This is a genomic window from Ruegeria sp. CDSA033 (genome assembly GCF_059612305.1).
The window spans coordinates 1-53,861 of sequence record NZ_JBXWQI010000013.1; the positions used below are offsets into that span (position 1 = coordinate 1).

Genomic DNA, 53,861 nt, shown 5'->3' on the forward strand with positions numbered 1-53,861 from the left:
CTCATGCATGTGGTGCCCGACACCAAATGGTTCACTTTCGCGGCGAAATCAGAGTTCTGGAACAGCAAACTCCTGCGCACTGGTTTTGATGGAGCGGGTCTCGTCCCTATCAACCGGGACTCCGGTTCAACGGCCATGGATACGCTGACGAAGGCTGTCAGGGAAATGCCTGCCCGTTGTTCCATTGTGCTATTCCCAGAAGGCACCCGGGCCAAAACAGAATCGCTAGGGAACTTTAAAGCGGGTGCTGTCTTAGTCGCCCGAGAAACCGGTCGCACGATCACCCCTATTGTCATCCACGACAGCGATAGTCTACTTCCACGCGGCAAACATTTTCCGCGCAGCGGGACGATCCGTGTGGAGGCATTGCCAACATTCGCGTGCGATCCTGCCGCTAGCGTGGATGAGGATCTGACGCGATTGCGCAGGCAGATGATGGCTGTGTTTGAGCGGTGACGTCTGTTTGACAGAGGTATGCAGAAATCGAGTTTGTTGAGTTTCGGCTACGCGTAGCGGCAGATAGCAGATTAGCGGAGCAGCTGTACTTGTCGGTGGGGTTTTCTCCAACGGGTATCGATATGCGAAGACCTAGTTAAGTCTCGTATTTCAGTATGCTCTTAGCCATTCTTATTTTTGGATGGGCTGCTTGGTATTGTCTCTGAACCCTCAGAAGAGAACGGACATTTAGCAGCAAGGCAATCGCTGGAACGTCAGCGCCGGCCTCTTTTGGTCGGCCGCTCAGTAACCTCATCCCGGCCAGACCCAAAATCAGCAGGACATAGACATACCCAAAAGATCCGTAGGCCGGGCTAAGCCAGCTTCGAACAAGCCATTGCAAAGGTTGCGCGGCCAGAATTGCAGAGGCAATCGCGAAGGCACTCCATGCCAGTGTATCTGCGGTCAAGTATTTCATGCCGCCAGAAGTGGCCGGCGAATGCGCAATTCCTCTGCCCAAGATGTGCAGATTTTGATGAGGTCCTCTTGGCTGAGGTCCTTGCTGCGATTGATATCTCGGCTGAAATACGAGGTGGCGGATCAGCCTGTCAGGCAAAGACACCATATTTTGAAGTACGTGAACTTTAGCGCGTATAGCGAAATGACATTTTTTTCACATTGTTATGAATCGAGTTCCCGCGCTTTAAAGGTGCGCCTGGATTTAGGCGCTGCCTGTCCGAATTGCCTGAGCGTTTGCTCTTTTGCACGTCGCCTCTTGGGTCAGTTGTGCTTTGATCCATCAAGTCGACGATCTCAGTACGAATTTCCAGATCTACCATAGCTCTCTCAACCAGGGGCCTTGTCAGCTCTGCCAGGCAGGGTCGCGCACCTGCATTCACGTTGTCATGTTCTCGCAGGATCGCGCGGCACATGATACCGGGAACAAAAGGACCGTGCCCCTTTTCCGCGATCAGCTTCCATTTTCGGGTCAGGCTCTGCCCGGCGCGCTTGCCGGAAACACTCACCTGCATACCGCCTCGGTCACTTCCGAAGGGATAAAGCGCTTTTGAAAGAACGTAGAGTGCAGAATAGGCAATGGCCGGTAATTCAAAGTGCCCGTACTGCCTGAGTTTAGCCAGCAGATGTAATGCCCAGTTCATCACCGGAAGTTCCAGACCTGCACGAAACATGACGCTCTTCGCGCCTGTCTTTTCCGGCAGCAGTGCGATGTCGGGAACGTCGACGCTGTATCCGGCGCGCCTCATGCCTGGCTCCAGCTCATACAACTTGCGATCCGTCCATCCGGTGGTTGTTTGCCAAGCACCATTGCGCCACACTTGATGCCGCCGTCCGACACCGCTTACAATACTCTTGATAACGGACATGCCTCGCGGTGCCCGGTTACCTGGGAGGATTGCGATGTCGATAACATCAACTTCATCCAGATCTTCGATCAAGTCTTCGACGATACAGGAGGACAGGCCGGGTACGCTGGATGCACCGGAAAGGGCAAAAACACCTGCGGTTGTTGCTTCGGTGTTCAAAGCACCAATACCCTTCGTAAACGCGACGCTATCCGACAGATCAAGATAGTGGCAGCCATGAGCGATACAGAGTTTCGGGACTTTGTACGGATCGTCACCATAGTGTTGGAATGGTCCTGCCGCATCAATCACAACGTCTGGCTTAACGTCGAAAACAGCCTCTGGTGCTTTGCCAATGTCCAATTTCAGGGTTTGCGCCCCGAGTTCCTGAGCCAGAGCGCGACCCTTTTCAGGGCGTCGCCCGGCCAGCCAAAGCTGATGCCCATCACGTGCCAGCAATCGGGCCGTCAGGGATCCGAAAACACCGTATCCGCCGATAATCACGACCTTCATGACGGGACACTCCCGATAACCTCGGCATCATGAAAGGTTGCGTCCTGCCAGATCAGCTGACCAAAAAGCGGATGCACCAGTTCCAGAGTGAACCGGAACTGCCCACCCCCAAGTTCTTCGTGGCCCACCACAAGCCCCCCTGGACAGACCCACCGTGGCAGAGGCAGTCGGTTTTGCCCCAGTTTCAGGAAGTAACGGTCGCTGACGAAATAGAGACCGTTCGCTGTGCTTTCGAGCTTTAGCGAGATGCCGATCCCAAAGCCGATATATTCTTCCAATCCGGTTGGCCCGGCAAAGCGTTTTGAGCTGCCGACCATCTGTGGAAACCCGGCCGCCCGACCATATTGCCGGATCCAAAATTGCCCGCCAGTTGCCGCATCTTCGGTGACGGTGACCACGGCGGATCGACCGACCGAGGTGCGATCAAACGGCAGCGGTGCCCCGATCACGCGCAGGGCAAGAGCCAGCGCACGCCCTGCGGGGTTCATCCTCATTTGGGTCACGCGGCCCTGATAGGCAAGGCTGGCATCCCCCAGCAGACGCTTGCTGAACCGGCGCTGAATTGCTTTGGGCAGGCGAGACCATGCCGAAGCCCCCAGCAAGTTCTTGAAGCGATCATCCAGACTGCTGACCGCATCGGATTGCGGTTGAGCCGGCTTCGGGCCCGGCGGCGCTATCTTTTTGCTAATTTCGATCATTCTGTTTTTTCCGTCAAAAGAGAAATTTCGGGACAAATTTTTAGCTGCTTTTTTTGCCTCCGGTGAAGCTGAGCAGGGAAACGACTTTGGTTCCCATTTTCATCAACATCACCAGTTTTGGACGGGGCACCGTAAGCATGTCGCTGAACCACGTATCGGCGGTTGCCAGAAACTCTTGCATGTCCTGCATGCGCCGCAACGCTGTTGGGTCAAGACTGCTTTCGGTTTCAGCCTGGGCCACGCAGGCGCGCAGGGCTTGTGTCGCCGGATCAATCTCGCGTTCCTTGCGCCCTTGGGCGATGCGGATCCCCAATTCCCAGACATCCACTTCGGCCTCATAATGCTCGCGCCGGTCGCCTGGCACCGGAATGCGACGAATAAGGCGCCAGCTCACCAATTCTTTGAGCGAGTTGGACACGTTGGATCGCGCAATACCCAACGACTCGGCGATCTGCTCGGCATTAAGGGGTTTGGAGCTAAGATAAAGTAGCGCGTGAATCTGCGCCACAGAGCGATTGACGCCCCATTGGTTGCCCATATCACCCCAATAGAGAATGAATTGGCTGGCAGCGTCAGATTTCGTTATGTCATAAATTTCTGTCATGACAGAAATATCAGACAAGATAGAGCGAAAATCAAGACCTTTGTTGATTCAATGAAAGCAAATCTCGGGCTGACGCGACGGCCCAATGTCCAAAGACGATCAAACAGCTGATTTAATGAGATTTCTCCTCACAGCATTCATGCAGCCGCTCAGCGTCAAAACCTGCGCCGGTAAATCTCAGGAATATGTATGGCAGCCATCAACAAAAAATGACATTGAAAGTAACCGACTTGGGCGTCGAAGAGCTGTATCAAGTGATCTTGAATGATAGGGTCAGGCGCGCAAAAGAATAACATGTGGATGCACCAGAACGCTCGCCTGATCAGATCGACCGGCTTGGAGCGCCCGCGGGTGACACGCAATCTGTGCAAGATTTGACGCGTTTCAAAACATCCCCGCCGACTTCCTTTGCCATCCTGCGGTACAAGTGGCGGCTATTTCGACCATCAGCTGATGGCGAAAAGAAAAGCTGGTTAGATGCAGGCGGAATTCAGGACTTGCGTCGAAAAGAAAAAAACCTGTTGATGACAAAATGATGCGACAGCAGGAAAAAGTTGACCTCAAGTATTGGCTTTTCCGAAACATAGTTCGGATCCGGAATTGAGCAGACATTAACGGGAACAGGAATTGTTAAGTGCCATAATCAACGCAGCTTCGCAGCGTTTCATGGATATTCGTCTGGGTATTCCTGGCGGATACCACGTACGCATTGTCGAACGCCCCGGCCTCTGGATGCCGAGCGAGGAGCTGGACAACCTGGTCGCGGATTTGCGGAGCGTGGCGTCGAAAACGCTGCCTGCCGGGGAACTGGCGTATGGCGTCTTCGCCGGGGATCGCGACCGGCTTGGGCATTCGGTAATCACTCTGATTTCGCGCCGGGATGACAATACGCCTGTTGCCTTCAATGCCTTGGCCCTGATGGATGTCGATCTCGGGCACCGGTCCGAACAGGTGTTGCATCTGGGATTGGTCATGGTTGATCCGGATCTTCGCAACCAGGGCTTCAGCTGGGTTCTCTATGGGCTGACCTGTGTTCTGCTCTTGTTTCGAAATGGTATGCGCCCGCTTTGGGTTTCGAATGTGACACAAGTCCCTGCAGTTGTGGGGCTGGTTGGCCAGGGCTTTGCCCATGTGTTTCCGACGGCACAGACAGGGCCGCAGAACCGACGCAGTCTTCTTCATCTGCATTTGGCGCGAAGTATCATGAAAGATCACCGCCATGTTTTCGGCGTCGGACCTGATGCAGGGTTTGACGAAGACCGCTTTGTGATCACCAACGCCTATACCGGCGGGTCGGATCATCTGAAGAAAACCTTCGAGGATGCGCCGAAACATCGGGATCAGGTCGTCAATGCGTTCTGTGAAAACCAGCTCGATTATGATCGGGGCGATGACATCCTGCAATTGGGGCAAATGGATATGCCGACCGCCCTGTCTTATGTCGGGCGCGAAGTTCCGCGCGGGTCCTTTGCTGCACTTGCCCTTGCCGTCATAGCCGCGGTCTTGCAGCGACTGGCGATGCCGCTTTGGCAATGGGCGGACACGCGGCACGAATTCGGCATCCTCAGGCCAAGAGAGCAGAATAAATGACGGAGTTTACCTATCAGGACTTCACCACCCGCAACCTCGGTTTTGTGTCCGGGGATGAACAATCACACCTGCGCAACGCCTGTGTGTTCGTCTGCGGCACCGGAGGAATGGGGGGCAGTGCGCTCATGACCCTGATCCGCGCCGGGGTAGGCCGGTTGATCCTGGCCGATTTGGATGCATTCGAAGTGTCCAACCTGAACCGACAGCTTTTTGCGACGCTAAAGACAGTCGATCAGGACAAAGCGCAGGCAACGCGGGATCAGTGCCTGCAAATCAATCCCGAAGCTGAGATTGAGGTGCTTGGTGCGGAATGGCCCGACTATGTGGATCGTCTGGTTCAAAGCGCGGATGTCGTGATCAATGGCACCGACGATCTTGGCGCCAGCTTGCTGCTATATCGCACAGCGCGGGCCAAAGGGCGCGCGGTGATCGATGCCTATGCGTCCCCGTTGCCGTCAGTTTATGTCACAACCGCCGACGACCCAATGCCCGAGGAGCGTCTGGGCTACACCACACGCGGCACCAGCTGGAACGCGCTGACCCCCGAGTTGCGGGATGCGGCGGCCAAAGCTGAGGCCGAATATGTGCTGACCCATTCCTCATCCCGGCATCACGTTGATCTGGCTCTGGCAGGTGAGGTGATTGCTGGAACCCGCAGCCGCATGTCCTTTGCGCCGATGGTCATCATGGCAGGGACATTGATGGGAGGAGAGGCGCTTCAGTCTGTTCTGGGCCGCCCGCACGGCGCGGATTATCGCGGTTGGTTTCTGAACCCACACACAGGCAAGGTTGAGCGGCCTTTACCGCGCTTTCTTGCCGCGCTGATGCGTCCGCTGGTTCGACGGCAGATGAACAGGTTGCTGGCGTCATGATGGATACTGCGGCTTTTCTGGCGGATGCCTGGGTTTCGCTCTGTGCGGCGCTGGGTGCGGCAACTGTGTTGCTGCGTCTTCAGGACCTGGTGCAGAGGCCGGAAATCGCCAAAAGGTTTCAATTCTGCTTGTGGGTCCTGGTCGTTCTGATGCTGGCGCGGATTGGTCACTGGGGCGGCTGGGGTTGGCTGTTTTCGGCGGTCACAAATATCTGCGCGGCACTGATACCTTTGGCTGCACTTGTTCTGTCCGAAGGGCTTTCGCGCCGCCACGCGCCGCCGGTGCTGAAACAATTCTGTGCTTGGGGGGGGATGATTTTCGGGCTGTTGGGTCTTTTCCAGTTTAGCAGTATCGAGATCACCCGGCTGGCCGGCCTGCTGCTGTTTCAACTGTTCGGTTTGGGTGGCGTCGCTCTGTTTGTGTTGCGGCGTGACAAAGACAGCCTTTCATCGGCGGAAAACAGAACCATCAATTGGATAAGCCTGTCCTTTCTGCTGATCCTGCCGTTTCTGGCAACAGATTTCATGCGAGGTACGACGCTTGACCTGCCGGTCAGGCTGGGTGGCGTGGCCGTGCTGGGACTGTGCTGGTTGTCGATCGGGATGAACCGTTCCGGATTGCGGCCGTGGGATACGCTGAGAGGTTTCGGCATCGTTATAGTCATGGCCGTTCTGCTACCGCTGATCTTTTCGGCGATCGTGCCGGTGGATATGCGGTCTGGCGTGCAGGTAATGGCGATCACTTTGTCCACGCTCATGCTATTGGCAATTTGGCAGGCAGCGATTGCCTTGCGGATTGAGGATCGCCAGCTGATCGCTCTGCGCGAGATTGCGGATGTCAAAGGGCAGGGACCACAAGCCAGCCTGACTTTGCTGCGCCGTGCTGCCGGATCTCCGGACGTGATACTAGTTGAAGAAGCAGATTTGATGGACATGAATCTTGATGATTTGCGCGCCAGCTTCACCACAACACCCGTGCAACAATTGGGGGCAACGGATGACGAACAGGTCAATTGGCTGTTCGCCCGTTTTGATGCGACCCATGCGGTGTTCCTGTCCGGCACCCCAATGCGGGTGGTCATGCTCAACAGCCCTGAAATCGCGACCCTGGACAGTACCGGTGCAGCCTTGCGCGCCGTACAGCGCATGGCGCGCGTCTTGGTACATGAGGGGGCAGTATGATTGAGCTGCTCGAAAGGGATTTTGCAAGTTTCTTCGCGGCCCCGTTTCACGCCTATGGTGCCGGCACTCCGTATGTGTCGCCGATGAAGGCAGATCTGAAACGTTTCCTGTCGATCAAGAATCCGTTGTTTTTCGATGCATCGGATTTCACCTATTTCTCGGTGAAACGCCAAGGCAAGCCTGTGGGTCGCATCACGGCCCATCTACATCGGGGGTCGAACGACCTGCATCATGAGGCGCGAGGATGCTTTGGCTTTTTCGATTGCGCAAATGATCCCGAGGCCGCTGCGCAATTGCTGCAGGCGGCGGAAAGCTGGTCCCGCGCGAAAGGCATGACCCGGTTGACCGGCAATTTCAACCTGACCGCGATGCAGCAGACCGGGATCATGACGGATGGTTTTGACCGGGCCCCTTTTACCGATCAGATCTGGGGGCCTGCACACCTGCCGCGGCTGCTTGAGGCGAATGGATATCAGCCACACTTTCCGATGACGACGTTCGCGCGGTGTCTGGACGCCAACCCGGCTCCGCAGGTTTTGCCCGACGAGCAGCGCGCGCAATTGTTAGAGCAAGGGTTCTCTTTCGCGCGTGTCACCCGTGCGACTATTGCCGAACGACTTGAAGACGCCCGTGCCATTCTGAACCGAAGCTTCAAAGACAATCCAATGTTTGTTCCGGTGACGGCTGAAGAGTTCCACTTTCAGGCCAAAGACATGAAATGGATCATGGACCCGCGGATTTCAAAGGTAGTGCATTATCGTGGTCAACCTGCGGGCGCGGTGATTGCCATTCCCGATCTCAACCCGTTGCTCCGGCGGATCGGATCGCGGTTGCGCCTGTCGCTGCCGTATCACTACCTTAAGTACAAGGCCCGCCGTGACCGCGCAGTGGTCATCTTTCAGGGCGTAATGCCCGAGTTTCAGGGACGTTCGGTCAATCCACTGATGCTGGGCGAGATGACACGGGACATGATCGCCGCCGGATACAAAACGGTTGGTGGCACGTGGATTGCTGACGAAAATGCGGTCAGTTTACGCCAAACCGAAAAGGCGGGTGCCGTGCCGCTGCACAGATTGCACCTGTTTTCCAAGGAGCTGACGTAGTGGATCGCGCAGAATTTGAAGCAATTGTTGCGCAGGCGATGCTTGCCCCTTCGGCGCATAACACGCAGCCAGCGCGATGGCGGCTGGATGGCGCGTGTATCGAGGTCCATGCCGATCTGTCACGGCGCCTGCCTATTGGTGATCCGGACGATCGTGATCTGGACGTCTCCTGTGGTGCGGCGGTCGAGGGCACGGTGTTGGCCATGGCGGCACGCGGAGTTGGTGCTGACGTAACCTTGTCGGAAGCGCCGGTCGAGGCGGGATTGCGCATAATTGCCCGCATTGTCCCCAAGACAACTGCCGATACCGGTGATGTTGTGCTGGCCAAGGAGGTTTCAAAACGTCTGACGCATCGAGCAGGTTTTATGCCTGCACCGCAAGAAGCCTTCCGGAATTGGCGCGCCGACCACATGACATTGGTCCAGGATGCGTCCCAGATCGAATGGCTTGCCGGGCAAATCGACATCGCCTCGGCCCGTGTTATGCGGTCCAGGGACTTTCGGTCCGAGTTGCTGTACTGGATGCGCTTGCGCGAGGGCGATCCCAACTACCACACCGACGGTCTGAACCGAGAGGTACTTGCTATGGATGCGGCTACTGCAAGGATTGCACCAACCATTCTGGGTGGCAGGCTTTATGATTTGTTATCGTTTCTGGGCCTTGGCCCGCACCTGTCGGGCGAGGCTGCCCGCAGCCGTGGAGCAGGTGCAATCGCACTGTTTCACTGGCCTGAAAATGGGTCGATGGTCGCCGCTGGCCGGGCGTTCTATCGGTCCTGGTTGCAAGCCACCGCATGCGGGTTGGTGGGTTGGCCTGCCGCGGCTTTGGCGGATGACCCACTTACACGCGCCGCTGTTTCGGATCGTTTTTCCATACCAGCCGACAGGGTTCTTTTTAACGCGTTAAGACTGGGGGTCGCCAACGGTGCCACCCCCAGTCGAACGCGCCTGACGGTGCGCGAGGTTATCGTTTAGGCGGCGATGTTCTCGCCCACCTCTTTCAGCAGCTTCTCGGTCTTTGCGTCTTCAATCCGATTGTGCAGACGTTGCGATTCCTCACGGTCGCGCAGGGTTTTTGTGATCGAAACGGTGGTATGTACCAACATCAACGCGGACATGGAGTAGAACCCTTTTGCCGCAAAGCTGGCTTCCAGAAAGTAGATGCCGCCGGCCATCATCGCTGCTGCGACAATAAACGAAATAATGGTGAACATGTTCCAGGCATTGGATTGCGGCAGGTTCAGGTTTTCTTCGGTATTCATGGATCAATTCCTTTCAGTTTCTCTGTTGGTTCAATTCGGTTTGGGCGTCAGCTCGATTTCGATTTATTGGATTTCTGGCCCTTCTTTTTCAGGCGGTCGAGAACGTCGTCAGCGTTTGACCGCAAAGGCTTACCGCACCCGGCTTCGGCCAACTTGTCGCGAATGTGCTCGGCCGAACCCGTTGCTTCCAGCTCGGTCATGGCGCGCGCGGTGGCGTCCATCTCGCTTTGACGCTCTTGCAAACGCTGCAAGGTGTCTTCCGCCTCGCGGAGTGTGGACAACCCACTGTCGGGCGCGACTTGCTGAAGGCGCTGCGTCTTGTCCGTGGCCGTGGCAAGGCGCTGACCACGCTGTAACTGCCTTAGCCGGGTTTCGGCCTCGCGCAGGACAGTGCGTAGGCGGCTGATCTCGGTTTCAAACCGGGCTTGCGCCTGCGTTGACACGTCACGCTCTGCCTCAAGATGGGCGATTGTCTCGGCTGCGTCCCGCGCAAGATCCTCGCGGTTTTGTTGTAAGGCAACCAGCGTGCGCGTTTCGAGATCTGCGATCTGTTGGGTCAACCTCTTGTGCTGTTTGATCTCTTGTTCGTTCTGCGCCATTGCGACGGCGACCGCCTTGCGCGACACCTGAATGGCATGGGCGCAATCCCGGATTTGCTGACGCAAAATGGGCAGAGCATGACGATCCGTAACAACGGTTGCCGCCTCAAAGGCCCGGCCTCTTAACAAAGTGGCAAACTGTTTGAACATCTTTGGCTCCTCGTTTATGAACATTGTTCATGAAGGGACTGTGCTATGATTCTGAACATCGTTCAATAATAAAAATGAACATTGTTCATAAATTCTGAGCTTGCGAGGATTAAGTGGCAGAAAGTAAAAGAGAAATTCTGAAGAAAAAGATCTTGGATGCAGCGGAAAAGCGTATTGAATCGCAAGGTTTGGCCGCGCTGCGCGCACGTGACATCACAAAAGATGCCGGGTGTGCGCTGGGCAGTCTTTATAATGCGTTTGAAGATCTGGACCTTCTGATACTGGCGGTGAACTCGCGCACACTGGCGCGTTTGCACGTCTCACTACAAAACGCCCCCGCATCGCAGGAGACACCCAAGGAAAAGCTGCTTGCACTTGCGTTGGCTTACCTGGATTTCGGTAACGAGAACCCAAACCTATGGGCCGCTTTATTCGATCACCGGATGCAGCCGGGCGTACCGGTCCCGCAATGGCACCTTGAGGAACACGCGGTGCTCATCGCCGAGATCATCGCTCCGTTATCGCAATTGAACCCTCAGTTGGACGACGACACCTTGGCTTCGCGTGCACGAACTGTGTTTTCTGCCGTGCACGGCATAGTAAAGCTATCGCTGGAAGGTCGGTTCGTCGCGTTGGACCCGGATGCGGTACAAGCTGAATTGTCCGAGTTCATGTCCCAATATCTGCAAGGGTATCAGCCAGGGTAGATTTTTCGATTTCCTGAATTTGGATGCATATGGAATTGACATTAATGCCATCGCATTGCGACGCTGCCAAACAAGTTAAGAAAGCGGAAAATCCGAATATTCGACGGAGGAATCATGCGTAACATGTTTAAGGCGGCGTTGGCTGCAACGCTCATCGTGTCGGCTCCGATCATGGTGCAGGCCGAAACAATCATCCGAGTCACGTTACAGTTGCCTGAGACCCATTCGCTTGGACAGAACTGGATCGCGTTCAAGGATATCGTTGAAGAGAAGTCCGGCGGTGAGCTAACGGTTCAACTGTTCCCGTCAGCGCAGCTTTACAAAGATAAGGAGGTTCCAGAAGCAGTGGGTACAGGCGCTGTCGAAGCCGGTTCGGCGTTTCTTGGCCGATTTACTGGGGCGGTCCCAGCGGTAGACGTTGTGAACCTGCCCTTCTTTTTCCGTGATGAAGACCATCTGCGGGCTGCCGTTGCCACTGGATCACCAATGCGCAACATACTGGATGCCGCTGTGCTTGAGGAAACCGGGGCCAAGGTTCTGTGGTGGCAGGCGTTTGGGCGTAATGTCTATTTGTCGAACGGGTCTGCCATCCGAACGCCCGCCGACCTCAAGGACCAAAAAGTCCGGACTTACGGCAAGGTGATTGGTTGGACCGTCGAGGCGCTTGGTGGCGCACCCACGTTGATGTCGGGGTCCAAACAGTTTCTGGCTTATCAGCAGGGTGCTGTCGATGTGGGAATGACAGGTGCGTCTGCCGTGAAGTCGCGAAAACTGCACGAAGTGATGGATCACATGACATTGTCATATGACAGTGCCATCGAATTTGTCGCCGTCATGAACAACGACTTTTTCGAAAGCCTTTCGCCTGAGCATCAGCAGATCATTCTGGACGCCGCCGCTGAGGTCGAACAGCAATTGCGTGACGCGATCTACGCAGAAGAAGATACAACGATCGACGAAATGCGCGGCCTAATGACCGTGGTCGACCTGACCGATGAAGAGCGTCAGCAATGGATTGAGGCGACCTCGAGCGTTTCTCAGCGTTTCGTCGATGACGCAGGCGATACCGCCGCCGAAGTGATTTCAGCCGTGTCCGGAATGTAATCCCTTCTTCATATTGTCAAAGCAAGCGGACATCCCAGGTTCGGTTGCTTCTTCTCTTGGCGAGGCGCCCCGAATGCTGCAAGCCCTGACCAGAACCGTCGATTGGCTGTCTGAACTCTTCGGTATTGTCGCCGGATGGATGTTCTTCGCCATAGGTATATTCGTGGCTTACGAGGTCTTCATGCGCTACGCGCTCACCAGCCCGACGGTCTGGGTGGATGAGGTCGCAAGGATCTTTCAGGTGTGGGCTACTTTTGGCGCGACAGCCTATGTTCTAAAGCACCGCCAGCACATCGTCATTGATTTGGCGTTCCGGGATGCGAACACGCTTAGGCGCCGGATTGTCGAGACGTTTTCGTTGCTTGTTATCGTGTTCTTCGGATGCGTCGCCGCACGGTATGGCTGGGACATCTGGCTGAAATCCACGCTCGCCGGGCACACGACGGACAGCTACCTTGCTGTACCCAAGGCCTATACTCAATCGGCGATCTGGGTTGGGTTTGGTTTGCTGTCACTTCAGGCTTTGGTGGAAATCTACCGGGTGTGGACGGGTCAGGCGAACCTGCAAAACCATGAACTTGGGGGTCACTGACCCTTGGAAACTATTCTGATCATCGGGGCCCTGCTGGGTTTACTGCTTTTGCGCGTGCCCGTCGCCTTTGCCATGGGCGCCTTCGGGGTTGTGCTGTTATGGCTGAAAGGGCTCCCTTTGATTGCCGTGCCGCAGCGCCTGTTCGGGACGATGGACAGTTTTGAGCTTTTGGCCGTGCCTTTGTTCCTGCTTATGTCAAACGTGCTGTTGAAAGGCGGCGTCGGACGGGATCTCTTTGCCAGCGTGCAGGCTTGGGTCGGGCATTGGCCCGGGGGATTGGGCGTAGCTACGATCAAAAGCTGCACGCTTTTTTCGGCGATTTCGGGATCCTCGGTGGCGACGGCGGCCACAATTGGCACCGTCGCCATCCCCGAGATGGAAAAGCGCGGCTATGATCGCCCGTTCATCTTGGGACAACTCGCCGCCGGAGGAACCCTGGGCATTCTGATCCCCCCATCGATACCGCTGATAATCTATGGCGTCATTACCGAGACTTCGATTCCAACGCTTTTCCTTGCCGGAATTGGACCTGGCTTGTTCCTTGCCACGCTCTTTATCATCTACGCCATGCTTTATGCGCGCGGCAAAAAGAGCTTAAAAGTCGAGCGCATGCCAATGAAACAACGGCTGCTGGTGACATTAAGTGCGCTTCCGACTGTCATCTTGGCTATAGCAATCATTGGATCAATCTATGCAGGAATAGCCACGCCATCAGAAAGCGCGGGCATCGGTTTCGTGATCGCGATGATCATGACGTTCGCGATGGGAAGAATGACCTTCGCAAAGTTGCAAGAAGCCGTGCATGATTCACTGATAACCACTGTGATGATTTTCATCATCGTCGCAGGGGTCAAGTTATTTTCTTACGCCATTACTTTGTATCTGATTCCGCAATCGATCAGCAGCTTTCTCACTGAAAACATCTCAAACCCGACGATTTTTATCTTCGCAGTCGGGCTCGTGTTGCTGATTATCGGCTTTTTCCTCGAAGCGCTGTCCATGATGTTGATTATGGTTCCGGTGCTCTTCCCTGCGCTTGAAGTCATGGGGATTGATCCGATCTGGTTCGGCATCTTTTTCGTCGTCCTGATCGAGACAGCGCTAATTACTCCGCCGGTCGGATTGAACCTGTTTGTCCTTCAAGCTGTCGGAAAGGCACGCCTTGAAGAGGTTATTCAAGGGGCCATCCCATTTGCGTTCATCATGTTAGCGACGGCCGTGCTGTTGTGGTTCTGGCAGGATTTGGCGCTTTGGATTCCTTACAAACTGTTCTGACGGCAAAAGCGGCGCACTCAATAGGTTCTTCCAAGCAGCCATAGCCGGCAACCTCCAGGTCGAAACGGTGCCATCCTCCGGTGAACGTTCCGTCTGGGGTTTCGTATACGGCCTCGGATCGCCGAAGTTACTCGAACTGAATTATGACGGCTTCAAAATCCTGATCGCTTGTGACCCTGGTGTGGTGACCCTTTCCCACCTTGTCTTCCATATGCCATACGTCGCCGGGGCCGATGTCACGATAGTTTCCATCACTTGCAGTGACGCGGATTGTGCCTGCAAGGCATATCAGCCTTTGCGCCACCGGGGTCGGATGGATCGGCTCGTTCCAACCGGATCGAAGCCGCAGAAACATTGTCTGTTTGACGCGTTCTGGCTCGGATACCTCGATGGCTTGCGCGGGCGGGGCGAAACTCCGTTCCTCGAGGTTGACGTCAATGTCATCCCAATGGCTTTCGCCAGCAGCATCGGCATAAAGCTTGTAATACTTCACAGTGAATGTCCTTTCAGCCTTTTGCAGCGGTAAACCTAAGAATGATCGGTCGCGTTAGTTGTTACCTGCGGGCCTAAAGCTGTGATCCGATCGGTAAAATACCCAGAAAACCAGAGACGATGTGATCCCAGACCGACCCTGTGGGCTCGGAATCGTATTCCAGTATTTCCCCGTCCGCTCCTCGTGTTCTCCATTTAAGCTGGCCTGCGTGTTCCAACGTCACCTGGTAGGTGTAGGCGGGCAGAGCCGCGTCCAATGCACCCATCGTTTGAACGGCCATCGCGGGAGAGTCGATCAGAATGCCCATTTCGGTATTAATGTTCACAGAACGCGGGTCCCAATTGAATGAGCCAACAAACAGGTAACGGTCGTCGATGGCAAAAGCCTTGGAATGCAGGCCGGACCGGGATTGCGCCCAGTTGATACCGCGACGCTGAACCTGATAGGCGTCTGGCCGCAATTCATAAAGCTCAACCCCACCGCGCAGCAACGCCCTGCGTTTCTTGGCGTAATGCGCATAGACCGGCACGACGTCGTTCGACCCTAAGGAATTGGTCACGACCTTGACGTCCACACCGCGATTTTCCAACTCGGTCATCCATCGGACGCCATTGTTGCGCGGCACGAAATAGGCCGAGATGATATTTACCTCGCTGCGGGCAATTTCAAAATACGGCAGCAATTGCGATGCAAGAATGGGGTCGGACGTTTCAACGCCCGCAGCTTTTGAAGGCGGGTCCGCATACAAACGCGCGGGGACCCAATTCAGCCGCAGCGCGCCGTCGGCAAAATTCTCTTGCGCGGATTTCCTGAGCGCAGCGCCGTACTGGGTCTGTTTTGCTTCCTCCACCAGCTCATTCAGCCTTGCGCGCGCATCGTTCAGGTCAAACGAACCCGGTTGTCCAACAATCACGCGTGCGGGAACGGCAAATTCACTGTTCCAATAAGAGTCAAAGCTCTGGGAAACTTCAGTCACGACTGGGCCTGCCGCCAGCACGTCCAGATCGGCATAGTTCATTTCTTCCCGGGCCAGGAAATATTCGGCCCCAATGTTGCGCCCCCCGACGATCGTGAAGATGTTGTCTGCGGTCATGGATTTATTGTGCATCCGGCGATTGATGCGTTTGAAGTCTGTCAGACCCGCAATCAGCAGGCTTTGATCCCGCCAAAAGGGATTGAACAGCCGGATCTCGATATTCTCGTGATAGTCCAGCGCTGCGGTCATAGCGTCGTAGCTGGACGTGTCCATGTCATCCAAAAGCAGCCGGACACGAACGCCCCTGTCTGCCGCCTGCAAAAGGCTGGCCGCAAACAGGTGGCCCGTGGGGTCATTGTGCAAAAGGTAGTACTGCGCGTCGATGGTATGCTCGGACGCAGCGGCCAGCAAAAGCCTTGAAACCAGCGCTTGTTCCCCATCACTGATCAGTTTTACCCCGGACCGCCCATCCTTGGGATCGCCAAGCCGGTTGGCCGCGCGCACCAGGGCGCTGTTTGCGGGGGTCGCAAAGGACGACGAAACAGATTTTTCATAGCTGCGCGTTTTGGGGGCGCATGCAGCAAGAGCCAGCGTACTGCACAGACAAACCACGATAGCCCATGGCTTCATCGACATTCTCCCCCCCGTTTCATCTCAGGTGACTACGCTTGTAGGGGTGATTGCAAGTTTGTTTCCGGATTCGCCGGGCCGTTTCCCAAGCCTGTGTTGTTTGGGCGAGACCCTAGAAGGTCCGGGCAGCGGTGTTCGCTGACCGCGTCGTTTTCAATTGAGGACGGAGTCTCGGATACCAAAGCTGGAGGAGTGTCGCGGGTTCTTGCAGGTCCGATAGGCCCCCTATTCTGATCATAAAGCACCTAACTGAGACATGGCACCGTCCCACAGATGGGCGACAAGCATCAGGTTCGGGGTTTGCGGCTCAGCAACCCGTATTTCATGGCCCAGGATCGGAATGAACGACGTTTGCGTTTTTCTGATTTCACTGCGCGCGTGGACTGTGCGCCGCCTTGCCGATTGAATTCGAACACATCAATCACCCTCTCGGCACAGCCGCAGGCTTCACCCATGCCAACTTTGGCAAAGTAGAACTTCTCGAAACTTTCCGGGTTTTTCATGACAAATCTCCTGACACGATTGAACCCGTTTCGGGGTAAAATACCAAATCACATTCGGGATGGTCGCTGAAAACGTCATCGCGACCGAGTGTTTCCAAAATACAAGTCCTCAGAATTCATGGCCGCGAATTCGTTGTTTTAGTTTTTCGTAAACAAAGACTGGGTTACGATCTGTCAAACGCATTGCGCGTCGATAACGATGTGCTTGGCAGTCGACAAAAACCGACAGGCGAACCCGCGATTGAAAAGACTTGTTGCGTACACATCGTTTTTGATCTGGAGTTTCGCCCAGCCTGCCACCGCGCAAAACCTTGATCCAGACGCCTCTGAAGCCGCCGCCCGCGCCGCGCTTGCGGTGCTGAGCGTCGCGGCCACACCGAACGAAACACTATCGTCCCTGTCCTTTCTGAGCGCATCTGGTGACGCGAGAAATCTGCGGTCCACGCAGCTGCGCGGCGGATTCAAACCGTTGGGCAATGGCCTTTATCTGGAAGGACAGTTTGCCTATCAGAACTATAACCCGCTGGTGATTTTTCCCGAGATTGGGTCTGATACCGAGCTGGATGTTACATGGTCAAGCATCGCCGCGACCCTTGGCGTCGGGTGGGAGCTTCCGCTTACCAATAACTGGTACATCCGGCCAGTTGCGCATCTGTCGCTTGGCCATGTCACCACGGATGCGGTGTTTTCCAATTTTCCGCTGTTTCCGTCCCGTTCGAACGGGGCAGGCGCAGTGGACGGTAACCTTAACGCCTTTGGTGTCGGGGCGTCCCTGAGCGTCTTTCGCGAGGCACAATTCGGCCGTTGGGAGGCCGAGTACAGGTTACGTCAGACGTTTTTAGAGTTCTATCCGATAAACGAACCGCAAGCGGGGGATGCCCGCGCAAATTCGAACCAGACGACGTTGTTTTCGCGCTACCGTTATCCACTTGATAAGGTCAAGCTGCTGGGGCGTCCGTCAAAACTGGTTTTGGACGGGGGTGTTGTGCTTTACCATGGCGACAGCGCGATGGTGTTGGATACGGATTGGCTGGCGACGGTAGGTGTCGGAATTGAGGTCGATACCACAAAGATCGGGCTGCCCGCCGTCGAGGGCGCGCGCGTCATGCTGAACGGCGTTATCGCCGATTCATTTTCCGGGTTTTCCGTTGGGTTTGGGGTGCGGTTCTGAACCCGCCACCAAATGAAAGGGCGCAGAAAACCCGCGCCCTTCATACTGCTCTGGTTTTTTGCCCAGATTATTTCCAGCCGGCTTCGTTAAAGATCTTTTGCGCCGTCGGCAGGTTTTCGGCAACGTCGGACAGGACGACCTCATCCGCTTTGAACTCACCCAGCGATTTCACCGAGTCTGCAAGTGCGACGCCTTCAACCGCGGGGAATTCGTCATTCCCGGCCGAGAAATATTGCTGGGCGCTGTCGCTTGCCAGATATTCGAGGAAGAGAACGGCATTCTCTTTGTTCGGTGCATTGGCAGCCACACCTGCACCGGACAGGTTCATATGCGCGCCATAGCTGTCCTGGTTCGGGAAGACCCAACCGATTGCGTCGATATCGGCCGAAACACCTTTGACATCTTTGCGGATTGCACGGGCAAAATAATAGGTGTTTGAAACCGCGATGTCGCATTCGCCAGATACGATACCCCGCAGCTGATCGGTGTCACCGCCCTGTGGTTCACGTGCCATGTTGGCCACGATGCCTTCGGCCCATGCCTTGGCGGCTTCGGGGCCTTCATGGGTGACGATCGAAGCCAACAAGGTCTGGTTATACGTATTGCTGGACGACCGGATGCAGACCTGACCCTTGTATTCGGGCTTGGCAAGATCGGCATATGTCGCCGGCGGGTTGGCGACGTTTTCCTTGTCGAAGAAAATGATGCGGCCACGCTGCGAGAAGCCGAACCATTCATTGTCGCTATCCTGAAGGTTGTTCGGGATGCGCTCTTCCAGAACGGCGCTTTCTATTGGTTGCAAAATGCCTGCATTCTTGGCCCGAGAAAGGCGCGAGGTGTCGACGGTCAGCAAAATATCCGCGGGCGAGTTCGCACCTTCGGCTTCCATCCGCGCGATCAGCTCGTCGGCTTTGCCTTCGATGCGGTTGATGGTGATGCCAGTGGCCTTTTCGAAATCACTGTACAGGTTTTCGTCGGTGTCATAGTGGCGCGAGGAATAAAGGTTCAACTCACCCTCGGCAGCGGCAGAAGTGGCAATCAGGGCCGACAATGCGGCGGCGAAGCAGGTAGAGGATTTGAGCATCATAACTCCCAACATTGAAATGTGCGGCGTAGTAATCCGACTGAAATTGTCAATTAAACGATTCCCGAGAGGATGCAAGGAAATCCGACAAAATTAGTTGGTCAAATGGTCGCTATTGTCCGGTGGGGGAAAAGTGCAGAATGTACGTTGCAGACAAAGGTGGTAAGTAGGACTGTTATGAGCCCAAAACCACGCACTGTTGGTGAGGAAGAAGCTTGTTGGGCTGTTGCCTGAACCCGCAGAAACCGGAACCAAAGATGGTGGACGGGCTCACCGGGGTCATAGCTTTTATTGAATCCGCCTTCGAAGCAGGCGATCCGATTGACGGGCTAATGGCCCTGCGTAAAGGCGGGCATTCGGTCAGTTTCGATTTGCTAAAAGGCATGCAGCACTTCGATATCATCATGCATCGAAGGACGGTTTCGCCGGCAAATCGGTAGTCAAAGGCATTGAAAATCAACTAATTTGGTATCATCGCCGGAAATTAACACAACCATTACAAACCTTACCTTTGTAGCCAAGCTTCGAACGCCCGGTTCGAGCCCAACGCAGTCATCCATCGTTGCTTGAGCAGGAAAATAATTTGCGCATTTGAGAACAAGTATTTGCGGCCCATATGCTAAAACTTGAGAATCGAGGTGGAACGACCAAAGGTAATTTCATGTTTAGATCATCAACCCGAAGTGAAGCAGAAAGTTTGTTAAGCGGACTTGCTCTTGGATTTTCTGCCGACCCATTCATGCGTTGGCTATATCCTGAACCTGCCGATTTCCTTACCCACTTCCCGCGAGTAATGGACTTCTTTGGCGGGCGTGCATTTGAACAGGCTAGCGCGTTTCGAAACGATGATTTCACTGCTGGCGCACTTTGGCTTCCGCCAAGCATTCACCCTGACGAAGAACGACTTGTCGCCTGTTTTGAGCAAACGGTCTCATCAGAAAAACATGATGCGTTGTTCGAAACCTTCGGGCAGATGGACAATTATCATCCCGATGAGGACTGCTGGCATTTAGCTTTTATTGCGGTCGATCCAATTCGCCAAGGAAAAGGGTTGGGGTCCGCGTTGCTTGAATGCTGCCTCAAACGTTGTGACGAAGATGGAAGACCTGCTTACTTGGAGTCGACAAACCCTACAAATCTATCGCTGTATAAGCGCTATGGTTTCCAAGAGATGGGTCTAATAAAAGCCGACCAAGCCCCACCCCTGTTTCCGATGTTTCGAGCCGCCCAATAGCGTAGATCAAACGGCTGTGTTGTCCGCACAGCCGACCTTGAAGTCAGACTCATCTCATAATTAGGCCAGGATTGTAAAACGCACCGTACTGACTGGGTTCAGAGAATCTCATACGCAGAATCAAAGGCTCGCAATCATTCACAAAAATAAAACAGCGGCCCGAGTGAGCCGCTGTTTTCTGTTTTACTGTACTACCGGATCAATCCAGCGTCCGGGTGACCTCTTCGCGTTCGAAGATTTCGATCACGTCGCCTGCACGGATATCGTCGTAGTTCTCGAACGCCATCCCGCATTCCTGACCTGACTGAACCTCGGCCACTTCGTCCTTGAAGCGCTTCAGCGTTTTCAGCGTGCCTTCGTGGATCACCACGTTGTCGCGCAGCAGGCGGACGCCTGCGGAACGACGCGCCACGCCTTCGGTGACCAGACAACCAGCAACCTTGCCGACGCCGGTAACCTTGAAGACTTCGCGGATCTCGGCGTAGCCGATGAACTTTTCGCGGATCTCGGCGCTCAGCAGGCCCGATGCGGCAGCTTTCACGTCATCGACCAGATCGTAGATCACCGAGTAGTAGCGGATTTCCACACCCTTCTGGTTCGCCGTGTTCCGCGCCGACGCATTGGCACGCACGTTGAAGCCCAGGATCGGCGCGCCGGATGCTTCCGCCAGGCCGACATCGGTTTCGGTAATCGCACCTACACCCGAGTGCAGTACGCGCACGCGCACCTCGTCGTTGCCGATCTTCTCCATCGCCTGAACGATGGCCTCAGCCGAGCCCTGAACGTCTGCTTTCATCAGAATTGGCAGTTCGTTGACGTTCTCGTCTTCCTTGGCTTTCTGCATCAGCTGCTCAAGGGTCGTTGCGGCGCCAGCGGCAGCGCGTTTGTCCTTGGCGGCCTGTTCGCGGTATTCGGCGATCTCGCGGGCCTGCGCTTCGGTCTCGGTCACGTTCAGAACGTCGCCAGCCTCGGGCGTGCCGTTCAGACCCAGAACCTCGACAGGAACCGAGGGGCCAGCTTCCTTGACGCGTTCACCCTTGTCATTGATCAGCGCACGGACTTTACCGTATTGCTCACCCACGACGAAGATATCGCCCTGACGCAGCGTGCCGTTCTGAACCAGAACAGTGGCGACGGGGCCGCGACCCACGTCCAGCTGCGCCTCGATCACGGCACCCTGGGCGGCGCGATTCGGGTTGGCTTTCAGCTCCAGAATCTCGGATTGCAGTGCGATGGCTTCCAGCAGCTCATCCAGACCCTGACCGGTGATGGCAGAGACTTCGACGTCCTGAACTTCACCCGACATTTTCTCGACGATGACTTCGTGCTGCAGCAGATCGGTGCGCACCTTGTCCGGATTCGCGCCTGGCTTGTCGACCTTGTTGATCGCCACGATCATCGGCACTCCGGCCGCTTTCGCGTGGTTGATCGCTTCGACCGTCTGCGGCATCACCGCGTCATCGGCGGCAACAACCAGAACCACGATATCCGTGACCTGAGCACCGCGCGAGCGCATCGAGGTAAAGGCCGCGTGGCCCGGCGTATCCAGGAAAGACAGCGTGGTGCCGCTATCGGTTGTCACCTGATAGGCACCGATGTGCTGGGTGATGCCACCCGCCTCGCCTGCCACAACCCGCGCATCGCGGATCGCATCCAGCAGCGAGGTTTTGCCGTGATCAACGTGACCCATGATGGTGATGACCGGCGGGCGCGATTTCAGATCTTTGTCGTCGTCTTCGACCTCTTTGATGACGTCCTCGACATCCGAATCAGAGACACGGGTCACTTTGTGACCGAATTCTTCGATGATCAGCTCGGCAGTATCGGCATCAATGGTCTGGTTCTGCGTGACCATCATGCCCATGTTCATCAGCGATTTGACAACGTCTGCCACACGCTCGGCCATACGGTTTGCCAGCTCGGACACCGTGATCGCTTCGGGCAGCTGCACGTCGCGGATCACCTTTTCGCGCTCGACAGTACCACCCATGGCTTTCTGACGCGCCCGCTCCTGCTTGCGCTTCATCGCCGCCATAGAGCGGTGACGATTACCTTCGCCGCCCGTGGCCTGACCCAATGTCAGCTTGCCGGACCGGCGGTTGTCATCACGGCCTTTGCCACGATTGCCGCGCTGTTCACGCTCGCGATCGTTTTTCCGCGGCGTTGCAGCCGGTGCTGGCTTGTTCGCCGGGCTGCGCGGAGCAGCCGCCTTAGGCTCTACCGGAGCAGCCGGAGCGGCAGCGCGTTGGGCCGCTATTTCAGCCTCTTTGCGCTTGCGATCTTCTTCTTCGGCCTTGGCACGTGCACGTTCTTCGGCCTCACGCTGTTCGCGTTCCTTGGCCTCTTGCTCCGCACGACGACGGGCGCGTTCTTCTTCACGCGCTTTTTCAGCTGCCTCGCGGGCGGCGGCCTCTTCAACCTCGCGGGCCTTGGCGGCCTGCAGCGCCTTCATCCGGCGGGCCATCTCCGCATCGGAAATCCCGGCAGGGCGGCGCGACGGATCACCCGAGGGCGTTGCTCCGCCACCCGGCTTGCCGGCACCCGGCTTGGGAACCACCACGCGCTTGCGTTTGGTCTCCACCACGACATTCTTGGTACGTCCGTGGCTGAAACTTTGTTTCACATTTCCGGGGCGTGCCCCGCCACGAAGACCCAATGTCTTTTTGCCGTCATTATCGCTCATAAAGCTTCTTACCCTTCCGCGCGGCCCCTGCCGCCGTCATCCGTTTCGCGCAAGCCACGCAGGCGCTGCGCTTCCTCTACAACACGTTTGGCGAGTCCGCCAGAGGCGAGCGCCGCATGAATCACGGTTTGGCGCCCAAATGCCTGTCCCAGCTCGTCCGCCGTCAGCCAGCCGATGTATGTTCCGAAGTGCGGCGTGCTCAGTTTCGACTTGCCGCGCCCTGATCCATCAGAGGCTTGTATCAGTACCTGGGCCTCTTCCCGGTCCAGCCACGTCTTGACCTTTTCGTAACCGGCGATCGCGTCACCGGATTTGCGCGCAAGGCTCACCAACTCGATCACACGGCGCGCAATCTGACGCTCAACTTCATCCGCGAGATCGTTAGGCACACTGACTTGCGCCTTGAAACCACGTGCAAACAGCTTTTTGCCCACGGCCTTGTCCAGCGCGCTGCGATCCGCCGCGACATAGACGCCACGTCCCGGCAGTTTTGCCGCGACATCCGGAAAGACCTGACCATCCGGCCCCGTCACAAAGCGGATCAACCCATATTTAGGTTGAACCTCGCCCGTGGCGATGCACTTGCGTTCAGGTCCTTCGGACCGATCCTTATGGACGCCACCGCGACCCATTTGCGCCACCCGAAGCCTGAGATCAGGCCTCGGCCTCCTCTTCGGTAACTTCTTCTTCGGCCTGCTCCAACTCAGCAGGATCGACCCAGCCCAGCATGATCCGAGCTGTCATAACCAGATCCTGCGCCTCTTCCAGCGTTACACCGAAAGGTTCCAGAACACCGTCATCTTTGATTCGCTGGCCGTCGACCGTGGTCCAACCACCGGCCAGTTCCCAGTCAGCGCAGGTGGCGAAGTCTTCCAGGTTCTTTACATCGTCCTTGGCCAGCGCTTCAACCATCTGGGGTGTCAGGCCTTCGAATTCAATAAGACTGTCTTCGACACCCAACGCGCGGGCGCTTTCCAACGCTGCCTTGGCCTGTGCTTCCAGGTGTTCGCGCGCCCGTGTTTGCAGCTCTTGCGCGGTGCCTTCGTCAACGCCGTCGATCACCAGCAGTTCTTCGATCTCCACATAGGCTACCTCTTCGAGGTTGGTGAAGCCTTCGGACACCAGCAACTGGGCAAAGAACTCATCCAGATCCAAGCTGTCCATGAACAGCTGGGTGCGGGCTTCGAATTCTTTCTGACGACGCGCCGATTCTTCGGCCTCGGTCATGATGTCGATATCCAGATTGGTCAGCTGGCTAGCCAAACGCACGTTCTGACCGCGGCGACCGATGGCGAGGCTCAACTGCTCCTCAGGAACCACAACCTCAATCTTGCCGGCCTCTTCGTCCAGAACCACCTTGGAAACCTCAGCAGGCTGCAGCGCGTTCACCAGGAAGGTCGGCTGATCTTCGTTCCACGGGATGATATCGATCTTTTCGCCCTGCAGCTCGTTCACAACGGCCTGCACGCGGCTGCCGCGCATACCAACGCAAGCACCAACGGGGTCGATCGAACCGTCATAGGAAATCACGGCGATCTTGGCGCGCGAACCGGGGTCACGAGCCACGGCCTTGACCTCGATAATGCCGTCATAGATTTCCGGCACTTCCATCTTGAACAGCTCGGCCATGAATTCCGGCGCGGTGCGCGACAGGAAGATCTGGTGGCCACGAACTTCGCGACGCACTTCCTTGATATACGCACGCACACGGTCATTCGGACGATAGCTTTCGCGACCGATCTTGTCATTGCGGCGCAGAACGGCCTCGGCACCGCCCAGATCGACGATGACATTGCCAAACTCTTCGCGCTTGACCGCACCGTTGATGATGGTGCCTGCACGATCCTTGAAATCTTCGTACTGACGGTCACGCTCAGCTTCGCGAACCTTCTGCAGGATCACCTGCTTTGCGGATTGCGCCGCGATACGGCCCATTTCAACTGGCGGCACTTCTTCAACGAAGACGTCACCAACCGAAGGCGTTTCCATATACTGTTTGGCCTGCTCGACGGTCATCTCGGCCTGATAGTTTTCCAGCTCTTCATCCTCGACCACGGTGCGAACGCGGGTGAATGTCGCTTTGCCGGTCTTGCGATCGATGCTGACGCGGATGTCCATCTCGGCGCCGTAACGGCTCTTGGCGGCACGGGCGAGCGATTCTTCCATCGCTTCGACAACCAGACCGGGGTCGATCATCTTTTCGCGGGCCACGGCCTCGGCGGTCTGCAGCAGCTCCAGCTGGTTGGCTGAGGTGATTGCCATCAGTTCGTCTCCTCTTCGGACCCTTCGGTCTCAATCTCGTCGAAAGCGTTTTCGTTCAGGGCACCGGCGTCTTTGCGCTGGCGCAGCATTTCCTTGATCAGGTCGTCGGTCAGGACCAGTTTGGCGTCGCTCAGCCAGTCGAATTGCAGTCCGATGGTGATCGTCTCGTCCCCCTCGGCGAGATTGATCAGGACCTCATCGCCTTCGATTCCGGCCAGCTCACCCTTAAAACGGCGGCGCCCGTCGATCAGTTCGGCGGTTTCGATCTTGGCCTCATACCCTTCGAACGCCTCAAAATCCTTGAGACGGGTCAGGGGGCGGTCGATGCCGGGGCTGGACACTTCCAGCGCATAGGCGTCAAGGATCGGATCCTCGACATCCAACGTGGCGCTGACCGCGTTCGAAATCTCGGCGCAATCATCCACTTCGATACCGCCATCAGGCTTGTCAGCCATGATCTGCAGCGTGGTTTGTTTGCCGCTCATCAGGCGAATACGCACAAGCTCATACCCCAGATCCTCGATCACGGGGGTGATGATCTCGGCCAGTCGCCGGTCGATGGCTGCTTTGGCTATCAGGTCATTTGTCATCTGGTACTCTACCCTGTCAGTCGGGCACAAAAAAACGGGCGCGCGGCCCGTCGATCTTTTCCGGTGGAGCCCCGGACCGAAGCCCGACACGCCGCTGTTAACGGCCATATAGCCAAGCGACTGCAAGATTGCAAGCCCAAGCGCCAGGATGGGCAATCACAATATCAGTCTGACAGAATCCACTCGCCATTTTCACACAGGTAAGGACCAACGCGGTCCCCGTCTTCGTAGACCTCGCCGTCAAACAGGCATTGACGTCCCTGGGCATGTGCCACGCCTGACAGGGCGACGGTCACAAGTGCAATAATGGCAGCGAGAACAGCAAGTTTATTCATGGAAAGCTCCTATTCCGCCGAAGATGCAAAAAGCGCAGGCTGCGTGTTGCGCGGGTAGATAATCACCGAAAGAGTGCCCCTGCCCTGAAACTGCTCGGCATTCGCCGTCCGCGGCGGGAAGAGTTGATCAAAGGCCACTCGGTTCAGCCCCAGCTTCATTTCTGAACCCGACAAAAACTCGAACGGTGTCCGCGCGGCGCAGGCATGAAAAACAGGATCTTGCCGCACCGTGAACTGACGCATGATATTGGATGACCCGCCGGTCGGTTTGATCAGGACGGTAATCCCCGGTTTCAAAAAACTGTCGGGGCAGGTGTACACCATCGGTTTTTCGTTCCCATTTGCGTCATGCAACAACACGCCCTCGGCCGTTACCTCGTGCTTGAAGGGGCTGAACACGGTCTCTTGCTGAATGAAGTTCGTGTAAAGCGTCGCAAATAGCTGGCTGTCACCACGCGGTTCGGACTTTATACCCTCGTACAGATCAGCGATCGCCTGCCACATCCGTGAATCCGCCCCACGCAATGTTCCGGGCAGCGAAAACGGACCTTCCAGATCATACAGCACGTCGCGCAGCCCGGCCGACAGGGGATCCTCCTTTTCCAGCCCTCTAATTTCGTGAACCAGATCCGAATCGTTCAACGCATAGTAACCATGCGACTTCAGCGTGCGGGTCAGAGCCCGCATATCGGACAGTTTCCGCGCTGTCGTCTCTGCACTATCTTCGGGGTTCGCCTCTACGGCCTCAAAACCCTTGTCCAGCAACTGGGTCAGCGACTGCCCTTCGCGGGCATCCAGCTCTATCGTCCCGTTTTTGCTGACTTTTACGGTAACGTCTTTACCTGATTTCAGGGCAAACACCGCAACAACCGCCAATGCTACGGACAAAATGGAAATTGATATATTCTTTAAGCTTTCAACCCTCATGGGAATTCTCCCATTTTCGAAACAATTAAGCTAATACAGCGCGTACAATAGCAAAATTTTGCACAAAGTAGAAGTCAGGCGAATTTTCGGCGTTTAAATCAACCACCAACGCTCGGCAACGCGGCCATCATCCAGGGGGCGATCCGTTCCGATCTGACGGGGCATGCCGACATGCCCTACTACAGCCAGCGCCATATCGGATTCGCTTGGAAAAAAGCGCAATCCGCGGTGCGGGCTGAACCCTTCGCCCTGCGGCAGTGCCGCGATATCCACAAAGCCGTCTCGCAGCGCCTCGGTACGCACGCGAGCGTCGGGAATCACGATAACTTCCAGGGTTTCGGCCCAGCCAGCCAATCCATCCTTGTAATGGCCGGAAACACGGCGCCCAAGGAAGTGGCGATCATCCTCCGCCCGTTCAACACGGTAGCATCCGGTGCCGTTCGCGGTCTGCAAAGGCGAGACACCTTCCCCGTTGCGCGTGATGACGAACCTGCTGTCGGCCAAAAGGAAGGGTAGACCCGGGTTGGCCTGAGCCAACTCCAGACGCACGCGATTATCTGACAAGGCGTCGACCTGCCCGACATCGCCCAGAACCGCCATCACATCCCTTACATCAAGGACCGCGCCATCGTGAAAACGAGCGTTCTCGCGCAGATCAAAGCTCCAGATGCGGGCTTGGGAATCAGTTTGCCAACCGGTCGCAAGCTCTCCGCGCAGGGTGCCGTCGGGTGCAATCTCGGTCAGGGTGTCGAACACGGCCCCACGGGCAACCTGCTCCAAACTGTCATCGCGGGGCACGGCAAGGCGCAGCGTACCACCCACTTTGGGCGTATCGGCTAAAGACGCACCGGTCGCCGCGAGCAGAGCGGCAGCAGCACCGGAAGCAAACAAAGCACGACGGTCGATGCGGGTCATACTGCGCCCTCCGCCACGCGGTCCATGATGCGAACCAATTCCGCGCTAATTCCGGGTTCGGACAGCGCATGCCCGGCCTGACGCACCATCTTCAGCTCGGCATTGGGCCATAGCTGGGCAAGGTTCCACGCGGCCTGAGGCGGACAGATCATGTCATACCGCCCCTGCACGATATGGCCGGGGATATGTGCGATTCTGTCCATCTGGTCCAGAATCTGCCCGTCCCGTTCAAGGAACGCGCGGTTGATGAAATAGTGATTCTCAAGCCGCGCAAAGGCGCGCGCGTATTCGCCGGGGCTTTCCCCGGTTGCGCCATGTGAATGGATTGAGGCCAGCGCATTTTCCCAACTGGACCAGGCCCGGGCATACAGGATCTCGGTCGCGCGATCCCCCGAGAACAGGCGCTTGTTAAATGCGCCTATGGTGTCACTCAGCTCATTGTCGGACAGAAGAGCGGTGAACTTCGCCCATTGCTCGGGCCAAAACTTTCCCGCGCCGCCGCCGTAAAACCAATCCAACTCGGCCTGCGTCGCCAGGAACACACCGCGCAGCACCAGGCGATTGACCCGATCCGGGTGGGACTGCGCATAGACCAGCGCAAGCGTCGCCCCCCAGCTGCCGCCAAAGACAATCCAGTCGTCGATATCCAGCAGGGTTCGCAGACGTTCGATATCGTCCACCAGATCCCAAGTGGTGTTGTCCGTGACCGACGCATGCGGGCGTGACCGTCCGCATCCGCGCTGATCAAACAGAATCACCCGGTAAACGTCCGGATCAAAATAGCGCCGCATGGCGGGGCTGCAGCCACCGCCCGGCCCACCGTGCAGAATCACCACCGGAATGCCGTTGGGATTGCCGCATTGTTCCATATAGATACGGTGTCCGTCGCCCACATCGACCATACGCTGATCGAAAGGATCGATCGGCGGGTACAGATATTGAACTGCGCGCTTTTGGTCCGGGTACTTGTCCATTATGGCCCTATATAGTCCTTAAGCGTAAAAGAGCATACGGAGACAGGAATGCAAGCGCATCCGAACACGGTTGACCCTTCTGAGATCGCAAAATTCGAAGCGATGGCTGCGGAATGGTGGGATCCTCACGGAAAATTCAAACCGTTGCACATGCTGAACCCCTGTCGGCTGGATTATATCACACAGCAGATCGCGGGCGAATTCGATCGCGATTTGAAGTCGCCAAAGCCGTTCGAGGGCCTGCGTTTGCTGGATATCGGCTGCGGCGGCGGGCTGCTGAGCGAACCGATGGCCCGCCTTGGGGCCGAAGTGGTCGGAGCGGATGCCGCCGAAGGCAACCTGCCCGTCGCGCGCATCCACGCGGAACAAACCGGGCTGGAGATCGACTACCGCCACACCACTGCCGAGGACATGGCCGCCGCAGGTGAACAGTTCGACGTGGTGCTGAACATGGAGGTGGTAGAGCACGTGGCCGACCCCCTTGGCTTTCTGACCGCATCGCAAGACTTGCTGAAACCGGGCGGATTGCTGATCTGCTCGACCATCAACCGCAATCCGAAATCCTATGCCATGGCCATTTTCGGGGCCGAGGTCGTCATGCGCTGGCTGCCGCGCGGCACCCATGAGTGGAATAAGTTCATCACCCCCGATGAGCTGTTCGACCTGCTGCGTCAGGCCGGGCTGGACCCTGTGGACCGCAAAGGCTTCGTGTTCAACCCGATTCTGTGGAGCTGGTCGATCTCGGACCGGGACTTGAGCGTGAACTATGTGACGGCGAGTGTGAAACCGGGGTGAGCACATAATCTGGGCTTAGGGTGGAGATTTAACCCATCCTAACCAAAGCTCACAAGAATTGCCTTTTCGACTCAAAAGCAATCAAAATTGACAAACATCAATTTCTACGCTTTGCATCGTGTTGATATTTCGCGATGATTCTTAGTAGGGCAACCAATGAACTTTCTCCACCTATTCGCCACGTTGTCAGTGGTGACCATTGTAGGCGCATGCGCTTCTTCAACGACAACTCGACTCGCTCAAAACATCGTACGAATTGATGTTAGCGCCGCTCCAGCCTGCGGCTCGACTGGCGCAAGAAAACTGGTTTCAAGAATGGCTGCGGTCGAAACCATTCGCTTGGGTTACGACAAGTATCTTATCGCAGCGATGGATTCTGAGAATAATGTTCGCATTGTCGGGGCCAACTACAACACGACCGGAACTCTAAACACGTTTGGAAACACCGGCACCTATTCCGGGCACACTACTGCGACACCAATCATCGGCGGTACGCAAGATGCAGCCGTTGTTGCCGTTATGTTCAAGAAAAACGATCTAGAAGCTGCAAACGCAATTGATGCAAGAACCACTTTAGGCACCAATTGGGCCGAAGTTGTCGCCAAGGGCAAACCGAATACTTGTTTAAAGTGATGAACGGCGAAGGTTAATAGGGACGTCGTTAAGCACCGACCCCTATTCCCCCTCCAACTGCAACCTCAAATCCCGCAACACGGGCAGCGTGCTGCGGACGCGCTCCAGCCCCAACTCTCCGACCACGCGGTTGATCAGCGGAGCGATTGACGTAATCGCTTGGTCCCGCGCCCTGCGACCGGCAGGGCTGATCGCCACCATCTTGCGGCGGGCATCATCCCAGTCGGGGCGGATGTGGATGTATCCGGCCCATTCCAGCTTGGCCAAGGTGTTCGTCATCGCGCCACGGGTGACGTGGAACGTATCAGCCAATTGCGCCGGGCTACGCTCGTTCCCGACAAAGACCAGATGGTTGAGCACCGAGAAATGCGAAATCTCCATACCCTTGGGCAGCACCCGGCTAAGCCGATTACGCAATAGCTGGTCGGCGGTCAGGATTTCGCTGAACAGCGTGACCGCAAGGGCATTGTGTTCGTCAGTCATGGTCCGGTTCTGGATCAGGGTCCGTCAAAGCGACGGACGTGAGTCAACGAGGGCACCCGACGGCGCGCCTCAGACACAGAACTATCATGCATATCGAAAATGTGAATGCCCGGATCGGTCCCTGCGTCGATGACGACCTCGCCCCAGGGGGCGACAACCATGCTGTGGCCATAGGTATAGCGCGTCTTGCCGCGGGTCTTAGGGTGTTCGCCAGTTTGTGCGGGGGCCAGAACCCAACAGCCGGTCTCAATCGCCCGGGCGCGCAGCAACGATTCCCAATGGGCGGCCCCCGTGACCGGCGAAAACGCGGCCGGAACCGTCAGGATTCGCGCCCCTGCTTGCGCCAGTGCGGCATAGAGCGCCGGAAACCGGACATCATAGCAGACGGTCATGCCAACCTTGCCAAAATCGGTGTCGGCAATCACAGCCTTGCCGCCGGGGCGGTAATTTTTGGATTCGCGGAAGGTCTCGGTCTCGGTGACCTGCACGTCGAACATATGGATCTTGTCATACCGCGCCACGATCTGCCCTTGCGGGTCGATCATAAAAGACCGGTTGGCAAACCGGCCGTCCGCATCATGGGTTTTGATCGCCAAAGACCCGATCAGCAGCCAAACACCCAGCGCGGCGGCCTGATCCTGCAGGCCGACCAGCGATTGGTCATCTTCTTCGTGCTGCAGGACTTCTCGCTGTCGCGTGGTGCTGGTGGACACGCAGTTCGTCACCTCGGGCGTCAGGATGAACCGCGCGCCTTGTGCCGCCGCCTCGGCCATCATGGCGCGCACCCTGTCCAGATTTTCGGCCGGATCGTCCGACGAGGTGATTTGCAGCAGCGCGGTCTTCATCAGGCTGCGAGCAGGCGATCCAGCTTGCCCTGACGCTCCAGCTCATACAGTTCGTCACAGCCGCCCACGTGCTGCGCACCGATAAAGATCTGTGGCACGGTTCGTTTGCCACCGGCGCGCTGGATCATCTCGGGCTTGCGCTTGGGGTGCATAAGCACGTCGACTTCCTTGAATTCGACGCCTTTCTGTTTCAGCAAGCGTTTGGCCGCGTGACAAAAGCCGCAGAGCGGCGAGGTGTAGATTTCTACCGGTTTCATATTCCGTACCTTCGCGTTTCGCATAATCTTGGGCGAATTAGGCATCCTTGGCAACGCGCGCTAGGGTCAACACGGAAATATGATTTGCTCCGGATGCACGGCAGACACGCGCGCAAGCCGCCAGTGTTGCGCCGGACGTCATCACATCATCCACCAGCAGAATATCGCGGCCTCGCAAGCGGTCTTGCCGCTTTGGATGGGCGATGATCGAGCTTTTAAGAATTTCAGCCCGCTCTGCCGCTGTTTTGCCATCCAGCACAGGCGTCTTTCGGTGGCGAAGCAAAAGGTCCGGGCACACCTCAAGCCCCGTCTCTTTCCCAAGGTGCTGCGCCAAAAGGGCGGACTGGTTGTACCGCCGTTTCAACAATCGGGACCAGTGCAAAGGCACCGGTGCAAGCAGCATACCCTCGCGGAACAGTTCTTGCCCTGCCCACGCCAGCCAGTGTGCGGCGGGGCGCGCCAGTTCGGGCCTGTCACCATGTTTTAAGGCCAGCACCAGCGACCGCGCTTTGCCATCGTACAAAAGAGCCGAACGCCCATCTTGCCAGGGGCGCGGCGTAGCCAAGCAATCGTCGCACTCAATCCGGTGACCGTCTGAAACCCCCGGTAACGGCACCCCGCAGCTATCGCAAACAACTCCTCCGATAAAGGGCGTCTCGCGCCAGCAGGGCCCACACAGCCCGAAATCCGATTCGGTCAGGTCCCCGCATCCCAGACAGCGCGGCGGATAGATCAGCGCGACAGCGGTTTGAATCCGGTGCCACATGCGATAATTGCGCCCTATGAAACTGCCTGAGTCCAATTCACCCTCTTTGTTTGATCGCCAGGTCCTTACCCGGCACCGCGCCCGCGCGAAGGATGAGGCCCTGTTCCTGCACCGTGCCGCTGTGGACGAAGTGCAGGATCGGCTCTCCATGGTTAACAAAACCTTTACGGCCCCGGCGATCGTGACGCCGTTTGCGCATATCTGGCAGGACGTTCTGCCCGGGACGCGGATCGTTGCGGATGATGAGGTCCTGGCCCTGACCCCCGGCGCGCATGATTTGGTCATCCACGCCATGGCGCTGCATTGGGCCAATGATCCCGTCGGGCAACTGATCCAATGTCGCCGTGCTCTGCCCCCCGACGGGTTGCTGTTGGTCGTGTGTCTGGGTGGAGAAACCCTGCACGAATTGCGCGCCGCATTGGGACAGGCCGAAATCGAAGTGACCGGAGGCCTCAGCCCCCGTATCGTCCCGATGGCCGAGCTGCGCGATCTTGGCGGGTTGCTGCAACGGGCGGGGTTTGCGCTGCCGGTCGCCGACACCGCGCGCCTGACGGCGGAATACCGCGACATGCAGCACCTGATGCATGACCTGCGCGCCATGGGTGAGACCAACAGCCTGTCCGGGCGCATGAAACAACCCACCAAGCGACAGGTCTTTACCCGCGCACAGCAGGTCTATGCCGACAACTTCTCAACGCCCGGGGGGCGGTTGGCCGCCACCTATGAATTGATCTGCCTGACCGGCTGGTCGCCCGATGACAGCCAACAGAAACCATTGCGCCCCGGATCAGCCAAAACCCGGCTTGCGGATGCGCTGGGCACAAAAGAAGGTAAACTGTCCAATTGACGACCGGGCTTTTCCGGTTATCTCAGGCCAGTACAGAGAAATCTCAGGAAGCATCAGATGTTTGACGCCACTCGCCCCGATCATGCCGCCGCAGACCATCCAAAGGTCAAAATGGGCCGCGTCGGCATTCTGCTGGCCAATCTCGGTACGCCGGATCACTACAGCTATTGGCCGATGCGCCGGTATCTGAATGAGTTTTTGTCGGACCAGCGCGTAATCGACTATCCCAAGTGGAAGTGGCAGCCAATTCTGCAAGGCATCATCCTGTCCAAGCGTCCGTTCAGCTCGGGTGAGGCCTACAAGTCGATCTGGAACCATGACAAGGGCGAAAGCCCGCTGATGACGATCACCAAAGACCAGACAGCCAAGTTGCGCGATGCGATGCAAGAACGGTATGGCGATCAGGTGATGGTCGATTTCTGCATGCGCTACGGCAATCCCTCAACCAAATCCAAAGTACGTGAAATGGTGGCCGCGGGCTGTGATCGAATTCTGTTCTTCCCGCTCTACCCGCAATATGCGGGCGCGACCACGGCAACGGCCAATGACCAGTTCTTCCGCGCGTTGATGGACGAAGCCTGGCAACCTGCGTCTCGCACCGTTCCAGCCTATTTCGACGAGCTTGCTTATATCGACGCTTTGGCCGGGTCAGTGGAAAAAGCCTATGCGGCGCTGGAGACCAAACCGGATGTCCTGGTCTGTTCCTATCACGGCATGCCAGAGCGCTATTTGCAGCAGGGCGACCCGTATCATTGCCAATGCGCGAAAACGAGCCGATTGCTGAAGGAACGGCTGGGTTGGTCGGACGATCAGCTGGTCTCGACCTTCCAATCGCGATTCGGTCCCGAGGAATGGCTGAAACCCTATACCGTCGAGCACGTGGCAGAGTTGGCGCGGCAGGGAAAGAAGAACATCGCGGTAATCGCACCGGCGTTTTCTGCCGATTGCATCGAGACGCTGGAAGAGATCAACGAAGAGATCAAGGAAAGCTTTGAAGAGGCCGGCGGTCAGACCTTTACCTATATCCCCTGCCTCAATGACGATGATTCGCACATTGGCGCACTGGGCAAGGTAATCGAAGACAATCTGAAGGGCTGGCTCGACTGACCATTTCCCATCATCAAGAAATGAAAAAAGGCGGTGGATCGCTCCACCGCCTTTTCTCTAGATTTAGCTCGTCAAATTAGCTTGCTGCAACAGCTGCGGCAACTACGACCAGCAGGATCAGCGGCAGGATGATACCCTGCGACGAACCCTGAGTTTCCTCTACAACAACCGGTGCTTCAACAACCGGCTCTTCCAGGTTACCGGCATAAGCGGTCGAAGCAGCAGCAGTCAATGCAGCGGCGAGAACGAGTTTTTTCATATTAACCTCCAGAGTTTGCACGGCTCCATCAATCGGATCCGCACACCTAAGACTTACCTCGTGGTTTTTTTCTAATCAGCTATATGACTGGAATGCAATTGCAACTTGAGCCACAAGCGGGTTCGTGCGCGAAAATGTCGTCAAATAAGCAACACTTGCGTGCCGACCTTCGCCATCGAGAACAGCTCAGCGATATCTTCGTTGAACAGGCCGATGCATCCGTTCGACGACCGGCGACCAATTTTGCGCGTGTCATGCGTTCCGTGAATCCGGTAGTATTTCCAACTCAGGTATAAAGCATGTGTTCCCAATGGGTTATCAGGGCCCGGCGGAATATGATCCGGCCATTCGGGATTTCGTTTCTTCATAGAAGGTGTCGGTGACCAACTAGGACCTTCAACTTTGCGGATGACGCTGGTGCGGCCCCGGCGGGTCAATTCTTCGGTCAGCGGAACGGATGAGGGGTAGAGTTTGTAAACAGATTGATCATCTGACCAATAATGCAGCGCTCGAGACACCGTATCGACCAGAATGGCCCCATTTCTCGTATTCGAGAAATAAGGCTGCCAATCTAGGGCGCGGAACCCCGAGACATTGCGACGCACGTCTGGCTCGGCCTCGGGTGCTGGGCGCAGTGGGTCACCTGGAATGTACTGGGCAATCGCCGGCGATGCCAGCAGGGCCGAAGCACCGGCCAGAAATCCTCGGCGGCTAGATGAATGAATGGGTTTCTTGACCATAGTGACCGGTCCTTTGCGAAAGATGTCCTGAAATTTTACGTATTTTATTGCCAGAATGCGTCAATCGCAAATCAAACCGGCAGAAACATGCAAGAATCAGCCATTGCAGGTTTGCCGAAGGCTGCATAGCACGCTATGCCGTATGTCGACACAATAATCAGGTCGATCATGACGCGTATTATCACATTACTGTTTCTTTGCTTTGTTGCGCTGGCTGCATGTACCCCAAGCAGCACCCCAACTTACGGATCAGATGGCCGTCCACTGCCGTCGGTTTATAAGATTCGCGGCAACCCCGAAAAGCTCCAGTTCCGTATGCTGGATTCGGTAAATGCCTTGCGCCAGGCTCAGGGTTTGCAGGCGGTGCAGCTGAACTCGCAGCTGAATGCTGCGGCCGCGACCCACTCTAAGGACATGGCGCGCCAGAACCGCCCATGGCACTTCGGTTCGGACGGATCGTCGCCCATAGATCGCGCGCAACGCGTCGGTTATTACGGGACTTTCCTGGGTGAGGCGATCTCGGAAACCTATGAGACCGAAACCGAAACCTTGGCCGCCTGGATGCAGGAACCTGGCCCCCGAGCCGTGATCATGGACCCCAAAGCATCACAAATGGGCTTTTCCTGGCATCAGGAAGGTGGCGGGAAAATCTGGTGGACACTGGAAATGGGAGCAGGCGGGTAACCAAAAGCCGCCTCGAAGAAAAAAGCCCCCGGCTTTCGGGGGCTTTTTTATTTCAGCTAGGTCAGGCGGCCTGCATGGACTGCGCTTCGGTCAGAATTGCGTAGAGCTTGACCGGATCAGGGTTGGCCCGCAGCTTTGTGCAAACTGACGTGTCGCGCAGTGTACGGGACACCAGCGCAAGCGCCTTAAGGTGATCGACACCCGCCTCTTCCGGCGCAAAAAGTGCAAATGCGATGTCCACCGGCTGCCGGTCGACCGATCCAAAATCAATCGGTTTTTCGAGCATTACAAACACACCCGAGACACTGTCCAGATCTGTCAGTCGAGCGTGCGGCAAGGCGACACCGTGTCCAACCCCGGTCGGTCCAAGGCTTTCGCGTTCCAGCAAGCAATCGACGACAGTCTGCGCATCCAGGTGCAAAGTCCCGGCAGCAACATCGCCAATTTCCTGAAACAACCGCTTCTTACTAGAAGCGGCGGACAACACACGTACTGCTTCGGGCTTTAATATGCTCGAAAGCTCCATCATCACGCTCCACGGCGGGGCCCCTGCAATTGCAGGGGCGTGCCTTGCTAGTCTTGCCTGTTACGGATCAATCCAGCCGATGTTACCGTCCTCGCGACGGTACACGACATTCAATCCGTCCTTGTTTTCGTTTCGGAACACAAGCACCGGCGCACCGGCAAGTTCCATCTGCATGACCGCCTCTCCAACACTCAGCGATGGGATCTTGGTTTCCATCTCAGCCACGATCATGGGCTGCAGAGTATCGGGCTCGTCAGCCGTCTCCGATTCGTCAGAGGCGAGGATATAAGACGACGCTCCGAAGAGTTCAACAGGCTCGGACCGATCCTTGTGGTGGTCCTTCAGTCTGCGCTTATAACGGCGCAGTTGCGTTTCCATCTTGTCGCAGCATCCCTCAAACGCCGCGTAAATCTCGGTTGCGTGTGCCTTGGCCTGAGCGGTCAGACCAGTGGAAAGATGCACTGTGGTTTCGCATACATATTCATGCGCTGAACGGGAAAAGACGACGTTGGCATCTGTCGGACGTTGGGCATATTTGCCCACGACCTCACCCAGTTCGGTCTGCACATGAGTCTGCAGGGCCGCACCGATGTCGATCTGTTTTCCGCTGATTTGGTAACGCATGTGATCTCCTTCACAATTCACACCCATTTCTGACGTCACGTAATGCAACGCGCTTGTTTTTATCGGGTGGGGGACATCGGCAAATCCTGCGGTAACCGCACCGGCCCCCCTTCCAGGAAGGGGCGTCGTGATCCAGTCGGGAACCGAAGAAATGCCATAGTCCAATTGAGGCAAGAGACGGCGGGAGAGTCAATCAAAACAGGCGTGTATATACGTGATTTCCGCTATGCGCCCGGCGAAAATCTGCGCAAGCTCATGAAATACGGAAGTTTTCGCCCAGGTAAACCCGGCGCACGTTTTCATTTTCGACCACTTCATCGGGTGTGCCGGACATCAGGACTTGACCGTCATGCAGGATGTAGGCACGATCCACGATCTCTAGAGTTTCGCGCACGTTGTGATCGGTGATCAACACGCCGATTCCACGCTTTTTCAGGTCCGCAACCAGGTGGCGGATATCCCCGACGCTGATCGGGTCGACCCCCGCAAAGGGTTCATCCAACAACAGATATTTCGGATCTGCTGCCAAACAACGCGCGATCTCGACCCGGCGGCGTTCACCGCCCGACAGGGCCAGCGCGGGTGCGCGGCGCAGGTGTTCGATCGAGAAGTCGGACAACAGCTCTTCCAGCCGCTCTTTTCGGCGGTGGGCGTGGTTGACGGTGATATCCAGAACGGCGGCGATGTTGTCCTCGACACTCATGCCACGGAAAATCGACATCTCTTGCGGCAGATATCCGATCCCAAGACGTGCGCGGCGATACATAGGCAGCGTTGTGACAACCTGACCGTCAATCGTAACAGTGCCCGCCTCAGGAAACACAAGGCCTGCGACCGAATAGAATGTGGTGGTCTTGCCTGACCCGTTCGGACCCAGCAACGCCACGACCTCGGATCGGCCCAAGGTCATGGAAACGTCACGGATCACTGTCTTTTTTCGGTAAGACTTGCGAAGTTTTTCGATTTTCAGACCAGAGGCACCTTCGGCCACCGTCAGGTTTGGCTGAGCCATCAGTTGGCCCCCTGCTGCAGGATGGTCTTCACGTTGCCTGTCATCGTTGCTTTGCCGGTGGTCAGGTTGGCGTTCATCTGGTCGCCGCTGATCGTGCTTGGCCCCTGCAACAGCAGAACGTTGCCCTTCATGACGATCTCACCTGAATCGATGGTATATTCCGCCCAGTCGCCCTCGGCAGCATCCGGAGGGCTGACCAGAATCACATCCTCGGTCGCTTCCATCCGTTCGATGCCTGAACGGTCTTCGTTATAGATGACAAGCACGCGTTCCGCCGTCAGACGCATTTCGCCCTGAATGACGATCACGTTGCCCAGAAACTCGGCCGAGCCGTCTTCCTGATTTACGTTCAGCTTTTCCGAGGTCACCTCGACCGGCAGGCTTGGGTCGGCATTAGCCGAACCGAAAGCAACCTGAGTTTCCTGCGCTGTCGCAGATATCGCACCAGTTACCAGAGCAGCGCTTACAAGGGCTAATCGAAAATAGAACACAGGTTATCTTTCTGCTTTTTGAGGCTCATACACCAACTTTACGCCATCTGTAAAAATAATATGGACCGGTCCATCTTTTTTTTCAGTCCCAAATGTCATTCTGCCCGCAGTAAAATCACCAATAATACCGGTTCCGTCGACCTGACCGGGCGTGTCGCCCTCAATTTCGTCCAGCGCGGTGTTCAACAGATCGGTCGTGACGACGATGCCGTCCGTTGTTGTTATAACCACATCCCCGACAAAGGTAGCTGTATTCTTGTCCGGACGGATCATGCCAGTGTTGGAGTCCAAAGTGATCACGCCGCCATTCAGCAGGCCAAAGCGACCTCGAAACTCGGCCGCTGTTGGCGCTTCGCCCTCAGTACCCTGCGTTGCCCGACTTGCCTCGATCTGAACGTCTTCACCTTTACGGGTCGTTCCTTGGTAGTTGGGCTGCGTCACCACCTGATCCGCCAAACGTTCATCGATATCCTGCTGATTGAAGGGGACGGACACATTGGTTTCGATGCTGCGCGACAGCAGGAACACAGTCGACAGCATAGCGATAGCCACCAACGGCAGCACCACCTTGAAGAACTGTACCCTGCGTGAGTGTCCGTCCACCGCACTACCCTCCGCTTAGCCCAATCCGACGCGCAGGCAGTCGTGGATATGCAACAGCCCCTCGGCTGGGCCTTGTGTCTCGGGGTCGACCACGAACAGCGAAGTGATCTTGCGGTCGTTCATGATCGCCACCGCCTCTTCCGCCATTGCGTTCGGGGAAATGGTCAACGGATTGGTGGTCATGACTTCTTTGGTGGTCTTGTCCAGAAGACCGTCCATGTTCCGGCGCAAGTCGCCGTCAGTCACGATGCCAATCAGGCGGCCCGCCTCATCCGTCACGCCGACAACGCCAAAGCTTTTCTGGCTCATGACCAGCAGCGCCTCACTCATGGGGGTGCCCTCAGACACAACTGGCAGATCGGCGTGCATCAAATCCCGCACGGTTGACAGCTGCGCCCCCAGCTTGCCGCCGGGGTGGAAGGCGCGGAAGTCCTCGGGCTTGAAATCACGGTATTTCATCAACGCAATGGCCAGGGCGTCGCCCATCGCCAACGTCAACGTGGTTGAAATCGAGGGCACCATGCCAAAACCGCAAGCTTCGCCCAGCGACGGGATCAGCAAATGCACATCCGCCTGCGTCATTAGCGTGCTTTCCGGCTTGCTGGACAATCCGATCAAGGGAATGCTAAAGCGGCGGGTAAAGGCCAGCAGATTGACCAGCTCCGGCGCTTCGCCCGAATTGGAAATCGCCAGAACCACATCGCCTTTTGACACCATGCCCAGATCGCCATGGCTGGCCTCGGCCGGGTGCACGAAATAGGCGGGCGTGCCAGTGCTGGCCAGCGTGGCGGCAATCTTGTGGCCAATATGACCAGATTTGCCGATACCGCTGATGATGATGCGGCCCGGAGCCTGCAGGATCATCTGCACGGCTTCGGCAAAATCTTCATTCAGGCTTTCGGCAAGCACGTCCAGCGCGCGGGCCTCGTCGGTGATGACCTGACGTGCGGTTCTCAGGAATGCTTCGGTATCGGTCATGAGTGCGCAAAAATATCCGTTTCGGGCCAACCGGCGAGGTCCAGTTTCGCACGCATCGGCAGGAAGTCAAAACAGGCCTGCGCCATTTCGGTGCGGCCTTCGCGGGCCAAGCGCCCGTCCAACGCCTCGCGCAGTTGATGCAGGTACAGTACGTCCGAAGCCGCATAATCCAGCTGCGCATTTGTCAATGTCTCAGCCCCCCAGTCGCTCATCTGCTGCTGTTTCGAGATATCGACGCCGATCAACTCCTGACACAGGTTCTTCAGCCCGTGTCGATCCGTATAGGTGCGCACCAGCCGACTGGCTATTTTGGTACAATAGACCGGAGCGGCCAATGCGCCAAATGCGTGGTACATCGCAGCAATGTCGAAACGGCCAAAGTGGAAAAGCTTTAGCACGTCAGGGTTTTCCAGCATCGCACACAGGTTCGGGGCCTCGGTCTGGCCTATTTCGACCTGAACAATATGGCTGTCTCCGTCGCCGCCCGACATCTGGATCACGCACAGCCGGTCCCGATGCGGGTTTAGCCCCATAGTCTCGCAGTCAATGGCCACAACAGGGCCCATATCCAACCCGTCCGGCAGGTCGTTTTTGTAAAGATGGTTTGCCACGGGGCTTGTCCTTTGTCCGGTATCGCCCCCGAGATAGGAGGTTTGGTCTCTAAACTCAACGCTATCCATGACAGTGCGGCAGGGACCCGCAGGTTACGTTGACCTTATCCCCATGGGGGGGATAGGGTTATTGCATGACACAGCACAAACACGAATCGCACCCGCAGATCCATGCGCGTCTGAAACGCGCACACGGGCATCTGGCCCGGGTAATATCCATGCTCGAAGATCAAGAGCCCTGCACCAACATCGCACAGCAACTTTTTGCGGTTGAAAAGGCGATTACCAACGCCAAACGGGCCTTGATCCACGATCATATTGATCACTGCCTGTCACCAACGACCGCAACCAAAAACCCGGACGTGGAAGATTTCAAAACCATCACAAAGTACCTCTGACCGATGCTGAGCGTCCTGAAGAACCGCGTCTATCGGCATTTACTGGCGGCTCAGGTGGTTGCGTTGATGGGAACCGGGCTGGCGACGGTTGCCTTGGGGTTGCTCGCCTTTGATCTGGCCGGTGACGCGGCGGGTATGGTTCTGGGAACCGCCCTGACCATCAAGATGGTGGCCTACGTGGTTGTCGCCCCGCTTGCCGCTGCGTTTGCAGAACGGCTGGACCGACGCAAAATGTTGGTGGTGCTAGATCTTGTGCGTGCCGCCGTTGCGCTTTGCCTGCCGTTCGTGACCGAGATCTGGCAGATCTATGTGCTGATCTTCCTGCTGCAATCGGCCTCTGCTGGTTTCACCCCAGCCTTTCAGGCGACGATTCCGGAAGTTCTGACGGATGAACAAGATTACACCAAAGCTCTGTCGCTGTCCCGGCTGGCCTATGACCTCGAAAGCCTCCTCAGTCCCGCTCTGGCTGCGGCGCTGTTGTTGATCATGAGCTTTGACAGCTTGTTCTGGGGCACAAGCTTTGGGTTCATTGCCTCGGCAATCCTTGTCGTGTCGGTCGCCCTGCCTTCGCCCAAACCGACGAAACGCAGGGGGGTTTACGACCGGACAACCCGGGGCATTCGCCTATACCTTGGTACGACACGGTTGCGCGGTTTGCTGGCGCTGACGTGGACGGCCGCGTCACTCAGCGCGATGGTCATCGTCAACACTGTCGTCATCGTGCGCGCCGATCTTGGGCTGTCGGAAAGCGCTGTGGCCGTTGCATTGGCCGGGTATGGGGCCGGCTCGATGGTGGCTGCCTTCATCCTGCCGTCTCTTCTGAACTATTACGAGGATCGCAGCGTTATGCTGGCTGGTGCAGCATTCGGGACACTCACGATGGCCGTTGCAGCGGGGTTGTTCGCCTCGACCCAGATGACTTTGTGGGGGCTCGCGGTGTTATGGGCGGGTGCTGGCTTTGGCTATTCAGCCACTCTGACACCGTCCGGCCGCCTGCTGACACGCACGGCCTGCCCGGAAGACCGACCGGCAGTTTTCGCCGCGCAGTTCACGCTGTCCCATGCCTGCTGGCTGGTGTTGTACCCGTTGGCCGGGTGGCTGATGACCACCAAAGGGACCGAACAGACATTGATCTGGATGACTATGGCGGCCCTTTTGGGGCTTGGTGTTGCGCTTCTGATCTGGCCGCGCTCCAGGCAGAAAGTCACGTCGGACGAACACGCTGACAAACCTTGAGCATCCCAAGGTATTTGCACTACACCTTGGCCCTATGGATCAGCTTGACCGCCGCATCATCACAGCCCTGCAGCACAACGCCCGCGAATCTACGACCAAGATCGCGGCGAAACTGGGTGTGGCCCGGACCACCGTGCACGAACGCATCCAACGGATGGAAGAACGCGGCGTGATTGCCGGGTATTCGGTGGTTCTGAGCGCCCCTGAAGACGCCCCGCGCGTTCAGGTCGTTGTCTTGCTTGAGGTTCAGCAAAAAGAGACCAAACGTATTATCAAGCGGCTGGAAACTTATCCCGAGGTCAAACTTTGCCTGTCGATCAATGGGGAATTCGACCTGCTGCTGTCCGCCGAAGCCCCCAGAATCGAGGATCTGGACATACTGGTCGACGAATTGGCAAAGATCCCCGGGGTTTTGCGAACCAACACCAGTGTCGTGTTCGGCCGCCGGATCGACCGAAACTGAGTAGTCGATAACCCTCTGTAAACCCTGACACAGCTAGCTTGGCCCGGACTGATCAGAATCCCGGACCGGCAGAATGCCATATCGAACGATCTTAGGACTGACCCTGGTGACGCTGTTGGCTGCGCCGCAGGGTTTTGCCATGCCCAACACCCAAACGGCCCGCACCTGCGACCAAGCCGCCCAGCGCGCCGCCCGGTCCGAAGACGTGCCGCTGGATGTCATGCGCGCCATTGCCCGGGTTGAAACAGGCCGCACGGTTGACGGGGCACTGCAACCCTGGCCCTGGACGATCAATGTTGAAGGAAAGGGCATTTGGTTCACCTCAGAGTTCGAGGCAAAATCATATGTGTTCGAAATCTTCAAAGCAGGCAAACGCAGCTTTGATATCGGGTGTTTCCAGATCAACTACCGCTGGCACGGCAAGGCGTTCCGCTCGATCGACGCCATGTTCGATCCCGATGAAAACGCCACATATGCCGCGCGGTTTCTGAAAGAGCTGTATACCGAGCTGGGCTCGTGGAACGCTGCCGCCGGGGCCTATCACTCGCGCACACCCGTTTTGGCAAACACCTACGTGACGCGTTTTCAAACCGTTCTGGCTCAGTTGGATCAGCAAACTCCAAACGCATTTGCGACGCGCGATCCGTTTACCGGGGCTGCCGATCCATTAATTCCACCTCGGGCAGAGCCTGCCAACACTGGCGCGATGGGATCGCTGGTGCCGGTGGCTGGTGCCGCGACGGCCTTTATCCAGTTCAACTAGGAGCTCTGTGTGCCCGAGATCGACGCCCGTTCGCTTTTCTCTCCGACCGTGCTGCTGGCGCTGGCGTTGATGACTGTCATCGTGATGATGATCCTGCCGATGCCCGCATGGGTACTGGATGTTGGCTTGTCCGCTTCATTTGCATTGGCGATTCTGATCTTCACTCTGACGTTGTTCATCGAACGCCCGCTGGATTTTTCGTCCTTCCCAACCATCCTGCTTGCCTCGCTGATGCTGCGGCTGTCGCTGAACGTGTCCTCGACCAAGCTGATCATCGGTCAGGGCCATACCGGCCCCAGTGCTGCCGGAGACGTGATCGAGGGGTTTGCGAATTTTGTTATGGGTGGCAGCATCTTTCTGGGCCTCGTCGTTTTTGGTGTGCTGCTGATCGTGAACTTTATGGTCATCACCAAGGGCGCGGCCCGCATGGCCGAGGTCGGCGCGCGGTTTGCTCTGGACGGAATGCCTGGCAAACAGCTGGCCATCGACAGCGACATGTCCGCCGGGGCCATTGATCATCAGCAAGCGAAAGAGCGCCGCGAGCGAGAACAGCAGGAAACCACGTTCTTCGGCTCACTCGACGGGGCCTCGAAATTCGTCAAGGGGGATGCGGTTGCGGGGCTGTTGATCACGCTTCTGAACCTTGTGATGGGCCTGATTATGGGCGTAATCGTGCAGGGAATGCCCATCTCTGCCGCGTTTGAGACCTATGCCATTCTGACTGTCGGCGACGGGCTGGTTTCGCAAATTCCCGCCGTGATCATCTCGATCGCCTCAGCGCTATTGCTGGCGCGGGGTGGTACTCAGGGCGCAACCGACAGCGCTATTTTTTCGCAATTGGGTCGGCATCCGGCCGCATTGGGCACAGTGGCAATGCTGATGGTCTTGTTTGCGCTGGTGCCCGGTCTGCCCTTTCTGCCCTTCATCCTTGGCGCGGGCGTTCTGGGGTATGCAGCATATTCGGTGCACCGCAAGCAGAAGGCCGAAACAGACGCGGAACAGACACCTTCATCCGAGGATGACACCCCGGTTTCCCAAGCCATCGGGGACATTCTGGATCTGGACGACGTTCACCTGGAGTTCGCCCCTGATCTTGTCAGCATGGTTCTTAACCCCGGCACCGGGCTGGACGCACGAATTGCCAATATGCGCACATATGTCGCCTCAGGCTTTGGACTGATCCTGCCTGACATCCGCCTGACGGACCGGGCGGAACTGCCACTGGGAACCTATGTGATCAAGGTACAGGGGGTCGAGCAGGCACGCGGTGTTCTCAACCCCGATCTGGTATTGGCGTTGGTGCAGGACGGCCATGACATGCTGCCTGAAGGCAATGATGTGACCGAACCTGTTTATGGCGCCCCGGCCCGCTGGATACTGCCAAAGGATCAAGAAGCCGCGGCGCTAAGCGGCGCAACCATCGTTTCACCCCCCGAGATTTTGGCGACCCATCTGCTTGAGATCATCAAACAGAATTTCGCTCGGCTGCTGACTTTGAAATCCCTGCGCCGATTGTTGTCCGAGATGACACGGCTTAGCGATCCGGTTCGGGCCGAAGCGAACCGCAAGCTGCTAGACGAGCTGATCCCGGACAAAGTGCCGATCGACACGTTGCATTCTGTATTGCGCCTGCTGCTGGAGGAAAAAGTCTCGATCCGTAACATGGCCCTGATCCTTGAAACTGTGGCTGAGGCGCGCCTGACCACGACCCAACCCGAAGGGATTTGCGAACTGGTCCGGCAAAGATTGGGATTCCAGTTGGTTGCCGACATGAAGCGGGGAGACGGTTCCATTCCGCTGATCCAGCTTGCACCTGAATGGGAAGACACGTTTGCCTCGTACCAGATCGACGCGCCCAACGCCGGACTGGATGTCGCCCTGCCGCCGAACCTGTTCAACAAACTGGCAGATGGAGTCGTCGAAACCGTCTCGCAATCCGCCGATCACGGGGTGTTCCCGGCGGTCGTGACCTCGACCCGCCGACGTCGATTGCTGCGCACGATCATGCAGGCGCGAGGGGTGTCGAATCCGGTCCTGTCCTTTGAGGAAATCGGGCTCGAGGCCAGACCCGCATTGGTCGGAACGATATCCGCATGATCGCCGTGCCTCCAGCGTTGCTGCCGGAACTGGCAGATGGTCTGTGGCACCTCTTTGCCGTCTTCCTGCGCGTGTCGGCGCTGGTATCGCTATTACCCGCCTTCGGGGAACGCAGCATTCCGACCCGCGTCAAGCTGGGGATCGCCGCGGCATTTACACTGATCGTTACGCCCGCCGTTCCTGCGCCCGACCATGGCCAAGGGTTGTTGCCTTTGGTGCGGATGATTGGCACCGAAACACTTGTCGGATTGACAGTGGGCATTGGTTTGCGTTTGTTCGTGCTGGCCTTGCAAACTGCGGGGTCCATCGCGGCGCAATCGACATCGCTGTCGCAGATTCTGGGCGGGGCCGCTGTCGATCCTGTTCCTGCAATGGGATATCTGTTGACACTCACAGGTCTGACATTGGCAGTTTTGCTGGGCCTGCACATCCGCGTCGCGCAGTTCTTGATCCACAGTTACACGCTGTTTCCAATGGGCGTTGTTCCACTTGCACCGGACCTGTCGCAGTGGGGCGTTAAACAAATCGCGCTCAGTTTTAGTCTGGCGTTCAGCCTGGCCATGCCCTTTGTCATCGCGTCGCTGATCTATAACCTCGCGCTTGGGGTCATAAACCGGGCGATGCCTCAGTTGATGGTGGCCTTTGTCGGCGCCCCCGCGATCACCTTCGCGGGTTTGTTTCTGCTGTTTGCTGGCACTCCTTTGATCTTGTCGGTGTGGTCCGACGCCCTGTTCGCCTTCATTGTGAACCCGCTTGAGGTCACAAGATGAGCGGTCAGGACGACGACAGTGACAAGTCCTTTGAAGCGACACCGCAAAAGCTGCAGAAGGCGCGCGAAAAAGGGGAAATCGCCAAGTCCAACGATCTGAATGTCGTGGCGGCCTATGTCGGTTTTCTGATTGCCATGCTTGCAGCAGGGCAATTCGCTGTGGACCGAATGGGCACATTGTTCGTCGTGTTGATTGATCAGGCAGATGATTTTGGCCAACTGCTGACAACAGGTTCGGCTTCCAGTCCCGTGGGGGGGATGCTGCAGACGGCTGCTTGGTCTGTTTCGATCCTGTTTGGCCTGCCTGCTGCCGCCGTCCTGCTCAGCCTGATTTCGCAACGTGCACTTGTTTTTGCGCCCACCAAGCTGAAACCCAAGCTGTCGCGCATTTCGATACCGTCCAATGCGAAGAACAAATTTGGACGCAGCGGCTTGTTCGAATTTGCCAAGAGCTTTGCAAAACTGGTGATCTATTGCACATGCCTGGCGCTTTTCCTGCGGGCCAACCTCAGCGAGATTCTGTCCGCAAGCGCGACCCAAACCCAGTCTTCAGTGATGTTTATGATGAATCTGCTATTTCGGTTCTTGTTCATCGTCATTGCGGTGGCTCTCGCCATCGGGGTGATCGATTTTATCTGGCAATACGCCGAACATATGCGCAAGAACCGGATGTCGCGCAAGGAAATCCAGGATGAGACCAAAGATGCCGAAGGCGACCCGCATGTAAAACAACAGCGCCGCCAGCGCGCCCAGGACATCGCAACCAATCAGATGATGGCCGAAGTGCCAAAAGCCGATGTTGTGATCGTCAACCCAACCCATTTTGCCGTCGCGCTGAAATGGTCCCGGACCGCCGGATCGGCACCGGTCTGCGTGGCAAAAGGCGTGGATTCCGTCGCAGCCGCCATTCGCGAGGCCGCCGGGCATGCCGGCGTCCCAATCCACCCGGATCCGCCGACGGCGCGTGCTCTGCATGCCACGGTCAAGATCGGGCAGCAGATCTCGGAAGAACATTACCGCCCCGTCGCCGCTGCGATCCGGTTTGCCGAGGCGATGCGCAAACGGATGAAGGGGCAAATCTGATGAAACGCACACAGCTGCAGGATCTGTCCAAAGTGACCGAAGCCTCGTTTCAGCGAGAATACCAATCCCTGCGCCCGGTGCTCGAGGCCGAGGCACGGGTACAACAACAATTGGCCCGACTTGACGCGCAAGTCCAACAAACCCGGCAAGAGACAGCGTTTGCAGAAGGTTACCGTGTTACCGGAACGGATGTTCTCTGGAACGGGTGGGAATCGGCGACACGCAGGCAGCTCAACATGCAGCTTGCGCGGTTACGAGCACAAAAGCTGACAGCCCTTGCAAACCTGCGCGTTTCGTTCGGGCGCAAGCAGGCGGTTTCCAATTTATCCAAGAAACACCGATAAGGACTTGCCCATGATCTAACCAGGGCCCGCCGACCCGTCACGTATCCTGACGGTTCACACTCATGATCAAGACCTTTGAAACATCGTCGCCCAAATCTTTGCGCGCCTCGTCCAACAGCGCCTCGCGTAAGACCCCCAGGTTATCCGAGCGGGTGAAGTTCCCGTCAAAACCACCGGTATTGGCATGGTCGAACAGCACCTGTAAAAAGCGGTCACGCAGCTTGGGTTCCGAGGCGTAGAACGGCTCGGCCATTCCAGGTGTGACCTCAAGGCTTAGCGACATGGTGACAAGTGCCGCAATCCGATCCGATTCCACGATCGGAACAACGAATTGCTTGGTCAGCTTCAGATATTCATAAGAACCCGAACCTTCTTCTTTGTCCGCTTTGCCAGACTTTTTTGTCGTGGCATTCGGGTCTTTCTTCTTAGTCTTGTCTTGTTTTGACTCGGCGTTCATATCTTTGGCAACTTCTGCCTTTTTGTCCGAAGGGGCCAGAAACACGCCTGCCGCGATGCCGCCACCCAAGCCCGCGACAAGAAGGACGACCGGGATCAGTTTTTTCATCACTCTCTCCCCTCAGAATGGTAGAATTGAATCCAGAATTTGCTGCCCGTAACGGGGCTGCTGAACGTCAGTGATCTGACCACGGCCGCCGTAAGACACACGCGCAGACGCGATTTTGTCATAGGTAATCTCATTCTGGCGCGAGATATCCTGAGGGCGCACGTAGCCCGCGACCAAAAGTTCACGCAGCTCAAAGTTGACGCGCAGTTCCTGCGAGCCTGAGATCGAAAGCACCCCGTTTGGCAAAACATCAATCACGGTTGCGGCCACCCGCAGGGTCAGCTTTTCCTTTCGCTTCACTGATCCTTTGCCTTTGCTGGTCGACGAGGAATCGATCGAAACAGCTTCATCCAGGGATGCGCCGTTTGGCAGGTGCTCGGCTGCGCGTTGCGGCAAGCCAAACAGCCCCGGTACCTCAAGACTTTCCGAGCCGCTACGGGATCGGTTCGTGTCATTCGATATCTCGGCCTTTTCGTCCAGCTCGATAACGACCGTCATGATGTCCCCTTTCTTGATCGCGCGCTGATCTCCCAGCAGGGACTGCTGGCCACCGCTCCAAAGCGAGGATTTGTCGACGTTGCGCGCCGGTTGGGTATGCAAGGGCAAGCCCGGCCAAAGCATCGCCACATGTTCCGGCGACTCATCATTGGGCGTAAAGCTTGGCGGTTTGCCAAGGTGATCCACACGGCCACAGGCCGACACGGTGAGAACGGCAACCAACAGAGTTTTGGAAAGTGCTGACATCATTTTACCTCGATCTGGCCGTTCGACCGGATACGTCCGGTGACGGTTGTGCGTGACGACAGGTTCATGACCCGGATTCGATCCCCGACCGCGCCACGGCCCAATGCGCGACCCTCGGCGGTGATGGACAGGGGGCGGCGGTCAAAAACAAGAACGACAAGATCGTTTCGATCCACAATTGCCGGCGGACCGAAATCGCCCTCGCGAATCGGACGCCCGGGGTACAGTGCGACGCGCGCCTCTTGCCCGACCAGAAAGTCCACATTGCTCACCGCGTTTGGAACCATCTGATCCTTGGTTTCCAGATCAGTGGCTGAAATGATTTCCTTGGCCCGGATGGTGCGTTTCGACACCACGATTTCAGCCATTGCCGGGATCGGAGCCGCCAAGGCCAGAACAAAGCTCAGAACCCGCATCACCGCACCTGCGTCGTGGCGCTCATCATCTGATCAACGGCGGATATGACCTTGGCATTCATTTCATATCCCCGCTGAGCCTCGATCAGCTCAGTAACCTCGCGCACCGCATCGACCGAACTGTCCTCAAGATATCCCTGCCGCAGCGTGCCCATCCCACCCTCTCCGGGTGCGCCACCCACGGGCGCGCCCGAGGCTTCGGTTTCCTTGAACAGGTTGCTGCCAATCGCCTCGAGCCCCTTGGCGTTGGAAAAACTGGCGAGGGTGAACTCTCCCAGCAGTTGCCCCTCTGGCGCGTCGTCGAAATAGGCATAAACCTCGCCCGCTGGGTTAATCGAGATCGACCGCGCATCGTCAGGAATGGTAATTTCGGGTGCTACGGCAAACCCGTCCGAGGTTACGATCAACCCCTCAGCGGATCGATTCAGGCTGCCATCGCGGGTATAGCCGGACTGTCCGTTGGGCAGCGTCACCTCCAGATAACCACGCCCTTCGATTGCAACATCCAGATCGCTTCCGGTGGCTGACAGGGCGCCCTGCGACAGCTGCGTGGTCACCGCCGCCGGGCGCACCCCAAGGCCCAACTGGATACCCGTTGGCAGAACCGTGCCGTCATTGGCATTGACCGCACCCGCCCGCGCCATCTGCTGATAGTGCAGATCGGCGAACTCAGCCCGCCGCGCGTTGTACCCCGTGGTGTTCATGTTCGCGAGGTTGTTCGAGATCGTCTCGACCCGCATTTGCTGCGCCGTCATTCCTGTTGCCGCAATTTTCAAAGCTCGCATGTCAAATTCTCCTTGTTCAAATCAGCGCATCAGCGCCTTGAGAGCGCCGCGCACCCGTTCGTCTTCGGCTTCCAGAAAGCTCTGACCCAATTCATAGGCGCGCTGAATTTCGACCATGCGCGAGACCTGCGCGATGGCATTCACATTCGATCCTTCGAGAAAACGGTGAACGACCACGGGTTCTTCGACTGGTTCAATGTCGCCCTCGGCCCGGAACTGCGTGCTGCCTTCACGCATCAACGTTTTGGAATTGGCAACGCGGTAAACCCCGATCTGGCCCAGCAATTGCCCGTCGACACTCAGCGTGCCGTCGCTGCCGACATCAATGGATGCCGCGTCCGGCGGGATAAAAACGGGCGCGCCATTGCTGTCCAGCACGCGGTGCCCATCCATGGTCACCAGATCCCCGTCCGCACTGGACGAGAAAGCACCAGCCCGGGTCAGCCGATTGCCCGCCGGGGTTTCGACCATAAAGAACCCGTCCCCTTCGATGGCAAAGTCGAACTGCCCTCCGGTTTCGGTCAGCACGCCTTGCTGCAGCGAGGTATTGCGCACTTCGGCACGGCTCATGGACAGGGACGGGTTTCCGGGCATATCGCGTACGAATTCCGAGAACACCAAACCTTGCGCGCGGTAGCCGGTGGTGTTGGCATTGGCGATGTTGTTCGCGACCAGCCGCATTTCGTTCATCAGACCCGATTGCCGGGACAGGGTGACATAGGCGGTATCCATCAGCGACCTCCTGCGATTAAAGGGATGAGTGTTCCTGCGAAGAACGTGACTAGCGTCTGGGTCATGAATCCCATGGAAATCCAGAACACGATGACGATGGCGATCAGCTTGGGCACAAAGGTCAACGTCATCTCCTGCACCGAGGTCAGCGCCTGAAACAGACCAACGATCAGGCCCGAAACCAGCGCGACCGCCAGGATCGGAACCGAGGTGATGACCGCGACCCAAAGCGCCTGACGTACGATGTCATAGAACAGACCTTCGCCGAGCATTGCGTCAGACCGGCATCCGCAGGATTTCCTGATAGGCCTCGACCACCTTGTTGCGCACGATCACAGCCGTTTCCACGGCCAGTTCGGTCTGCGCCAGCGCCTGCACCAAAGCATGCGGATCCGCCTGCCCGGTCATCGCGGCCTGCGACATCTGCTCGGACTGTTTCAGCGTCGCGGCAAAGTCCTGAAACCCTGCCCGCAGCCCCTGGGCCATTCCGGCATGGTCTGGATCAGCTTGCGTCGCCGGGCGCGCGCCTGCATAATTCTGGGCCGCATTGATTGCTCGGATATCCATTCTGGTGTCCTTTATTTTCTAAGAAGGTCCATCAGGCTCGACGACATCTGACGTGTCTGATCGAACATCTTGAGGTTGGCTTCGTAACTGCGCTGCGCCTCGCGGGCGTCGGCGATCTCGATCATCAAATCGACGTTCGAGCCGCGAAAATGGCCTGTGTCATCGGCCATCGGATGGCTTGGGTCATAGACGCGCGACAGCGCGCGGCGGTCCAGCTTGACCCGCCCTGCCTGCACCATTTCGTTGCCGTCTTTGTTCACAGCCTCAAACGGGACTGTCTTGCGCCGATAACCCGGTGTGTCCGCGTTCGAGATGTTTTCGGACACATGGCGCAAACGCGCGGCCTGCGCGCGCAAGGCGCTGGCAGAGGCGGTCAGAGAATGGGAAAAGTCACTCATCCTACGACCCCCTTATGCCCGGCCGACGCTGCTGCGCAGAATGTTCATTGAAGATTTGTAGATCGCCAGGGCGCGGTCATGCTGACGCTTGACTTCAACGCCTTTTAACATCTCTTCCTCGACGGAAACGCCATTGCCGTTTGGGTCACCCGAAGGGGTGGCTTCAATCTCAGCCCAGGGCTTTGGGCCACCAACACCATTCAGATGTCCCGCCCGCGTGGCAGTCATGGCGACCTCACGACCCGAGCTTTCGAATGCTTTTTGAAAGGCCTCGATATCGCGGGGCTGGTAGCCTGGCGTATCCGCGTTGGCCATGTTTCGTGCAATGACGGATTGCCGTTGCCCGGCATGGGTTGCCATTGCGTACGCGGTTTTAAAGACGTTCAGGTCATAGAACATCAGGGCTTCTCCCTCGATCAATTTCAATCAAGGCTTAACCCCGATTCCTTTAAAAACCGTTTTCAGAAACCGTTGGAGAATCTACGATGTCCCATCTCGACCCGATGCTTTTGAAATGTGAAATCGACCGCCTGACTGCCACACGCCATATGGGCCATGTGGCCAGCGTCGCGCGCGGGGTTATAGAAGTTGAAGGCCTCGCAGCGCATGCGCGGATCGGGGATCATGTGACCTTACGCCGACGCAATGGCCCGGAACTGGCAGGCGAAATATTGCATGTCGAATCGGATCTGATTCACATGCTGCCCGCCACGGCACCGGATGGGGTCTGCCTTGGTGACAGAGTGATTCTGAACCAAACACCAGCCTTTGCGCCGGGAATGCACTGGTTGGGACGGGTGGTCGACCCGTTTGGCAATCCATTGGACGGAAAACCGCTGCTGTCTGGAATTCAGGAGCAGGACATAATGCAAGCCCCTCCACCTGCGGTCGATCGCAAACCTTTGGGTCAACGAATGGAGACTGGTCTTGCGATGCTGAACACTATGCTGCCCATCGTTCAGGGTCAGCGCATTGGACTGTTCGCCGGCTCTGGCGTGGGAAAGTCCACGCTGCTTGCAACGCTGGCGCGGTCGATGCAGGCGGATGTGGTTGTCGTCGCGCTTGTCGGTGAGCGTGGGCGCGAAGTGAACGAGTTTGTCGAACACGCGTTGGGTACCGAGGGGATGAAGCGGTCGATCGTGGTGGCCGCAACGTCTGATCAATCCGCCCTTGCGCGCCGCCGTTGTGCCTGGTCTGCGATGTCGGTGGCGGAATACTTGCGCGATCAGGGCCTGAACGTCCTGTTTCTGGCCGATTCTGTCACCCGTTTTGCCGAAGCGCATCGCGAAATTGCTGTTGCTACAGGTGAACAACCGTCGCTTCGCGGGTTTCCACCTTCAGTGACCCCATTGATTGCGGGCCTTTGCGAGCGCGCGGGTCCGGGCACTGGCGAACAGGGCGACATCACGGCCGTG

67 protein-coding genes (1 of these 67 running past the window's edge) are annotated in these 53,861 nt (G+C 57.0%); 27 read left to right on the top strand and 40 right to left on the bottom strand.

Annotation, left to right across the window (positions count from 1 at the left end):
- A partial coding sequence (locus AC2FLA_RS15880; RefSeq protein ID WP_496723431.1) for a lysophospholipid acyltransferase family protein occupies nt 1-456 on the top strand: 456 nt, incomplete at its 5' end.
- Nucleotides 457-592: 136 nt separating this feature from the next.
- Here the strand turns inward: AC2FLA_RS15880 and AC2FLA_RS15885 are convergent.
- From AC2FLA_RS15885 to AC2FLA_RS15900, 4 genes are all read right to left on the bottom strand, one after another.
- On the bottom strand, nt 593-913 hold the full coding sequence (locus AC2FLA_RS15885; protein WP_496723433.1) for a hypothetical protein: 321 nt from the start codon (nt 911-913) through the stop codon (nt 593-595).
- 166 nt (nt 914-1,079) lie between these two features.
- Nucleotides 1,080-2,312 carry a saccharopine dehydrogenase family protein gene (locus tag AC2FLA_RS15890; protein ID WP_496723435.1) on the bottom strand — a complete coding sequence of 411 codons (1,233 nt, stop codon included), beginning with the start codon at nt 2,310-2,312 and terminating at the stop codon, nt 1,080-1,082.
- Nucleotides 2,309-3,010, bottom strand: coding sequence for a DUF4166 domain-containing protein (locus AC2FLA_RS15895; protein ID WP_496723437.1), 702 nt, complete (start codon nt 3,008-3,010; stop codon nt 2,309-2,311). Before AC2FLA_RS15895 ends, AC2FLA_RS15890 begins: the two co-directional genes overlap by 4 nt.
- Before the next feature lie 40 nt (nt 3,011-3,050).
- Entirely contained in the window at nt 3,051-3,614 is a 564-nt protein-coding gene (locus tag AC2FLA_RS15900; protein WP_496723439.1) for a GbsR/MarR family transcriptional regulator, read from the bottom strand.
- 666 nt (nt 3,615-4,280) lie between these two features.
- On the opposite strand from AC2FLA_RS15900, the gene AC2FLA_RS15905 reads away from it, so the two are divergent.
- The 5 genes from AC2FLA_RS15905 to AC2FLA_RS15925 are packed head-to-tail and all read left to right on the top strand — an operon-like array spanning nt 4,281 to nt 9,334.
- On the top strand, nt 4,281-5,204 hold the full coding sequence (locus tag AC2FLA_RS15905) for a hypothetical protein (protein ID WP_496723441.1): 924 nt from the start codon (nt 4,281-4,283) through the stop codon (nt 5,202-5,204).
- Nucleotides 5,201-6,076, top strand: coding sequence for a ThiF family adenylyltransferase (locus AC2FLA_RS15910; protein ID WP_496723443.1), 876 nt, complete (start codon nt 5,201-5,203; stop codon nt 6,074-6,076). Before AC2FLA_RS15905 ends, AC2FLA_RS15910 begins: the two co-directional genes overlap by 4 nt.
- On the top strand, nt 6,073-7,257 hold the full coding sequence (locus AC2FLA_RS15915) for a hypothetical protein (protein ID WP_496723445.1): 1,185 nt from the start codon (nt 6,073-6,075) through the stop codon (nt 7,255-7,257). The genes AC2FLA_RS15910 and AC2FLA_RS15915 overlap by 4 nt, the downstream gene beginning before the upstream one ends.
- The gene (locus AC2FLA_RS15920) at nt 7,254-8,360 is read left to right on the top strand and encodes a hypothetical protein (protein WP_496723446.1); all 1,107 of its coding nucleotides are present in this window, start codon (nt 7,254-7,256) and stop codon (nt 8,358-8,360) included. The genes AC2FLA_RS15915 and AC2FLA_RS15920 overlap by 4 nt, the downstream gene beginning before the upstream one ends.
- Nucleotides 8,360-9,334, top strand: coding sequence for a nitroreductase family protein (locus tag AC2FLA_RS15925; RefSeq protein ID WP_496723448.1), 975 nt, complete (start codon nt 8,360-8,362; stop codon nt 9,332-9,334). The genes AC2FLA_RS15920 and AC2FLA_RS15925 overlap by 1 nt, the downstream gene beginning before the upstream one ends.
- On the opposite strand, the gene AC2FLA_RS15930 is transcribed toward AC2FLA_RS15925, so the two are convergent.
- Complete coding sequence (locus tag AC2FLA_RS15930; RefSeq protein ID WP_113790425.1) at nt 9,331-9,621, bottom strand: YiaA/YiaB family inner membrane protein; 291 nt, start codon at nt 9,619-9,621, stop codon at nt 9,331-9,333. The genes AC2FLA_RS15925 and AC2FLA_RS15930 overlap by 4 nt on opposite strands.
- A gap of 47 nt (nt 9,622-9,668) precedes the next feature.
- Nucleotides 9,669-10,370 (bottom strand): PspA/IM30 family protein, encoded by a 702-nt coding sequence (locus AC2FLA_RS15935; RefSeq protein ID WP_496723450.1) that lies wholly within the window; start codon nt 10,368-10,370, stop codon nt 9,669-9,671.
- 113 nt (nt 10,371-10,483) lie between these two features.
- On the opposite strand from AC2FLA_RS15935, the gene AC2FLA_RS15940 reads away from it, so the two are divergent.
- From AC2FLA_RS15940 to AC2FLA_RS15955, 4 genes are all read left to right on the top strand, one after another.
- A complete protein-coding gene (locus AC2FLA_RS15940; RefSeq protein ID WP_496723452.1) occupies nt 10,484-11,077 on the top strand; it encodes a TetR/AcrR family transcriptional regulator in 594 nt (197 codons plus the stop codon).
- Between the two features lie 114 nt (nt 11,078-11,191).
- A complete protein-coding gene (locus tag AC2FLA_RS15945; protein WP_496723454.1) occupies nt 11,192-12,181 on the top strand; it encodes a TRAP transporter substrate-binding protein in 990 nt (329 codons plus the stop codon).
- 73 nt (nt 12,182-12,254) lie between these two features.
- Nucleotides 12,255-12,773, top strand: a complete 519-nt coding sequence (locus AC2FLA_RS15950) for a TRAP transporter small permease (protein ID WP_496723456.1) — start codon at nt 12,255-12,257, stop codon at nt 12,771-12,773.
- 3 nt (nt 12,774-12,776) lie between these two features.
- The gene (locus AC2FLA_RS15955) at nt 12,777-14,048 is read left to right on the top strand and encodes a TRAP transporter large permease (RefSeq protein WP_496723458.1); all 1,272 of its coding nucleotides are present in this window, start codon (nt 12,777-12,779) and stop codon (nt 14,046-14,048) included.
- 127 nt (nt 14,049-14,175) lie between these two features.
- On the opposite strand, the gene AC2FLA_RS15960 is transcribed toward AC2FLA_RS15955, so the two are convergent.
- The 3 genes from AC2FLA_RS15960 to AC2FLA_RS15970 all read right to left on the bottom strand — a co-directional run bounded on the left by AC2FLA_RS15960 (nt 14,176) and on the right by AC2FLA_RS15970 (nt 16,650).
- Nucleotides 14,176-14,541, bottom strand: a complete 366-nt coding sequence (locus tag AC2FLA_RS15960) for a cupin domain-containing protein (protein WP_058271378.1) — start codon at nt 14,539-14,541, stop codon at nt 14,176-14,178.
- Between the two features lie 73 nt (nt 14,542-14,614).
- Nucleotides 14,615-16,147, bottom strand: coding sequence for a phospholipase D family protein (locus tag AC2FLA_RS15965; RefSeq protein ID WP_496723460.1), 1,533 nt, complete (start codon nt 16,145-16,147; stop codon nt 14,615-14,617).
- A 287-nt stretch (nt 16,148-16,434) separates the two neighbouring features.
- The gene (locus AC2FLA_RS15970; protein WP_108861834.1) at nt 16,435-16,650 is read right to left on the bottom strand and encodes a hypothetical protein; all 216 of its coding nucleotides are present in this window, start codon (nt 16,648-16,650) and stop codon (nt 16,435-16,437) included.
- Nucleotides 16,651-16,891: 241 nt separating this feature from the next.
- Between AC2FLA_RS15970 and AC2FLA_RS15975 the strand changes: the two genes are divergently transcribed.
- The gene (locus tag AC2FLA_RS15975; RefSeq protein WP_222424386.1) at nt 16,892-17,821 is read left to right on the top strand and encodes an autotransporter domain-containing protein; all 930 of its coding nucleotides are present in this window, start codon (nt 16,892-16,894) and stop codon (nt 17,819-17,821) included.
- Between the two features lie 67 nt (nt 17,822-17,888).
- Here AC2FLA_RS15975 and AC2FLA_RS15980 read toward each other — a convergent pair whose 3' ends face one another.
- The gene (locus tag AC2FLA_RS15980; protein WP_282152749.1) at nt 17,889-18,905 is read right to left on the bottom strand and encodes a Fe(3+) ABC transporter substrate-binding protein; all 1,017 of its coding nucleotides are present in this window, start codon (nt 18,903-18,905) and stop codon (nt 17,889-17,891) included.
- A 257-nt stretch (nt 18,906-19,162) separates the two neighbouring features.
- On the opposite strand from AC2FLA_RS15980, the gene AC2FLA_RS15985 reads away from it, so the two are divergent.
- A complete protein-coding gene (locus tag AC2FLA_RS15985; RefSeq protein ID WP_496723463.1) occupies nt 19,163-19,345 on the top strand; it encodes a hypothetical protein in 183 nt (60 codons plus the stop codon).
- A 176-nt stretch (nt 19,346-19,521) separates the two neighbouring features.
- The gene (locus AC2FLA_RS15990) at nt 19,522-20,139 is read left to right on the top strand and encodes a GNAT family N-acetyltransferase (protein WP_496723465.1); all 618 of its coding nucleotides are present in this window, start codon (nt 19,522-19,524) and stop codon (nt 20,137-20,139) included.
- A gap of 199 nt (nt 20,140-20,338) precedes the next feature.
- Here the strand turns inward: AC2FLA_RS15990 and infB are convergent, their stop codons facing one another.
- From infB to pip, 8 genes are all read right to left on the bottom strand, one after another.
- The gene (gene infB / locus AC2FLA_RS15995; RefSeq protein ID WP_496723467.1) at nt 20,339-22,822 is read right to left on the bottom strand and encodes a translation initiation factor IF-2; all 2,484 of its coding nucleotides are present in this window, start codon (nt 22,820-22,822) and stop codon (nt 20,339-20,341) included.
- 8 nt (nt 22,823-22,830) lie between these two features.
- Complete coding sequence (locus AC2FLA_RS16000; protein ID WP_058272981.1) at nt 22,831-23,454, bottom strand: RNA-binding protein; 624 nt, start codon at nt 23,452-23,454, stop codon at nt 22,831-22,833.
- Between the two features lie 22 nt (nt 23,455-23,476).
- Nucleotides 23,477-25,084 (bottom strand): transcription termination factor NusA, encoded by a 1,608-nt coding sequence (gene nusA / locus AC2FLA_RS16005; RefSeq protein ID WP_496723469.1) that lies wholly within the window; start codon nt 25,082-25,084, stop codon nt 23,477-23,479.
- On the bottom strand, nt 25,084-25,674 hold the full coding sequence (gene rimP, locus AC2FLA_RS16010; protein ID WP_058276577.1) for a ribosome maturation factor RimP: 591 nt from the start codon (nt 25,672-25,674) through the stop codon (nt 25,084-25,086). Before rimP ends, nusA begins: the two co-directional genes overlap by 1 nt.
- 164 nt (nt 25,675-25,838) lie before the next feature.
- Entirely contained in the window at nt 25,839-26,009 is a 171-nt protein-coding gene (locus tag AC2FLA_RS16015; protein WP_496723471.1) for a hypothetical protein, read from the bottom strand.
- A 9-nt stretch (nt 26,010-26,018) separates the two neighbouring features.
- Complete coding sequence (locus tag AC2FLA_RS16020; protein WP_109311266.1) at nt 26,019-26,936, bottom strand: hypothetical protein; 918 nt, start codon at nt 26,934-26,936, stop codon at nt 26,019-26,021.
- Nucleotides 26,937-27,029: 93 nt separating this feature from the next.
- Nucleotides 27,030-27,851: an ABC transporter substrate-binding protein gene (locus tag AC2FLA_RS16025; RefSeq protein ID WP_496723473.1), complete on the bottom strand. Its 822-nt coding sequence runs from the start codon at nt 27,849-27,851 to the stop codon at nt 27,030-27,032.
- Complete coding sequence (gene pip / locus AC2FLA_RS16030) at nt 27,848-28,825, bottom strand: prolyl aminopeptidase (protein ID WP_496723475.1); 978 nt, start codon at nt 28,823-28,825, stop codon at nt 27,848-27,850. The genes AC2FLA_RS16025 and pip overlap by 4 nt, the downstream gene beginning before the upstream one ends.
- A 48-nt stretch (nt 28,826-28,873) precedes the next feature.
- Between pip and ubiG the strand changes: the two genes are divergently transcribed.
- Both ubiG and AC2FLA_RS16040 read left to right on the top strand, forming a co-directional pair.
- Nucleotides 28,874-29,620: a bifunctional 2-polyprenyl-6-hydroxyphenol methylase/3-demethylubiquinol 3-O-methyltransferase UbiG gene (gene ubiG / locus AC2FLA_RS16035; RefSeq protein WP_496723477.1), complete on the top strand. Its 747-nt coding sequence runs from the start codon at nt 28,874-28,876 to the stop codon at nt 29,618-29,620.
- Nucleotides 29,621-29,776: 156 nt separating this feature from the next.
- Nucleotides 29,777-30,253 (top strand): hypothetical protein, encoded by a 477-nt coding sequence (locus AC2FLA_RS16040; protein ID WP_496723479.1) that lies wholly within the window; start codon nt 29,777-29,779, stop codon nt 30,251-30,253.
- A 42-nt stretch (nt 30,254-30,295) separates the two neighbouring features.
- On the opposite strand, the gene AC2FLA_RS16045 is transcribed toward AC2FLA_RS16040, so the two are convergent.
- From AC2FLA_RS16045 to AC2FLA_RS16060, 4 genes are read right to left on the bottom strand one after another with little or no spacing between them, the layout of a single operon-like run.
- Nucleotides 30,296-30,736: a MarR family winged helix-turn-helix transcriptional regulator gene (locus tag AC2FLA_RS16045; RefSeq protein WP_282120901.1), complete on the bottom strand. Its 441-nt coding sequence runs from the start codon at nt 30,734-30,736 to the stop codon at nt 30,296-30,298.
- Nucleotides 30,737-30,750: 14 nt separating this feature from the next.
- Nucleotides 30,751-31,581 carry a carbon-nitrogen hydrolase family protein gene (locus tag AC2FLA_RS16050; RefSeq protein ID WP_496723481.1) on the bottom strand — a complete coding sequence of 277 codons (831 nt, stop codon included), beginning with the start codon at nt 31,579-31,581 and terminating at the stop codon, nt 30,751-30,753.
- Complete coding sequence (gene grxC / locus AC2FLA_RS16055) at nt 31,581-31,838, bottom strand: glutaredoxin 3 (RefSeq protein ID WP_108861637.1); 258 nt, start codon at nt 31,836-31,838, stop codon at nt 31,581-31,583. Before grxC ends, AC2FLA_RS16050 begins: the two co-directional genes overlap by 1 nt.
- Before the next feature lie 37 nt (nt 31,839-31,875).
- A complete protein-coding gene (locus AC2FLA_RS16060) occupies nt 31,876-32,604 on the bottom strand; it encodes a ComF family protein (protein WP_496723483.1) in 729 nt (242 codons plus the stop codon).
- Nucleotides 32,605-32,620: 16 nt separating this feature from the next.
- On the opposite strand from AC2FLA_RS16060, the gene AC2FLA_RS16065 reads away from it, so the two are divergent.
- Both AC2FLA_RS16065 and hemH read left to right on the top strand, forming a co-directional pair.
- Entirely contained in the window at nt 32,621-33,451 is an 831-nt protein-coding gene (locus tag AC2FLA_RS16065; protein ID WP_496723485.1) for a methyltransferase domain-containing protein, read from the top strand.
- 57 nt (nt 33,452-33,508) lie between these two features.
- Nucleotides 33,509-34,558: a ferrochelatase gene (gene hemH / locus AC2FLA_RS16070; protein ID WP_496723487.1), complete on the top strand. Its 1,050-nt coding sequence runs from the start codon at nt 33,509-33,511 to the stop codon at nt 34,556-34,558.
- 76 nt (nt 34,559-34,634) lie between these two features.
- Here the strand turns inward: hemH and AC2FLA_RS16075 are convergent, their stop codons facing one another.
- Both AC2FLA_RS16075 and AC2FLA_RS16080 read right to left on the bottom strand, forming a co-directional pair.
- The gene (locus tag AC2FLA_RS16075) at nt 34,635-34,817 is read right to left on the bottom strand and encodes a hypothetical protein (RefSeq protein WP_010442520.1); all 183 of its coding nucleotides are present in this window, start codon (nt 34,815-34,817) and stop codon (nt 34,635-34,637) included.
- 140 nt (nt 34,818-34,957) lie between these two features.
- Nucleotides 34,958-35,557: a L,D-transpeptidase gene (locus AC2FLA_RS16080; protein WP_109311276.1), complete on the bottom strand. Its 600-nt coding sequence runs from the start codon at nt 35,555-35,557 to the stop codon at nt 34,958-34,960.
- A 168-nt stretch (nt 35,558-35,725) separates the two neighbouring features.
- Here AC2FLA_RS16080 and dalA point away from each other — a divergent pair, with 168 nt between their 5' ends.
- Complete coding sequence (gene dalA / locus AC2FLA_RS16085) at nt 35,726-36,241, top strand: divisome-associated lipoprotein DalA (RefSeq protein WP_282120905.1); 516 nt, start codon at nt 35,726-35,728, stop codon at nt 36,239-36,241.
- A gap of 61 nt (nt 36,242-36,302) precedes the next feature.
- On the opposite strand, the gene AC2FLA_RS16090 is transcribed toward dalA, so the two are convergent.
- From AC2FLA_RS16090 to AC2FLA_RS16120, 7 genes are all read right to left on the bottom strand, one after another.
- Nucleotides 36,303-36,767, bottom strand: a complete 465-nt coding sequence (locus AC2FLA_RS16090; RefSeq protein WP_058273066.1) for a PTS sugar transporter subunit IIA — start codon at nt 36,765-36,767, stop codon at nt 36,303-36,305.
- 60 nt (nt 36,768-36,827) lie between these two features.
- Nucleotides 36,828-37,391 carry a ribosome hibernation-promoting factor, HPF/YfiA family gene (gene hpf, locus AC2FLA_RS16095; protein WP_058273067.1) on the bottom strand — a complete coding sequence of 188 codons (564 nt, stop codon included), beginning with the start codon at nt 37,389-37,391 and terminating at the stop codon, nt 36,828-36,830.
- Between the two features lie 253 nt (nt 37,392-37,644).
- Entirely contained in the window at nt 37,645-38,403 is a 759-nt protein-coding gene (lptB, locus tag AC2FLA_RS16100) for an LPS export ABC transporter ATP-binding protein (RefSeq protein ID WP_058272996.1), read from the bottom strand.
- Nucleotides 38,403-38,894 (bottom strand): LptA/OstA family protein, encoded by a 492-nt coding sequence (locus AC2FLA_RS16105; RefSeq protein ID WP_058272997.1) that lies wholly within the window; start codon nt 38,892-38,894, stop codon nt 38,403-38,405. The genes lptB and AC2FLA_RS16105 overlap by 1 nt, the downstream gene beginning before the upstream one ends.
- Nucleotides 38,895-38,897: 3 nt before the next feature.
- Complete coding sequence (gene lptC / locus AC2FLA_RS16110; protein WP_282152831.1) at nt 38,898-39,497, bottom strand: LPS export ABC transporter periplasmic protein LptC; 600 nt, start codon at nt 39,495-39,497, stop codon at nt 38,898-38,900.
- Between the two features lie 15 nt (nt 39,498-39,512).
- Nucleotides 39,513-40,475: a KpsF/GutQ family sugar-phosphate isomerase gene (locus AC2FLA_RS16115; protein WP_496723489.1), complete on the bottom strand. Its 963-nt coding sequence runs from the start codon at nt 40,473-40,475 to the stop codon at nt 39,513-39,515.
- Nucleotides 40,472-41,086, bottom strand: coding sequence for a ribonuclease D (locus AC2FLA_RS16120; protein ID WP_472722378.1), 615 nt, complete (start codon nt 41,084-41,086; stop codon nt 40,472-40,474). The genes AC2FLA_RS16115 and AC2FLA_RS16120 overlap by 4 nt, the downstream gene beginning before the upstream one ends.
- Before the next feature lie 134 nt (nt 41,087-41,220).
- On the opposite strand from AC2FLA_RS16120, the gene AC2FLA_RS16125 reads away from it, so the two are divergent.
- The 8 genes from AC2FLA_RS16125 (at nt 41,221) to AC2FLA_RS16160 (ending at nt 48,239) form a co-directional block, all read left to right on the top strand.
- Nucleotides 41,221-41,484 (top strand): metal-sensing transcriptional repressor, encoded by a 264-nt coding sequence (locus tag AC2FLA_RS16125; protein WP_282170840.1) that lies wholly within the window; start codon nt 41,221-41,223, stop codon nt 41,482-41,484.
- Nucleotides 41,485-41,487: 3 nt separating this feature from the next.
- Nucleotides 41,488-42,720: an MFS transporter gene (locus AC2FLA_RS16130; protein WP_282170841.1), complete on the top strand. Its 1,233-nt coding sequence runs from the start codon at nt 41,488-41,490 to the stop codon at nt 42,718-42,720.
- A gap of 34 nt (nt 42,721-42,754) precedes the next feature.
- On the top strand, nt 42,755-43,183 hold the full coding sequence (locus AC2FLA_RS16135) for an Lrp/AsnC family transcriptional regulator (RefSeq protein ID WP_058273002.1): 429 nt from the start codon (nt 42,755-42,757) through the stop codon (nt 43,181-43,183).
- 73 nt (nt 43,184-43,256) lie between these two features.
- On the top strand, nt 43,257-43,946 hold the full coding sequence (locus AC2FLA_RS16140; RefSeq protein ID WP_496723492.1) for a lytic transglycosylase domain-containing protein: 690 nt from the start codon (nt 43,257-43,259) through the stop codon (nt 43,944-43,946).
- 9 nt (nt 43,947-43,955) lie between these two features.
- Nucleotides 43,956-46,043, top strand: a complete 2,088-nt coding sequence (gene flhA / locus AC2FLA_RS16145; RefSeq protein WP_496723494.1) for a flagellar biosynthesis protein FlhA — start codon at nt 43,956-43,958, stop codon at nt 46,041-46,043.
- On the top strand, nt 46,040-46,813 hold the full coding sequence (locus AC2FLA_RS16150; RefSeq protein ID WP_496723496.1) for a flagellar biosynthetic protein FliR: 774 nt from the start codon (nt 46,040-46,042) through the stop codon (nt 46,811-46,813). The genes flhA and AC2FLA_RS16150 overlap by 4 nt, the downstream gene beginning before the upstream one ends.
- Entirely contained in the window at nt 46,810-47,895 is a 1,086-nt protein-coding gene (flhB, locus tag AC2FLA_RS16155; protein WP_496723498.1) for a flagellar type III secretion system protein FlhB, read from the top strand. The genes AC2FLA_RS16150 and flhB overlap by 4 nt, the downstream gene beginning before the upstream one ends.
- Nucleotides 47,895-48,239, top strand: coding sequence for a hypothetical protein (locus AC2FLA_RS16160; RefSeq protein ID WP_496723500.1), 345 nt, complete (start codon nt 47,895-47,897; stop codon nt 48,237-48,239). The genes flhB and AC2FLA_RS16160 overlap by 1 nt, the downstream gene beginning before the upstream one ends.
- A 37-nt stretch (nt 48,240-48,276) precedes the next feature.
- Here AC2FLA_RS16160 and AC2FLA_RS16165 read toward each other — a convergent pair whose 3' ends face one another.
- Genes AC2FLA_RS16165 through AC2FLA_RS16205 form a run of 9 tightly spaced genes read right to left on the bottom strand, consistent with a single transcriptional unit; the run spans nt 48,277 to nt 52,845 of the window.
- Nucleotides 48,277-48,804, bottom strand: a complete 528-nt coding sequence (locus AC2FLA_RS16165) for a flagellar basal body-associated protein FliL (RefSeq protein ID WP_496723502.1) — start codon at nt 48,802-48,804, stop codon at nt 48,277-48,279.
- Nucleotides 48,805-48,816: 12 nt separating this feature from the next.
- The gene (flgH, locus tag AC2FLA_RS16170; protein WP_282170847.1) at nt 48,817-49,548 is read right to left on the bottom strand and encodes a flagellar basal body L-ring protein FlgH; all 732 of its coding nucleotides are present in this window, start codon (nt 49,546-49,548) and stop codon (nt 48,817-48,819) included.
- The gene (gene flgA / locus AC2FLA_RS16175) at nt 49,548-49,964 is read right to left on the bottom strand and encodes a flagellar basal body P-ring formation chaperone FlgA (protein WP_496723504.1); all 417 of its coding nucleotides are present in this window, start codon (nt 49,962-49,964) and stop codon (nt 49,548-49,550) included. Before flgA ends, flgH begins: the two co-directional genes overlap by 1 nt.
- A complete protein-coding gene (gene flgG / locus AC2FLA_RS16180; protein ID WP_496723506.1) occupies nt 49,964-50,749 on the bottom strand; it encodes a flagellar basal-body rod protein FlgG in 786 nt (261 codons plus the stop codon). Before flgG ends, flgA begins: the two co-directional genes overlap by 1 nt.
- Before the next feature lie 21 nt (nt 50,750-50,770).
- Nucleotides 50,771-51,481, bottom strand: a complete 711-nt coding sequence (locus tag AC2FLA_RS16185) for a flagellar hook-basal body complex protein (RefSeq protein ID WP_496723508.1) — start codon at nt 51,479-51,481, stop codon at nt 50,771-50,773.
- A complete protein-coding gene (locus tag AC2FLA_RS16190) occupies nt 51,481-51,753 on the bottom strand; it encodes a flagellar biosynthetic protein FliQ (RefSeq protein WP_496723510.1) in 273 nt (90 codons plus the stop codon). The genes AC2FLA_RS16185 and AC2FLA_RS16190 overlap by 1 nt, the downstream gene beginning before the upstream one ends.
- 4 nt (nt 51,754-51,757) lie before the next feature.
- A complete protein-coding gene (fliE, locus tag AC2FLA_RS16195) occupies nt 51,758-52,048 on the bottom strand; it encodes a flagellar hook-basal body complex protein FliE (RefSeq protein ID WP_496723512.1) in 291 nt (96 codons plus the stop codon).
- 11 nt (nt 52,049-52,059) lie between these two features.
- On the bottom strand, nt 52,060-52,446 hold the full coding sequence (gene flgC, locus AC2FLA_RS16200; protein ID WP_496723514.1) for a flagellar basal body rod protein FlgC: 387 nt from the start codon (nt 52,444-52,446) through the stop codon (nt 52,060-52,062).
- Nucleotides 52,447-52,458: 12 nt separating this feature from the next.
- Nucleotides 52,459-52,845 (bottom strand): FlgB family protein, encoded by a 387-nt coding sequence (locus tag AC2FLA_RS16205; protein ID WP_282120922.1) that lies wholly within the window; start codon nt 52,843-52,845, stop codon nt 52,459-52,461.
- 86 nt (nt 52,846-52,931) lie between these two features.
- On the opposite strand from AC2FLA_RS16205, the gene AC2FLA_RS16210 reads away from it, so the two are divergent.
- Nucleotides 52,932-53,861, top strand: the 5' portion of a protein-coding gene (locus tag AC2FLA_RS16210; RefSeq protein WP_496723516.1) for a FliI/YscN family ATPase. The gene runs 405 nt beyond the window's last position; the window shows 930 of its 1,335 coding nt (coding positions 1-930); the start codon lies at nt 52,932-52,934; its stop codon lies beyond the right edge, outside the window.

Bases quoted from the DNA above. Each gene is read 5' to 3' on its own strand.
- AC2FLA_RS15885 (WP_496723433.1), bottom strand. From the start codon at position 913: ATGAAATACTTGACCGCAGATACACTGGCATGGAGTGCCTTCGCGATT.
- AC2FLA_RS15890 (WP_496723435.1), bottom strand. From the start codon at position 2,312: ATGAAGGTCGTGATTATCGGCGGATACGGTGTTTTCGGATCCCTGACG.
- AC2FLA_RS15895 (WP_496723437.1), bottom strand. From the start codon at position 3,010: ATGATCGAAATTAGCAAAAAGATAGCGCCGCCGGGCCCGAAGCCGGCT.
- AC2FLA_RS15900 (WP_496723439.1), bottom strand. From the start codon at position 3,614: ATGACAGAAATTTATGACATAACGAAATCTGACGCTGCCAGCCAATTC.
- AC2FLA_RS15905 (WP_496723441.1), top strand. From the start codon at position 4,281: ATGGATATTCGTCTGGGTATTCCTGGCGGATACCACGTACGCATTGTC.
- AC2FLA_RS15910 (WP_496723443.1), top strand. From the start codon at position 5,201: ATGACGGAGTTTACCTATCAGGACTTCACCACCCGCAACCTCGGTTTT.
- AC2FLA_RS15915 (WP_496723445.1), top strand. From the start codon at position 6,073: ATGATGGATACTGCGGCTTTTCTGGCGGATGCCTGGGTTTCGCTCTGT.
- AC2FLA_RS15920 (WP_496723446.1), top strand. From the start codon at position 7,254: ATGATTGAGCTGCTCGAAAGGGATTTTGCAAGTTTCTTCGCGGCCCCG.
- AC2FLA_RS15930 (WP_113790425.1), bottom strand. From the start codon at position 9,621: ATGAATACCGAAGAAAACCTGAACCTGCCGCAATCCAATGCCTGGAAC.
- AC2FLA_RS15935 (WP_496723450.1), bottom strand. From the start codon at position 10,370: ATGTTCAAACAGTTTGCCACTTTGTTAAGAGGCCGGGCCTTTGAGGCG.
- AC2FLA_RS15945 (WP_496723454.1), top strand. From the start codon at position 11,192: ATGCGTAACATGTTTAAGGCGGCGTTGGCTGCAACGCTCATCGTGTCG.
- AC2FLA_RS15950 (WP_496723456.1), top strand. From the start codon at position 12,255: ATGCTGCAAGCCCTGACCAGAACCGTCGATTGGCTGTCTGAACTCTTC.
- AC2FLA_RS15965 (WP_496723460.1), bottom strand. From the start codon at position 16,147: ATGAAGCCATGGGCTATCGTGGTTTGTCTGTGCAGTACGCTGGCTCTT.
- AC2FLA_RS15970 (WP_108861834.1), bottom strand. From the start codon at position 16,650: ATGAAAAACCCGGAAAGTTTCGAGAAGTTCTACTTTGCCAAAGTTGGC.
- AC2FLA_RS15980 (WP_282152749.1), bottom strand. From the start codon at position 18,905: ATGCTCAAATCCTCTACCTGCTTCGCCGCCGCATTGTCGGCCCTGATT.
- AC2FLA_RS15985 (WP_496723463.1), top strand. From the start codon at position 19,163: ATGGTGGACGGGCTCACCGGGGTCATAGCTTTTATTGAATCCGCCTTC.
- AC2FLA_RS15990 (WP_496723465.1), top strand. From the start codon at position 19,522: ATGCTAAAACTTGAGAATCGAGGTGGAACGACCAAAGGTAATTTCATG.
- infB (WP_496723467.1), bottom strand. From the start codon at position 22,822: ATGAGCGATAATGACGGCAAAAAGACATTGGGTCTTCGTGGCGGGGCA.
- AC2FLA_RS16000 (WP_058272981.1), bottom strand. From the start codon at position 23,454: ATGGGTCGCGGTGGCGTCCATAAGGATCGGTCCGAAGGACCTGAACGC.
- nusA (WP_496723469.1), bottom strand. From the start codon at position 25,084: ATGGCAATCACCTCAGCCAACCAGCTGGAGCTGCTGCAGACCGCCGAG.
- rimP (WP_058276577.1), bottom strand. From the start codon at position 25,674: ATGACAAATGACCTGATAGCCAAAGCAGCCATCGACCGGCGACTGGCC.
- AC2FLA_RS16015 (WP_496723471.1), bottom strand. From the start codon at position 26,009: ATGAATAAACTTGCTGTTCTCGCTGCCATTATTGCACTTGTGACCGTC.
- AC2FLA_RS16020 (WP_109311266.1), bottom strand. From the start codon at position 26,936: ATGAGGGTTGAAAGCTTAAAGAATATATCAATTTCCATTTTGTCCGTA.
- AC2FLA_RS16025 (WP_496723473.1), bottom strand. From the start codon at position 27,851: ATGACCCGCATCGACCGTCGTGCTTTGTTTGCTTCCGGTGCTGCTGCC.
- pip (WP_496723475.1), bottom strand. From the start codon at position 28,825: ATGGACAAGTACCCGGACCAAAAGCGCGCAGTTCAATATCTGTACCCG.
- ubiG (WP_496723477.1), top strand. From the start codon at position 28,874: ATGCAAGCGCATCCGAACACGGTTGACCCTTCTGAGATCGCAAAATTC.
- AC2FLA_RS16040 (WP_496723479.1), top strand. From the start codon at position 29,777: ATGAACTTTCTCCACCTATTCGCCACGTTGTCAGTGGTGACCATTGTA.
- AC2FLA_RS16045 (WP_282120901.1), bottom strand. From the start codon at position 30,736: ATGACTGACGAACACAATGCCCTTGCGGTCACGCTGTTCAGCGAAATC.
- AC2FLA_RS16050 (WP_496723481.1), bottom strand. From the start codon at position 31,581: ATGAAGACCGCGCTGCTGCAAATCACCTCGTCGGACGATCCGGCCGAA.
- grxC (WP_108861637.1), bottom strand. From the start codon at position 31,838: ATGAAACCGGTAGAAATCTACACCTCGCCGCTCTGCGGCTTTTGTCAC.
- AC2FLA_RS16060 (WP_496723483.1), bottom strand. From the start codon at position 32,604: ATGTGGCACCGGATTCAAACCGCTGTCGCGCTGATCTATCCGCCGCGC.
- AC2FLA_RS16065 (WP_496723485.1), top strand. From the start codon at position 32,621: ATGAAACTGCCTGAGTCCAATTCACCCTCTTTGTTTGATCGCCAGGTC.
- hemH (WP_496723487.1), top strand. From the start codon at position 33,509: ATGTTTGACGCCACTCGCCCCGATCATGCCGCCGCAGACCATCCAAAG.
- AC2FLA_RS16075 (WP_010442520.1), bottom strand. From the start codon at position 34,817: ATGAAAAAACTCGTTCTCGCCGCTGCATTGACTGCTGCTGCTTCGACC.
- AC2FLA_RS16080 (WP_109311276.1), bottom strand. From the start codon at position 35,557: ATGGTCAAGAAACCCATTCATTCATCTAGCCGCCGAGGATTTCTGGCC.
- dalA (WP_282120905.1), top strand. From the start codon at position 35,726: ATGACGCGTATTATCACATTACTGTTTCTTTGCTTTGTTGCGCTGGCT.
- AC2FLA_RS16090 (WP_058273066.1), bottom strand. From the start codon at position 36,767: ATGGAGCTTTCGAGCATATTAAAGCCCGAAGCAGTACGTGTGTTGTCC.
- hpf (WP_058273067.1), bottom strand. From the start codon at position 37,391: ATGCGTTACCAAATCAGCGGAAAACAGATCGACATCGGTGCGGCCCTG.
- lptB (WP_058272996.1), bottom strand. From the start codon at position 38,403: ATGGCTCAGCCAAACCTGACGGTGGCCGAAGGTGCCTCTGGTCTGAAA.
- AC2FLA_RS16115 (WP_496723489.1), bottom strand. From the start codon at position 40,475: ATGACCGATACCGAAGCATTCCTGAGAACCGCACGTCAGGTCATCACC.
- AC2FLA_RS16125 (WP_282170840.1), top strand. From the start codon at position 41,221: ATGACACAGCACAAACACGAATCGCACCCGCAGATCCATGCGCGTCTG.
- AC2FLA_RS16130 (WP_282170841.1), top strand. From the start codon at position 41,488: ATGCTGAGCGTCCTGAAGAACCGCGTCTATCGGCATTTACTGGCGGCT.
- AC2FLA_RS16135 (WP_058273002.1), top strand. From the start codon at position 42,755: ATGGATCAGCTTGACCGCCGCATCATCACAGCCCTGCAGCACAACGCC.
- AC2FLA_RS16140 (WP_496723492.1), top strand. From the start codon at position 43,257: ATGCCATATCGAACGATCTTAGGACTGACCCTGGTGACGCTGTTGGCT.
- AC2FLA_RS16150 (WP_496723496.1), top strand. From the start codon at position 46,040: ATGATCGCCGTGCCTCCAGCGTTGCTGCCGGAACTGGCAGATGGTCTG.
- flhB (WP_496723498.1), top strand. From the start codon at position 46,810: ATGAGCGGTCAGGACGACGACAGTGACAAGTCCTTTGAAGCGACACCG.
- AC2FLA_RS16160 (WP_496723500.1), top strand. From the start codon at position 47,895: ATGAAACGCACACAGCTGCAGGATCTGTCCAAAGTGACCGAAGCCTCG.
- AC2FLA_RS16165 (WP_496723502.1), bottom strand. From the start codon at position 48,804: ATGAAAAAACTGATCCCGGTCGTCCTTCTTGTCGCGGGCTTGGGTGGC.
- flgH (WP_282170847.1), bottom strand. From the start codon at position 49,548: ATGTCAGCACTTTCCAAAACTCTGTTGGTTGCCGTTCTCACCGTGTCG.
- flgA (WP_496723504.1), bottom strand. From the start codon at position 49,964: ATGCGGGTTCTGAGCTTTGTTCTGGCCTTGGCGGCTCCGATCCCGGCA.
- flgG (WP_496723506.1), bottom strand. From the start codon at position 50,749: ATGCGAGCTTTGAAAATTGCGGCAACAGGAATGACGGCGCAGCAAATG.
- AC2FLA_RS16185 (WP_496723508.1), bottom strand. From the start codon at position 51,481: ATGGATACCGCCTATGTCACCCTGTCCCGGCAATCGGGTCTGATGAAC.
- AC2FLA_RS16190 (WP_496723510.1), bottom strand. From the start codon at position 51,753: ATGCTCGGCGAAGGTCTGTTCTATGACATCGTACGTCAGGCGCTTTGG.
- fliE (WP_496723512.1), bottom strand. From the start codon at position 52,048: ATGGATATCCGAGCAATCAATGCGGCCCAGAATTATGCAGGCGCGCGC.
- flgC (WP_496723514.1), bottom strand. From the start codon at position 52,446: ATGAGTGACTTTTCCCATTCTCTGACCGCCTCTGCCAGCGCCTTGCGC.
- AC2FLA_RS16205 (WP_282120922.1), bottom strand. From the start codon at position 52,845: ATGTTCTATGACCTGAACGTCTTTAAAACCGCGTACGCAATGGCAACC.